A 57,671-nucleotide genomic window follows, 5' to 3' on the forward strand; every position below is an offset into this window, starting at 1 on the left:
TTTGCCGGAGATCCTGATGGAGCTTTTCCGCCCAAGCAAGAAGCAACAGGCACCATCGTCCATCCTTATCCTTATTTAACTATGTGGGGAGATTTTTCTAACCTACGAAGGATAGTTGATACAGGGGGATTAAGTAATTTTAGTGCTCTCAGCACTGCTGATAAAAGTACCGTTTACACTGCCGCTTCTATGTTAGGGATGTTGGCTTATAACTTGGATAATCTGCAAAGTTACGATTACAATGTTCCTGCTAACAAGAATGCATTATTCTCTACTTCAGCTACTAATGATTTAGATGATGCCCTAGCAATTTTAGGTGATGGTAACAACAGCAATGGAGAAGTGAGATATAATGCTGGCACTGGCAGGATAGAAGTCTATGCTAATGGTGGTACTCTAATCTCTACTTTTCCAAGTACCTCGTCACTACAAGAAGCTTATTTATTAGGAGTAAGCAATCTTGCTACAGCGTATAATCCGGTAGGAAATAGACAATTATTGCAATTTTTACAGCTAAAGGAACAGGTAAAACGCGATCGCCAATACGGTTTTGCTACATCACCAACAACTTCCTACACAATACCAACCATAAGCGGCTTTTCAGGTTTATCGTTTCCTACTGGTATCACAAAAAATTCAGGTACAAATCTTAATATCGGCTGTGACTATCGCAATACTACGAGTGGAAATAACTTCTTTGGTTTTGGCGATCCAACCACGCAGACAAGCCTAAATACATTTCTTCGTCTATCAACTGCGATTTGCTATAATACAGTGCCTTTACCTGGTTCTGCTAACGTAACACCAAAGTTTCCAGCCCTATATTATCTGTTCCCAATAGCAGAACACGCTCATGATGGACAGATTTCATCTACAGCAACTACTGCTGGAGCAACTGCTGTTATTCAACCCAGTACTGAGCCTTATATTGCTGACACTTACATATTTGACCGCACTAATAGTAAAGGAGTTAACTGGAACTCTACTAACGACTTTTATAAAGTTGTGGGCGACACAGATAGTAATGGCAGAGAAAATGGAACAGAAAATGGAATTGCCGCGATCGCTCTTCAACCAAAAGCTAGAACTGATTGGAAGCTACCCACAACAACAACAACTAACACGAATATTGACAACAAGATAGTTGATAATGGAACCAACGTTTATGTGTCGTTACTAGATAAAAGTTTTTACAATGGTCGGGAATTAATGGGAGTAAGAACATTAGATCTCGACTTAAACCTGCTCCGCAACAATACTTTGAATGGTGAGAGTTGGATTCCTAACAGTGGTATCGTCTATGCTTTCCGCGAAGATGCGGTGCGAGAAGATGCTATTGCTAGACCTAAAAAGAGTGATAAAACTTGGTCGGACTGCCATACAGAGTCAGAATTAACCGGACAAGCTGACTGTCAAATGAAAACAAGACTTGATAGTCCTCAAGACCCTCCCATTAATGCGACAACTGGCGTAAGTACAAAACCTGTTGACTTTTTTGCCGACCCCTACCGCCGTCCTTTTGGATTTCGCCTTCGCAATGGAAGTGACTTGTCACGCAATGGCACCGAGCGCGGTTTATCCTTTGTTAGCGACAATCCTATTTATATTCAAGGTAATTTTAATCTGCATCAGGATAGCAGCGGCACCCTCCAAGAAGAGTTTACAGAACCTCTCAACGAAGATTGGAATAATTTCTACACCCGTGAAACTCTCAACACTAATTTTGCCAAGTCTACTACAGATCGATGGCGAGCGACAGAAGTAATCGGCGATGCCGTGACCATCTTGTCTAATAACTTCTGCGACGGAACGGTTGAAAGTGGATTTAACGGTAATACTTCTACTAATGCTAGCGGCTACATCTTTGACACCAACCCTAATCCTACTGTTAGTGGTTGTCCCGCAAGCACTGAACAACCTTCTTCTTATCTCAACAGCCCTATGTATCAGCAAAGTAATGCTGTTGGATGGGAGCGGGAAGATGGAAGCACTAATGTCAATTTGCCAATCAAAATAGATCGAAATGGAACAGTTCGCTACTGTAGCTCTACCGCCAATTGCAATAACAGAACATATAGCGATTATACTAACTACCGAACTTTACAAAATGGAAGAGTATTAGGTCGTGGAATTAATGGAACTCGCGTGAATAGCATTATCGTCAGCGGTCAAATTCCTACCAGAACCAATCAGTGGAATGGTGGCATTATTAACTTTCCTCGATTTCTAGAGTATTGGACGAGTAGAAGGTTATTTATTGCGGGGGCTTTTATTCAGCTAAACTACAGCACTTATGCTACGGGTCCTTGGCAACACGAAAATAGCACTTGGGAACCCAGCACGAGTGCTGCTACAAGTGGACCATGGAACTACTATAGTCCACCTATGCGGCGCTGGGGTTATGATGTCGCTCTACAGTACGCTCCTCCAGGACCCGTAGCCCAGCGTTTTATTTCTACTGGTACTCCTCGAAGCGAAGTTTACCAAGAACGACCGGCAGACGACCCCTATATTAAGCAATTGCGCTGTGCCACAGTAACCGTAAGTGGCAATACTCAGAAAGTCGATAAAAACGCGACAGACTGTAGTTAATAATACCAAGTTGCACTCAAAGAGATAACCTAGTGCGAGCGAGACGCTCGCGCAGGCATCTTGCCTGCACTACTAGCAAAATCTTTACACATTTAGAAGATAACTAAAATAGAAGATAACTAAAAACTGAAAATTATAAATCAATCAAGCAAAAACCATAACCTAGTCTTTAATTTCCAATTCCATTCGTCGGAGAAGATTCAGATGGCATTCATGCAATCTCAGAAACTAGAACGCCGCAGTTATAGCCTCTTACCGAAATTAATAAAATCGATCGACGTTAGAGCCTCCGACAAGGGACTAACCATGATGGAAGTCTTAGTAGGAATTTTAGTTTCTAGCATTGTTGTCGGTGTCTTTGCACCTGTCTGGCTAACTATTGCTGCCACCCGCATTCAACATTTTAGAGCCGAACAAGCGATGAATCTGGCTCAGAGCGAGATCGATCGCGCTCAGGTTAATATTATGCGGGGAGTCAAAGCAACGGATACAGATAAAGTACCGCCTCAAGCAACCAGCGTCACTAATCTGTCAGATGTTGGTAGACCAACAGCAACTGTAACAAGTTACTCTGCTTTAACAGCTACAAAGGCTTTAGAAGTAGATGTTAACAATGATGGTAAACCCGACTTTCTCGTCCAGCTTTTTCGAGATGGTGGACAAACTTTTAATAGCGGTGTTTCCCAAGACGAATTCTCCTTATTTAGAATGGGGGTTCGCGTTTATTCCATTGTGGCTAAAGATAATTTAAGTAATCTGGAAACGCAACGCGCTTCTTTAGGTTTTACGCAAGGGCTAAAAGAGCAGGCAACTCACCCTTTAGCCGTTCTTTACGCTGAAATAGTTCGTAGCGACACGAAAAAATCTCTTGACGAATATAAGGAGTATTTAGCTCCTTAAAAGTCTTCACTTTAAATTTGAGAGGACAACATGAGCTTACGCTTTCATAACGCAAGTGTCAATCAATTAGGACGATTGTTCCACAAAAGTAAAACGGCTGGTTTTACTCTAATTGAGCTTTTGATGGTCAGCATCTTGGGCAGCATAGTTGTTTCAGGTCTGCTGTGGGTAATGAACGATATGCTTAGAGAAAACCAGCGCGAACTTGCTCTTAGCTCAACTCAGCAGGATATGAAGAGAGCATTAGCATTTATTGAGGAAGATTTGCGCGAAGCCGTTTATACCTACGATGGCAATGGCTTGAATAGCATACTTTCTTATTTACCTTTTAGCAGTACTTCTACTGACACAATACCCATTATTGCTTTCTGGAAAGTAGAGCCAGTTCCCTATTCTGCAAGTGGAAGTCTTCCAAATTGCAGTACAATCTCTACCTCAAAAAAAAATGAGTGTGAGGCGCTAAAAATAGAACGCCGCGCTTATACACTGGTCATGTATTTGCTATCTACTACGGATTCTAATCCTAAAACGTGGGAGGGCAAGTCTAGGATTCTTCGCTATCAGCTACGCAAGTATGGTGATTTAAGTACCCTGACGCGCAATCCAGGTTATGCTGACCCCAGACTAGATAGTACTTTTACAAGCTGGCCTAGGGATATCGATAATAATAATGCTCAAGCTCCAGGCACAATATCAAGCACTACTATTCCTCTAGTCGATTTCGTCGCCTTACCCACTGACTCTAATATAACTCTCCCTGCTTGCCCTGCTGGCGATAGTCAATATACCTATCAACGCACCCCTACTGATAGTAGTAAATCTAAAAGCTTTTTTGCCTGTGTTGGGACTAATCAAAATGATACCGCTAACCAAGATATCATTCTCTTCTTAACAGGGAATGCTAATGGTAATGCAGGATTAGATAAAGAGGAATTACTCGCTCCTTTAAAAGCTCAAGTCATTAGTCGTGGCGTTATTGAAAAAATCGTAAAAGAATGAAAAAAAATTTATATGTATATCAGTCTAAAGCTGGCTATACACTGATAGAAATCTTAGTTGTTATTATTATCGCTGGTGTTTTAGCTGCGATCGCGGCTCCTAGCTGGGTGGCTTTCATCGAACGTCAGCGTCTTAACGAGGCTAACAATCAAGTTTACCAGGCAATTCGTCAAGCTCAAAGTCAAGCCCAAAAGGAGAAAGAAACTTGGCAAGTAAGCTTGAAAGAGGAAAGTGGAGTTGCTAAGTTAGCAGTTCATTCAGCTAAGGTTACAAGCCCTTCTTGGAAGGAATTTCCTCAATCTATTCGGATCGACACTACTAAAACCAATTTATTAGAAACTTCTACATCAAGTGGTATTTATAGAATTCGATTCAATTATAAGGGTTGTCCCGTTAATGCTACGACAGATACCTGTATCAATACTACTCTGACAGTACCTCAACGAATAACTTTATTGAATCAAAATGGGGGAAATCCAAGACGCTGTATTATTATTTCTACTCAACTAGGAGCAATTAGAAGTAGTCAAGATACAAATTGCAATTAAAGGCAATAAAATATAGTAGTCTAATACTATTGTGCTTTTTTTTGCTAAATTTTAGATGAAAAATTACCAAAAAAGTTATAATTCTATTCAAGGATTCTCTTTACTGGAGATTTTAGTAGTAGTTATTATAGTTGGTATCCTAAGCGCGATCGCGGCTCCTAGTTGGATCGCTTTTTTCAATCGCCAGCAACTCAATGCCTCTAATAATCAAGTCTACCAAGCAATGCGGCAAGCGCAAAGTAAAGCGCAACAAGAGAAAGAAACTTGGCAAGCAAGTTTTCAAGAACAGGGCAGAGTCGTTCGGTGGGCGGTACATAGAGCTAGTCTTCCTACTGCGCAAATTTCTTGGCAGGATTTTTCCAATTCAATTCAGATCGACTCCGAATCTAACTTACCTAGAGCAGGGGGGATATTTCGCATTCGCTTCAATCACAAAGGTTGCCCAGTCTACAATCCGCAAGACACCTGTACTAATACAACCATTCGTACCAAAGGGCGCTTGACTTTATCCCTAAAAAATGGTAGTGGAACAAAACGCTGCGTTATTGTTTCTACCCTTTTAGGCGCATTGCGATCGGCGCAAGAGCAACCTACTCCTGACGATAAGGGTAGATATTGCTATTAATCTGACAGGTTGTCCCAAAAGTAGAGAATGTGCAAGGTACTCTGCCGTGAGACGGTGGAGTCTGAAAAGTACTTCGTCATGTCATGTTGAGCGTAGCGATCGCGAAGCGAAACATATAAATATACTAACTCCAAATAGAGATTCTTCGTTACGTTCTCCTGCACTGGGAATGTCAGGTCAGTCAGCGATTCAAACGCTGCCTCATATTTAAAGTCGTCTAAAGACGACTCGATCGGTATCTGAGTCCATTTCAAGGGACTTGGTATATGAGACGGGGAATAAATTCCCCGGCGGTTGATGCTTGATTTCTCTGTCTCTACTCTTGCCATCACACGATATTTTTCCTATACCCGACAAAATAAGTAGGGTATGTTTGACGGGGATTTTTGACTGTGATACTATCGAGCGAAGTTGACGGATGATAGAGAGACACCGACCATGACCCAGGCAACCCAAACTCAAACCCCATCTACTTTTACTCCCACCTTCACCAAGCTAGTTTCTAAAGAAGGAGGAACCGAATACCCGCTTAAAGCTCTCCATATTTGTGAGGAAACCTTTGCGCCTCTAGAAGTGGCTTACGACTACGACCTCATTCGCCGCCAAGTTAGTCGCGAAAGCATCCAAGCGGGACCAAACTCAATTTGGCGCTATCGGGCATTTCTCCCCGTCGCTACTGAAAATCCTATTGACGTGGGAACTGGGATGACTCCCCTAGTCAAATCTCATCGCTTGGCGCGTCGCCTGGGTTTGAAGAATCTCTACATCAAAAATGATGCCGTCAATATGCCTACCCTCAGCTTCAAGGATAGGGTAGTATCCGTTGCGCTGACTCGCGCCCGCGAACTAGGATTTACAACGGTTTCCTGTGCCAGTACGGGTAACTTAGCTAATTCTACTGCCGCGATCGCAGCTCATGCAGGATTAGATTGCTGCGTTTTCATCCCTGCGGATCTCGAAGCTGGAAAAGTCCTAGGCACTTTAATTTACAATCCTACTGTCATGGCGGTTAAAGGCAATTACGACCAAGTAAACCGCCTGTGTTCGGAAGTGGGTAATACCTATGGATGGGGATTTGTCAACATCAACTTGCGTCCCTACTATTCTGAAGGCTCAAAGACATTAGGATTTGAAGTTGCCGAACAGTTGGGATGGAAACTTCCGGATCATATCGTTGCGCCTCTCGCATCTGGTTCTTTATACACCAAGATTTACAAGGGCTTCCAAGAGTTCGTTAAAGTTGGCTTAGTAGAAGATAAAAACGTTCGCTTTAGCGGCGCACAAGCAGAAGGATGTTCTCCCATCGCGCAAGCTTTCAGGGAAGAAAGAGACTTTGTTACGCCTGTCAAACCCAATACAATTGCCAAGTCTATTGCCATTGGCAACCCGGCTGACGGGATTTATGCACTAGAAATTGCGAGGAAGACAGGTGGTAATATTGAATCGGTTACTGATGCCGAAATTGTCGAAGGAATCAAGTTACTAGCCGAAACCGAAGGAATCTTCACCGAAACCGCAGGCGGTACGACTGTTGCAGTATTAAAGAAATTGGTAGAAGCCGGAAAAATCGACCCCGATGAAACTACAGTAGTTTATATTACGGGTAACGGACTCAAGACTCAGGAAGCCGTGCAGGGTTACATTGGCGAACCTCTAGTCATTGAGCCAAAATTAGATAGTTTCGAGCGTGCTTTAGAACGTTCTCGGACGCTAGAACGCCTTGAATGGCAACAAGTTTTGGTTTAGTTATTGGTTAGTAGTTAGTGGATAGTTTTTCTACTAACTACTAACTATTAACGACTAACTACTCATCTGTGATAACTAATAACTGAATTTATGGCTGTAAAAGTTTTAATTCCTACTCCACTGCAAAAATTCACTAGCGATCGCGCGACAATTGAATGTACCGGAACTACCGTGAGCGAATTAATTGACTCGCTAGAACACAACTGTCCCGGTATCAAAGCTCGTTTGTGCGATGAAGAAGGCAAGCTGCGCCGCTTCTTGAACTTCTACGTCAACAGCGAGGATATTCGCTTTTTAGATGGAGCCGAAACTCCGCTCAAAGATGGAGATGAGGTGAGTATCGTTCCTGCCGTTGCTGGCGGTTAGAGCCAATCAATTACTCTTCGAGCAATTTAAGAAATTTGCGAATTAAACCAATTGTCACCCCAGGTAATTCAAGCTGGGGTGTCAATCCTACTTCATCCAATTCCAGAAAGACCTTAACAGCTTCTGGATTGAGAGCAGCTAGACGCTTTCCGATTTCGGGACCCGTAAACTGAGATTTGCGACCCCAAATTATGGCAGTAGGAGTCTTTAGCTGAGTGATGTATTTTGAGAGATCGAAACACAAATCGCCCCGGACAAAAGAGAGGGCAGCATATTCTGCGTTAGGTTGTTGGGCAGATTTGAGATAAGCCTTGACAATTTCTGGATAAACGCGATCGCGAGCGGCAAATTGGTTATTTTTAAGAAAGTTCTCTATCCCGCCTTCTGTCGCTACACCAGCACTATAGAGGAATTTATCTAGAAAAGGGACTTTGACGATCTGAGCAAAGATACTGCGAGTATAATCTTCTCCGAAGTCGGATAACCCGGCTGGAGTAGTCAGAATCAAGGACTTGAATAAGTCCGGGCGAGCGATCGCGGCGCGAATGGTAAACGCTGCCGTCAGAGATGAGGCTATAACTGGTGTAGGACTATCGCAAGTTTTCTCGATAAACTCGATAATCGTGCGAATATAATCTTCAGGTAGATAATTGCGTTCGGGATGTTCGGAACGACCCCAACCAATTAAATCTGGTGCTAATACGCGATAGTCGCTAGCAAAAGCTGGATAAACTTTTGACCATTCATAGGCAGAAGATCCACCACCGAAGCCATGTAAGAAAATTAGAGTCGGGAGATTTTCGCTGTCAGGTTTATCTTCCTCTCGCCAAGGTGGTTTGGTTGGCGTATAGTACACCATAGTTCCGAGAGAAGTGACGACCGATTGTCTTTCTACGCCAATAGGTTCGAGCATTTTTGATTCCCTAGAGCATACATTTTCAGTCTACCTCTCTGGTTGAGCGAGTCATCTTACATAAGGAATAGCAAAGCAAAATTTTAACTGAGAGCTTGCACTGACTGTTGGGAATCGTGCAAGATCTCAGTTGTAATCTATATGGCTTATAGAAGACAGGCACAGTAATTATCTAATGGGAACTGCCTCCGAACAACCTGAAAATCTATCCCCAACCAAGCGGGCCTTACTAGCACTCAAGCAAATGCAAGCCAAGCTAGAAGCCTTGGAACGCGCTCAAAACGAGCCAATAGCCATTATTGGCATGGGATGCCGATTTCCTGGCGGTGCCGATAACCCGGAGGCTTTCTGGCAACTGTTGCGGGATGGAGTAGATGCCATTACAGAAGTTCCCTCCGATCGATGGAACATTAATACTTACTACGACTCAAACCCAGATACGCCAGGGAAGATCTGTAATCGTTACGGGGGGTTTGTTCCTCACCTACAAGAGTTTGACGCTCAGTTCTTTCGCATGGCGCCGCGAGAAGCCCTTAGTCTCGACCCCCAACAACGCCTGCTTTTGGAAGTAAGCTGGGAAGCCTTAGAAAATGCAGGGCTAGCACCTGACAAGCTCATGGGCAGTCAGACGGGAGTATTCATCGGTATTTGCAGTACCGATTACTGGCATCGCTTGCTCTTAAGAAAACCGACTGAAATCGATGCTTACCTAACAACGGGCAATACTCACAGTATGGCATCAGGTCGCTTGTCTTATATTTTTGGTTTCAACGGACCCAGCCTATCAATAGATACGGCATGTTCTTCATCGCTAGTTGCCGTTCATTTAGCTTGCCAAAGCCTGCGCAACCAAGAATGTAATTTGGCTTTAGCGGGAGGAGTTAACCGAATTCTTGCGCCAGAAGCGAGTATCAATTTTTCAAAAGCGAAAATGCTTTCGAGCGACGGTCGTTGCAAAACCTTTGATGCTTCTGCCGATGGATTTGTTCGTGCGGAAGGGTGCGGGGCGATCGTTCTCAAGCGCCTTAGCGATGCAGTTGCAGCAGGAGATAATATATTCGCACTCATTTGCGGTTCGGCTGTCAATCAAGACGGTCGCACTAGCGGACTGACCGTACCTAATGGACCCTCGCAACAGGCGGCGATCGAGCAGGCATTGAAAAACAGTCGCATCGAACCACACCAGATCGATTATATAGAAACTCATGGCACTGGTACGGCTCTCGGAGATCCCATTGAAATAGGAGCGATAGGCGAAGTATTTGGCAAGGAACGTTCTAGCGATCGACCGCTAATAATCGGTTCGGTAAAAACCAATATCGGTCACCTAGAAGCGGCTGCTGGCATTGCTAGCCTAATTAAAGTGGTTCTTGCGCTTCAAAACGAAGAGATTCCACCCAATTTGCATTTCCAGGTTCCCAATCCCCACATTAATTGGAAGGAACTGCCAATAAAAGTACCGACACAAAGAATTTCTTGGTTGAGAGGAGAAAAACCGCGCTTAGCAGGAGTTAGTTCCTTTGGCTTTAACGGTACTAACGCTCATGTCGTCGTTCGGGAGTCAGGAGTTGTAGGGGCGGGTTTATCTGAAAACTCTAGGAACCTAGCAACCGTTAATCTAAAAAATCCGCCCCTACAGAAGTCGGAAGTCATCGAACGTCCGCTACATTTATTGACTCTCTCGGCCAAAAATGAGAAGGCTTTGAGAGAGTTAGCCCAACGATATGCAATCTTTTTAGAATCTCATCCGTTTTTAGAAATAGGAGATATTTGTTTTACTGCGAATACAGGGCGATCGCATTTTGACTATCGATTGGGCATCATTGCCTCTTCTGTCGCTCAACTGCGGGAGAAGTTAGCTAATTTTACAACCGGGCAAAACGCTGAAGGAATCCTGCAAGGAAGAGTTCCCAATCCCAATCGCCCTAAGATAGCATTTCTGTTTGCACAAGAAGATTCACAATCCTTTACCTTGGGACAAAAACTCTACGAAACCCAACCTACCTTTCGCACTGCTATCGATACATGTGCTGAAATCTTCCCTTCAGAATTCAAAGTCGATCGTTCAAAATTCAGAGCCTTTGCTCTCGAATATGCCCTATGTCAATTGTGGAAATCCTGGGGGATAGAACCCTCTGTTGTTATGGGCTATGGAGTAGGAGAATACGTGGCTGCTTGCGCGGCGGGAGTATTGAGCCTAGAAGACTGCTTGCAATTAATTATTGCCGCTTCTGCGGAGGTAACGGCTGGGGCAGTCCGCTATTGTGAGCCAAAAATTCCAATAATTTCTCCGAAAACCGGAAAAGTTGCCAATGACGCTCTAATATCTCCCGATTATTGGCGCGATCGCGAAAAAACATCGATAAAGTTAACAGAGGGAATCAAAACTTTACACCAGTTAGGTTGTGAGATCTTGATAGAAATTAGTCCCCAGCCTACTTTTCTAAAAACCGAAGCCAGCGGACTCTGGCTGTCTAGTTTGTCACCAGAACGAGAAGACTGGCAACAAATCTTATTGAGTCTGCTCCAGTTATACTTGCGGGGAGCGTCTGTAGATTGGTTGGGTTTTGACCGAGACTATCTGCGTCGCAAGGTAATATTACCTACCTATCCGTTTCAGAGACAACGTTATTGGATAGAAACAACATGATATACAATAGGCGAAATTTAATGTCATCAGGTTTAGCAGTGTTCGTAACTCCTCATTTCCAAAAGCACCGTCGCTCGCTGGCAGGCTCCCTTCCCGCCATCGCTCTCGGTGCAACCCTAGCATTCAGTCCTCTAGTCTTGGCAGGGACGGCTAACAACCCGATCGCGAGCCTTCCAGCCCAAGAACAAGCCGCCCTAGAGTCGGGGGCAGCCGTTCTGACGGGTCGCGAAGGACAATATACTTGTCGAGTGTTAGTCAATGCACCCGTTGCCACGGTTTGGAAGGTGTTAACCGACTACGATAATTTCGAGAACTTTTATCCCAACGTCGTCTCTAGCCAAATTGTAGAAAATAAAGGCAATCGGAAAGTTTTTGAACAGGTTTACGTCATCAAGGCTCTAATTTTTACTAAGGAGGAGCGCGTTCGCATTGCCGCAACAGAAACCTATCCCAAGCAAATTGATTTTAGCCTGGTTCAAGGAGATTTAAACTCTCTTGAAGGCGCTTGGCGAATCGATCCCGTTTCGTCCGATCGAGTTCTGATTACCCATCAAGTCTCCGTCGTCCCGAAAGACAAGGATCGCGCCTTATTTTATGGGATTTACGAAGATACCTTAGAAAACCTCCTTAGATCTGTCAAGCAGCAAGTCGAGCAATATGCTGTTAGATAATCAGGCGCTCTGAAATTCATTGAATTCGTTTTTTGGCGGGCAGGCGTACAACCTGCCCAGATTTTGTCGTCTCTGATTTAATTTCTCCAGAAGGTGGGATGTTCAATTGTCTTCATTGTTGGATATTCTTATGTAAATAAAGATTCATTCTTAACGCTCCTGTAGTTAGGATCGGTTCCTGTAGGAGGACTTAACTATGCGCGTATTCGTACTGTTGTTTAATGCCCGAACTGAAAATGAAGGCATCCACACGATTCAAATAGGCGATCGCAATAAAGTCTTGATGTTTGAGTCAGAAGATGACGCGACTCGCTATGCTCTCCTGCTAGAAGCTCAAGACTTTCCAGCCCCAACCGTAGAAGCGATCGATTCCGAGGAAATCGAGGAATTTTGCCGTAGCGCGGACTATGATTGGGAAATTGTCAAGGATGGCATGCTAGCTATTCCCCCCGACAAAAATGTCGAAAACACAGATTGGAAACCAGACGGGAATTATTCAGAACCGGAGACGGCAACTGAAACGGAAACCGGAACGGAAACCGGAACGGAAACCGACTCAGAAATATCCCCATCTGAGTTAGAGAGTATTCGTCGTCGGCTCGAAGGGCTACTTTAAACAATTCAAAATTCACAATGGAAACTTTGGAAGAAAGAGGTCACCTGCTCACAGAGCAGATTAATCCCAACAGCCGCAATCTAGATGGACTGACATCGCTAGAACTCGTCGATCTTTTCAATCAAGAAGATGCTCAAACCTTAGCGGCAATCGCCAAAGCGCGGATGGAATTGGCAAGGGCGATCGACCTGGCCGCCGAGTCGCTGCGTCGGGGAGGAAGGCTTTTTTATGTCGGTGCGGGAACGAGCGGACGTTTGGGCGTATTAGATGCGGCGGAATGTCCTCCGACTTTCTGTACGCCGCCGGAAATGGTACAGGGAATCATTGCCGGAGGGGCAACCGCCCTAGTTCGCAGCTCGGAAGATTTAGAAGATAGAAAAGAAGATGGAGCGGCTGCGATCGCCGAGCGACGAATCAATGAATTAGATGTCGTAGTCGGCATTACGGCGGGGGGAACTACTCCCTTCGTCCATGGGGCAATCGAAGCCGCCAAGCAACGAGGCGCGACGACCATTGCCATTAGCTGCGTTCCTGCCGAGCAGGTCGCCATTCACGCTGATGTGGACATTCGCTTGCTCACCGGACCGGAGGTTTTAGCAGGATCGACGCGACTAAAAGCCGGGACAGCGACTAAAATGGCATTAAACATCCTCTCCACGGGGGTGATGGTACGCCAGGGAAAAGTCTACGGCAATCGCATGGTCGATGTAGCCGTCACCAATCGCAAACTGCGCGATCGCGCTCTGCGCATCCTACAAGATATCACCCAACTCAGCCGCCAAGAAGCTGATAAACTCCTAGAACGCAGCGGCAAGCGGGTTAAACTCGCCCTGTTAATGCACTGGAGCGGATTGGATGCCGAAGCGGGCGATCGCCTCCTAGAACGACACCAAGGCAATCTTCGCGCTGCTCTCCAAGATCGCACTCAACTGTAACGCTCGGAGCCAAAATGATTAACGCATCAGAAACTACTGCCATTGCCGCTATTGTTCTAGTCGCGCTAGGAATTTTAGCTTGGGGGTACAATCGGGCAAAAGCCTATGGCAAATTGGGGATCTTAGCCTGGTTGCAATCCGTTATTCTCATGGCTCCCTGGTTAATTTTCTTTGGCTTATTCGCGGCGGGAATCTATTTGAATTTGGTGGGCATTCTCTTCCTACTCGTCGCTTCAGTCGTCGTCTATATTTATTTAGGAAATCGCCTCAGAGCAGAAGGACAAGACGCTATTTTACGCGAGAGAGCTGCCCAAAAGCTCAAAGACGAACGAGAGACAAATCTTCCCCCAACTTCCGAAACGGCGCCAAAAACTGGAGAGCAGCCAGAAGCTATCGTTCCAGAGATCTTGCCGATCCCAGAAGACGACCTAAAACTCATCAAAGGGATTTTTGGCATAGATACTTTTTTCGCTACAGAAACGATTTCCTATCAAGAAGGCGCAATTTTTAAAGGAAATCTGCGAGGGGAACCCGAAACCGTACATGCTCGCCTTTCAGAAAAACTTAAAGAAAATTTTGGCGAAAAATATCGGTTGTTTATGGTAGAAGGGACGGAAGGAAAACCCGTTGTTATCGTCCTTCCCAGCACAAACGACCCGCAACCGACAACTCTTGCTCAGAAAAACTTAGCGTTAGTCCTACTTATTGCCACTATCGCCACGAGTTTAGAATCGGCTGGACTTTTGCTAGGGTTTGATTTATTCAGCAATTTAGGTCGTTACCGGGAAGCTATTCCCCTGAGTCTCGGACTTTGGGCAATCCTAGTCGCTCACGAAATCGGTCATCGCATCGCAGCCAAACGATATAATATTCGCCTGAGCGTTCCCTTTTTCCTTCCAACTTGGCAAATTGGTTCCTTCGGGGCAATTACTCGCTTTGAGTCCTTGCTTCCTAACCGAACTGCTTTGTTTGACGTGGCGCTTGCTGGTCCAGCCTTTGGCGGCATCGTCTCTTTAGCGATGCTAGTCGCTGGGTTAATCCTCTCCCGTCCGGGCAGTTTGTTTCAAGTTCCCAGCCAATTTTTCCAAGGCTCGATTTTGGTGGGAAGTCTTGCCAGAGTGGTTTTAGGGGAGCAGTTGCAAAAAGCGATCGTTGACGTTCATCCGCTGACGATACTCGGCTGGTTAGGGCTAGTGATTACCTCCTTAAATTTGCTACCTGCCGGACAATTAGACGGGGGAAGAATCGTTCAAGCCATCTACGGAAGGAAGATAGCCAGACGCACTTCTATTGCTACTTTAGTTCTCTTAGGACTCGTTGCTTTAATTAACCCTGCCAATCCCATTCCTCTGTACTGGGCAGTTTTAATTCTATTTTTACAACGCGATCTAGAACGTCCTAGCCTCAACGAACTAACCGAACCTGACGATACTCGCGCTGCTTGGGGTCTATTAGCACTGTTTTTGATGTTGGCAACCTTGATTCCTCTCAGTCCGGGTTTAGCAGGGCGTTTAGGGATTGGGGGCTAGCAAGCAAGAGAGCAAAGGAGGCAGGAGAAAGGGATACATGCCGCTCCTCATACTCCTTTGTACCAGTCTCGGAATGGCTCAGGTCGGATTTGAACCAACGACCAACGGCTTATGAGTCCGCTGCTCTACCGCTGAGCTACTGAGCCGTATTTTACACTTTATTAATCATACAACAAAAATGCGCGATCGACCCACCCCTCCAACAAAGTCAATCCAATTCGCAATTATCTCAGTCCAACTCCAGAATTTATAATGCGATCGCCGTTTGAACTTGTAAATTAGTCAACCTTTCCACGCGCTTGCTATCTTCGGGATCGAGGCGAATTTTGACTTCTACCACGCGGCGATCGAGGTTTTCTCCAGGTTGGTTGCTAAAAACGTTTTGGCGGCTAACCTGCCAGCCAATTTCCGATACCGTTCCCCGCAATTCGCCTGGAAATGTATTGCTGGTAATGACAGCTTTCTGTCCGAGTCGCACTTTGCCGATATCGGTTTGATAAACTTCTGCTACCACCAGCATTTGGTCGGTTTGAGCGATTTCCACAATTCCAGAATCGCTAATTTTTGCGCCCGGTCGCGCATGAATTTTGAGAATTCTTCCCGCCATCGGCGCGCGAATATAAACTTGATTTAGATTGGTCTGAGTTTGTTTGAGTGCTGCTATGGCGTTATCGACCTCTGCTTGCGCCGATCGCACGTCTACAGAACGAACTTCGGCAATTTGGTCTAAAGTGGCTTTAGCTTGCTTGAGTTGTTGCGATCGCGAGGTCTGAATGCGCCTGAGAGTAGCTCGCGCCTCGTTCAGTTCCTGCCCTCTGGAGGTTTGAATGCGTTTGAGGTTAGCTTGCGCTTCCTTGAGTTGCTGCTGTGCCGTTTGGAAGGCTAAGCGCTTGTTATCGAGTAACGAGGCAGCAGTGGCTCCCTCTTTAAAAAGGGTTTGGTAGCGTTTGTATTCTACTTCGGCATTGGCAAGCTGGACTTTTATCTGCTCGATCGCGGCTTTTTGAGCTTCAATTTCTGTATGTCGTTCGGCTTCGATTCGCGCGATCGTCGCTTTTTGGGCTTCAATTTCCGTGCTTTGTTCGGCTTCTAGACGCGCGATCGCGGCTTGCTGCGCCTGAATTTCCCCAGTTTTCGCCCCTGCTTTGACTTGGGCGAGTTTGGCTTGCGCCATTTTGACCCGCTCTCTAGCTTGCGCGACCTCATCTTGCAAGCGAGCGCGCGAATCGAGTATGGCAATAACTTGTCCCGCTTTAACGCGATCGCCCTCTTTGACGAGTAGTTGGGCAACTCTGTCTCCATCTAGCGCTATGGGTGCGGCGACGGGAACGACTTCTGCTTCCGGTTCCAAGTGTCCTAGTGCAGTTACTTTTTTGAGTTGAGGAACTCGTGCCGACTCAGATGTAGTTTCCTTTGCTGATTGTAAGTGTGAAATGCTATAGAGTGCGATCGCTCCTGTAAAAGCGATTCCCATCGCTACCGAACCAATTATCCAGCGAGTAGACTTTTTCGGCAAACCTTGCAGACTCATGATTTACTTCCTTAACTTATTATTGTTATTGAGATAGGCAGTTAACATCTTCGTCAGGACTTTAGCTTGAGCTGAGTAATCAACGCATCCATAACCATATATCTGCCGCCAGATCAGACCATCTACTAAGCTGAGTAAGAAGGTAATCAATTCGGGATCTTCAATGCCCAAAAGTTTTGACATTGACTTTGCTACTCGCATGCACGATTGTCTGAGTGCATCGCTTAACTCTCGTCCTTGCTGTTGCTGCTGCTTGTAAAAATCTGCAAAGATAAGTGTTTGCTTAAAAAAATAATCCTGATTGCGACTGATGAAGTCAAATGATTTCTCAATTCGTTCCTCCAGAGTTCGAGCATCTTTTAATTCTGCCGTTACCCGCAGGATGTCTCCTTCGACTAATTCTTCAACCAACTGCTCGAACAAAGCCTGTTTGCTAGGAAAGTAGTGATAGAGCGTTCCAGTAGAAACTCCCAGTCCTTCGGCAATCTTGCGCATGGTAATCGTTCCATAGCCTTTTTCGGCAAACAAGTCAAAGCTCTTGGCGAGCAATTCTTTGCGGTATAAGTCATGGTCTACAATTTTGGGCATAGGGGATGTTTTCGGAGGTTTGATGTTGATTTTATTATATCGAACATTTGTTATAAAATCAAGCGAGCAATAAAATAATACGAGCAATTGGAACTCCTAGAATTCACAACGAGGATGAAGAAAGCACAAACAATTTATTTCTCTTGCTACAAGGTCTGAGTAAAAACATACAGAGTTCCTAGCATAATCAAGATAATCAAAAAAACATTAACGAAGAAAAATTTATATAAAGAAGCTATTTGTTTCTCCAACCTACGGGTTAAATGCGAAAGGTTATCGACTTTGATTTGTAAATTTGTATACTGGGCGACAGAAACTCTATTTTCTTGCTCTAAGATTTTTTTAATTTCTTTCTTGATTTTCTCTGGCGTTTGAATTTGCAGTTTAAGCGCTTCTCTCAAGCGATTGTTTTCATTTGAATCCGCCTGTAATCTTGGAATTTTACTAACATATTTTCCGATCAGATCGGGGCCAAGCTGAAAATAACCTTTATAAGCATAGCGAATTGCCATTACTAATTCTCGTGCGGGAGTAGTCTTGAGAAGATATCCTTTTGCTCCCATTTGTAAAGCACAATTTAGATATTGCTCGTCGTCGTAGCTAGTAAGCATTAAAACTTTGCTTGAGAGAAAGCGTTCCGAGATGATCCTAGTAGCTTCCAAGCCATTGATCCCTGGCATCTCAATATCCATTAACACTAGATCTGGGTTGAGTTTTTCTACTTGTGCTACAGCCTCATGACCGTTAGTAGCAAATCCAACTATCTCTAGATCTGGTTCGGTATCTAAATAGCCTTTCAATGCTTGATGGACGGTTTTTTGATCGTCAACTACGAGAATACGAATCATATAACTAATTTAAGCAAAAGCGGTTTAGAAAAACTTTTAAAACCGCCAACAAATAAACATTGGGTTTCAAAAAAATGTATTCAATTATTATCCTATAATTTATCTTTTCAAGCAATCGAAAATTTTATTAAGAATTTTTGCTAGCTTGTTAACTAAAAATAGTTGGAAGAAATAACAAGTAATTAAAAATTTAAACTAGAAAAATAAAAACTCTAAATTAAATTTCCAGTAAGATTTATGATTATGTTAAGCATGCAAATTAGATAAAGAAACAGTCACTCGCCCGACAATCGAACCAAAGGAAGTTTACTCATTTGCAAAGCGTAAAGTCGAGCAAACAGACCTTGATTATCTAGCAGTTGCTGGAGGCTGCCGCTCTCGACAATGCGTCCTGCCTCCAAAACGACGATGCGATCGGCTTTGCGGATAGTGGAGAGGCGATGGGCAACGACAAAGGTGGTACGCCCGCCCATCAGACGTTCTAACGCTTCCTGAATCAAAGATTCTGAGGCAGAATCTAGCGAAGCCGTTGCCTCGTCAAGCAGCAACACGCGAGGATTGCGGATAAGAGCGCGGGCGATCGCGATTCGCTGCCGCTGTCCGCCAGAGAGTCTCACCCCATTTTCCCCAATCGGGGTATTGAGTCCTTGAGGCAGTTCCTCGATAAATTCGAGGGCGTTAGCATCCTCGATCGCTTGCCTCAATTGTGTCTCGCTTGCCCCAGCGGTTCCGTAGAGAATATTTTCCTCAACTGTTCCCTCAAATAAAATTGTCTCCTGAGAGACTACGGAAAGGAAACGCCGATAGGTTCTCAGATCTAAGGTATTGAGATCGCGTCCGTCGAGGAAAATTCGTCCGGCACTCGGACGCAAAAAGCCGATAATTAGATTGAGAAGGGTGGACTTGCCCGCGCCCGAAGCCCCGACGATCGCGATAGTTTCTCCCGGACTGACTGCAAGGGAAAAATCGGCAAGGGCGGGTTTTTCGGCATAGGGATAGGTAAAACCGACCGACTCGAAAGTGAAAGCCCCTCGTACTTCGGTAACGAGAATTTTGCCATGATTGGGTTCTATTTGCGGGCATTCGAGAATTTCTCCAACCGAGCGAATGGCATCGAATCCTCTCCCGATTTGCGGTAGGACGGCAAGAATCTGTAATATCGAAGTCGTCAGCGAGTCAAAATAGCCAGTCAGTAAGACGACGCTACCCGCAGTGACTCCAAATTGACCTTTATAGGCAAGAACAGCTGAGACAATCAGACACAGACAACCGAACAGCCGTAACGTCACCCAGGAGGCTGCACCCGCGATCGCATTAATGCGATCGACGCGCATTGCCGCCTCCTGAAATAAAATAAGCTTGTTGTGAGTGCGATCGATTTCGGTGCTTTCTGCTCCATGAGCGCGAGTTATGGGAATTAGCTTGACCATTTCAACCAGATACGCCGACATGGTTTCATACTGCTGCCGTAACTTCTGATTGCGATCGCTGAGCGGTTTTATCAGTACTCGCATTAAAATGACGGTTAGCGGTACGGTTGCCAGGAAAAACAGTAAGAAACTAGGAACGCGAATGCCTGTTACAATCAGTGCGATGAGAATGGTTAGCAGCGCAGAGGGCAAAAATTCAAATAACTGACTTGTCAGCAGTTGAATCGATTCTACATCCCTGAGAAGTTTGGATTGCATGAGTCCCGTGCTGTTTTGGTAATAAAATTCTAGGGAGAGTTCTTGCAGTCGTTGAATCAGTGCAGCGCGCAGTCTAGACTCCATTCTCCGAGTAGCTAAACTCATAAATCGGACGTACAGATAGTGAGTAGGAATATTCTGTACCACAGAAACCGCAAAGATAGCTCCATTCAACCAGAGTTCCCAGAAAGCATGCTGGCTCGGAGTCGAGATAATATCGATAATATTAGCCAGAATAAGGGGTCTAAGCCATTCAGGGCTGTGCTTGATGACATAAAACATCATTGACAGCCCAATATAGCGGAGGTCTTGGCGATAGAGTAAGAGCAGCGTTCTGAAAGGACGCTTTCCCCGATAGTCTTGAATTATTGAATAAGGTAATACCATTGACGGTGACTAGCGACTGGTAGGAGCAAAGCATGTCGCCCCGTACAGTTACCAGTTTTAGGGGGAGCGAACCTAAATTGTCAATGAAGCAGATTATGGAACTAACCGACCGTCAATTGACAATCTCCGCCCTTATAGGGCGGAGATTCTTCTACGGCAACTAGGATAACATAAATAATAAAGCCGTCTGGAAAGATGGGGCTTGTATCCCATTATTTCTGGTCATTGGTCACTGGTCATTCGATGAAAGGATTTTCGATTTTGGATTGGGGATTAGTTAGTAGATAGTAGTTAGCGGAAAGTGATTGGTCTTGTTTCTTTTCTCCCCATCCCCTAACTCCCCCCACACTCCTCTTTCTTATGGAACTCTACCTCATCCGCCACGGAATTGCTGGCGATCGCGATCCCCTTAAGTATCCTAACGATGAAGAACGACCCCTGACGGATAAAGGTCGTTTAAGGACGCAGCAAGTCGCCCAACGCTTGTATGATATTGGGGTGCGATTCGATTTAATTTTGACCAGTCCGCTAGTGCGGGCGTATCAAACGGCTGAGATTTTGCAAAAAGCGGGTTTATGCGATCGCCTAGAAGAATTTGCTGCCCTAGCTCCCGATGGCGATGTACGGGTTTGGGCAAACTGGTGGTTGGAATCTCGATACAATAAAGGAAATAACTGTCTTGCCCTAGTAGGTCATCAACCGGACTTAGGAAATTGGGCAGAAGTTTTAGTGTGGGGAAGTCCGAAAGAAAAGTTAGTGGTGAAAAAAGCAGGTGTTATCGGCTTGCTCCTGCCCGATGGAGAAAACCCTCTAGGCAACAGCGAATTATTTTTACTAACCTCGCCAAAATGGCTGCTCTAGGCTCTAAATAATGCTCTAGATAATAAACAATCATTAAAGCATTTCGGTAAAACCGAAGACACTAGAGCACCTTGAGGTAAGTTAGCTTCAGGTAGTAGAAACGTCACGATTAGAACCATGACAACAGCTTGCGAATATAAACCGGGCTTGGAAGGAATTCCAGCCGCTCAATCTAGCGTCAGTTATATAGACGGGAAGAAAGGAATTCTCGAATATCGCGGTATTCCAATCGAGGAACTCGCCGTCAAAAGTACTTTTCTCGAAGTAGCCTATCTCTTGATTTGGGGTAAACTACCGACTAAAGAGGAACTCGCCGCGTTTGAAACAGAAATCCGCTACCATCGACGCATCAAGTATCGCATTCGCGACATGATGAAATGCTTCCCAGAAACGGGACACCCGATGGACGCGCTGCAAACCTCGGCGGCAGCGCTAGGGCTATTTTACTCCCGTCGAGCCTTAGACGATCAAGCTTATATCCGAGCAGCAGTCGTGCGCCTGCTGGCTAAAATTCCAACCATGGTGGCAGCGTTTCATATGATGCGCAGGGGGAATGACCCCGTTCAACCCAACGACGATCTGGACTATTCTGCTAACTTTTTATACATGCTCACCGAGCGGATTCCCGATCCTCAAGAAGCCGAGATTTTCGACCGTTGTCTAATCCTTCACGCCGAGCATACCATGAATGCTTCTACCTTCTCGGCAAGGGTGACGGCTTCGACTTTAACCGACCCCTATGCAGTGATTGCTTCTGCTGTGGGAACGCTAGCTGGACCGTTGCATGGGGGAGCCAATGAAGAAGTTCTCGAAATGCTTGAAGAAATTGGCTCGGTAGATAATGTCCACCCTTATGTAGAAAAGTGCCTAAAGCAAAATCCCAAACATAAATTTATGGGTTTTGGACATCGCGTTTGGAAAGTTAAAGATCCCCGCGCAATTATGTTGCAAAATTGGGCAGAAGAGCTTTTTGAAAAGAAGGGTCGCGACGAGTATTACGACGTTGCTGTCAAATTAGAAAAGGTTCTTGTAGAAGAGAAAGGGTTTGGAGAACGGGGAATTTATCCCAATGTAGATTACTACTCCGGTTTGGTTTATCGCAAGTTGGGAATTCCTAACGACCTGTTTACGCCAATCTTTGGTATCTCGCGAGTTGCTGGTTGGCTAGCCCATTGGAAAGAGCAACTGGAAGTTAACCGTATCTACCGTCCTACGCAGATTTATACTGGCGATCACGCTCTATCTTATATTCCTATGGAAGAGCGCGTTGTTTCTCTACAACGAAATGGCAAGAATTGAAATCCATAACTGAAGTTGACATAGGTTGAGTTTAGGCTGGGGCGATCGCTCTCGATTGTGAGGTGCGATCGCTTTAATTTTGTCGCTTTATGACATAAAACGTATTCATAACGACTACATTTATGAACTAGAATAGACGCAAGACTTTTAGTTATAAGGGTTGGAGAAAATAATGGCTCAGCTCAAACAGCGACGTTCTGAAAACGTCGATGGCAACTTTTATGTCGATTCCACCTGCATCGACTGCGATACTTGTCGCTGGATGGCACCAGAAATATTTAATCGTTCGGGAGAACAGTCAGCTGTCTATCATCAACCCGCCAACGAAATAGAACGATTGCGTGCCATGCAAGCGCTGTTGTCCTGTCCGACAGCTTCTATTGGCACGGTAGAAAAACCCAAAGATATCAAAGCTGCTCAGCGAAGCATTCCCATTCTTATCGAAGAGAATGTTTATCACTGCGGCTATCATTCTGAGGATTCCTACGGTGCGGCTAGTTACTTAATTCAGCGTTCGGATGGCAATATTTTGGTCGATTCGCCTCGCTATGCGCCTTCCTTGGTTAAACGATTAGAGGAGATGGGAGGAGTGCGCTACATGTATCTAACCCATCGAGATGACGTAGCCAATCATCGAAAATTTAGAGAGCATTTTAACTGCGATCGCATTCTCCATGTAGATGACATTACATCGAGTGCCGCAGATGTAGAAATTCAGCTGACGGGAACCGAACCAATAGAATTTGCTCCAGACGTATTAATTATTCCCGTTCCCGGACATTCCAAAGGTCATACGGTTCTACTCTATCGTCACAAATTTTTGTTTACTGGCGATCATCTTGCCTGGTCTTCCTATTTGAACCATCTCTATGCGTTTCGTCGCTATTGCTGGTACTCTTGGTCGGAACAGGTCAAGTCCATGCATGAGTTAGCCAACTACACTTTTGAGTGGGTTTTACCTGGTCACGGTCGCCGCTATCATGCCGATACCGAAACGATGCGCCAGCAAATGCAGCAGTGTCTTGCTTGGATGGAAGCAGTTAACTAAAATCGATTCGATAACGCTGCTCGATCCAGATTTGCTCGGATGCTACAACAATCGTAAATTAGGGAAATGACATTTTAGGCGTAGCGATTAATTTCTTCTTGCAACCAGGGATCGACAGGTTGTCCGTCTTTGCGGCGCAGTTCGATTTCAACCATCGTCCTCATATTCACTCCTGGTGGCGCGGGTTGCGGATGGAAAATAATGTCATAGGCGTTGGGATCTTGATTGCGTTCTTTGAGCCAATCGCGGACTTTAATCGTACAGAAAAACGATTGTCCCTGCTCAAACATGCGACCGATTTGCATTCGCAGGCTGTAAGGATTGATGCGAGCCATACTTTTACTTGGTGATGGGTTGTAGATCTATGCTAGCTCTACTCGCTCCTCATCTCGATCGTTGAAATTGAGACAGCAACTAAGATATATTCATTCCAAGTGGCTGTCACCCAAGTATCAGTTGGTAGTTGGCTCATCAATTTCCTCACGCTTATAGGTTTTTGAGGGTTGCTTCTAGTTTTTTAGTGCGATCGCTTTTTCAATCAAAGGCTTAATGCATTTGTGGCTCCATTAACTTAGTATTTAAGAAACGATCGCTCTCCCTGCACAGTCGATAACACGATACAGTAAGCTTGTTTTTTAAACCCGATGCTCGATGTAGCGATTTGTCCGCTTTAGTAACATGATCCAGCTCAGTTACGCTTTTACCTTGTTTTTGAGCCTATTCTTAGAAGCGTTTCCCTTCCTATTGTTGGGAATTTTTGTGTCCAGTTGGTTGCTAGTATTTGCTGACGAGCATCGATTAGCTACTAAGTTTCCTCGTCGTCCTATTTTAGGCGCGATCGTCGGTAGTTGGTTAGGATTGATAGTCCCTGTAGGTCAGTACGGCAATATCCCCGTAACGCGACGGTTGCTGTTGCAGGGAATTCCTAAATCGGTAGCGATGAGTTTTCTGGTTGCCGCACCTACAATTAATCCAATCGTTCTCTGGATTACTTGGAAAGCCTTTCCCGAACAACTGGGAATAATTTTCTTTCGGGTTTTGTTTGCCTGGATTATGGCAGTCGTTATTGCCTGTATCTTTAGTACCTATAACGACAAGCTTCCTTCTGATGGAGAAGCAAACGGGATCGAAAGTCGCTTTCCCTTGCTACGATCGGGTACTTTCTTGGCATTGCCCGTACCAAGCCAGCCTTTACAGGAACTAGAAAATTTAGATGAGGGCGATCGCGCAGCGACAATAACTAAAAAATCTCGAAAATTAGCTGCCAATCTTTTTGTAGAAAATGCCGTACGAGAATTACTAGAGTTGGGCGGTTTTCTGGTTTTAGGCTGTGCGATTGCCTCGATTTGTCAAGTTTTTTTTCCTCAAGAGGCGCTTCTGAATTGGGCAAAAACTCCTGCTACACAAATTTTGGTCATGCTGCTGCTTGGAACCGTCCTTTCAGTTGGTTCGACAGCCGATGTATTCTTTATTAGCTTTTTAAATGCTACTTTTTTAAGAGGAGCGCTGCTGGCATTTTTGCTATTTAGTTCGATTATCGATCTTAAAGCAATTCCTTTGATGCTATCAACATTTCGAGCTAAATTTGTGCTTTATTTACTAATTTTGGCAGGTCTATTGACCTTTCTATTAACTGTATTTCTCGATTTTTACTTTGGCTAGGTCGATCGCTCCAGCCACGATCGCAGGAATAATTATCTATTCTTGATTATTTTGCGATCCCCATAATGTAAACTTTAGTTGCAATCTCTAGAAGCGACAAGAATGGAATGCTAAATTAAGAATTGAAGCTAAACAAGCTTTCCTGGCAGATAAACTTGCAAGGTTCGATAGTTCAATTAATAGGAGAAAAACCTGTTTAAGTTCGCATCTGTCTCGTTAATCGACAATAGCAGCAATCAACTTAAGCACTCGTATTTCCTCAGCTGAAAAAAAGGGAGTAAAGTATCTGAAATTAAATTTCAGTGCAACTCCAGGGATGATTGAGATAAGAGAGGAAAAAGAGCTGGGAGCTTATGCTTGGTTGCTGTTATTGTTATTTAAAAAGACTGACAGCGCTCGGTTATTGGATGAAAAGATTGGTCATTTGTCCTTTGTCATTGGTCATTGGGGATTAATCGTAGGGATGTTTTTTTTGCAGTAAGTGTGGGTTAATCTCTAGCGTTTTTAGATAAACCCGCCCGTACAGGGGTTAGTCGTTAATTGTCCCCTTGTCTCGGAGTCTCCCTACTCCCCACACCTCCCACACTCCCCACACTCCCAACTCCCCATCTCCCTTGCTCCCCTCAACCTAAGTTAAAAGTTAATAATTACAAAAATTAACAGAAAGCCGAAAATCCCGCCGAGCGACTTTAAGATAGCGTATAATTCGTTACCTGTTTTAACCGAAAAACCAATATATTGTTAAACTTGGTAAAGAATATGAAAAGTAAGTGATCTGTAACAATCATGGGTCGTGTCGGGGTTTTACTACTAAATCTAGGTGGTCCGGAGCAGTTAGAAGACGTTCGTCCTTTTCTATTTAACTTGTTTGCCGATCCGGAAATTATTCGCCTTCCTTTTCCTTGGCTGCAAAAGCCGCTCGCTTGGTTGATTTCAACCTTAAGATTCCAAAAATCGCAAGAAAACTACATGCAAATCGGCGGAGGTTCCCCGTTGCGCCGAATTACAGAAGCTCAAGCGCAGGCGCTAGAAGAACGGCTAGCGGAAATCGGTCAGGAGGCAAGGGTTTATATAGGGATGCGCTATTGGCATCCTTTCACGGAGGAAGCGATCGCAGCTATCAAACGCGATCGCATCAAGCGGCTAGTCATACTCCCTCTCTATCCTCAATTTTCTATCAGCACCAGCGGCTCTAGTTTCCGAGTCCTCGAAGAGATATGGAAAAAAGACCCTGCCCTCAGACAGATTGATTATACGATCGTTCCTTGCTGGTACGACAGTCCCGGATACATCAAGGCAATGGTCGATCTCATCGTCCAAGAACTAGAAAAATTTTCCGACCCCGATCGCGTTCATATTTTCTTTAGCGCCCACGGCGTTCCACAAAGTTACGTTGACGAAGCAGGCGATCCCTACCAACAGGAGATCGAGGAATGTACGCGCTTGATAATGAAAACCCTCAACCGTCCCAACGACTATACGCTAGCTTATCAAAGTCGGGTAGGTCCGGTAGAATGGCTCAAGCCTTACACCGAAGATGCTCTAAAAGAATTAGGGGAGAAGGGAATCGAAGATTTATTAGTTACTCCCATTAGTTTCGTGTCCGAACACATCGAGACCTTACAGGAAATCGATATCGAGTATCGAGAAGTGGCAGAAGAAGCAGGAATTAAAAACTTCCAGCGAGTTCCTGCCCTTAACACCCATCCAGTTTTCATTGATGCTTTGGCTGAGTTGACGGTTGAGTCGCTAAAAAAAGCACCTCGTACCTTTGCTGAAGTGCCCCGCCCGAAGAAGAATATGAAGATGTATCCCCAGGAAAGATGGGAATGGGGAATGACAACCGCCGCCGAAGTTTGGAACGGTCGCTTAGCCATGCTTGGCTTTATTGCCTTGATTATTGAATTAATCAGCGGTCGCGGTCCGCTACATTTTGTTGGATTGTTATAGGTTTCGAGATTTCTCAAAACCTATTATCTGCTTCCCGATTCTAAAGCCAATCAGAAGCGCGATTTGCCTGAAGATCTAGGGGAATGAGGACGACGAGCGCGAGTTCTTCCCTCTCTTTCTCTTTTGAGAGAGCCATTATTGTCCCGACCTTCCCGTCGCTTTGGCTTCTCGCTTTGACTTTCGTAAATATCTAAATAAAGGGATTGACCTGCTGCTGCCGCCGCCGTTTCTAGAACCGTGCGAATAGCTTGTAGGTTGCGCCCACCACGACCGAAAACTCGCCCTTTGTCCGTTCCCTCAAAAGCTAATCGAACCCAAACTCGTGTGTTTTGGTTAGATTGCTCGCAGTCGATACTGAGTAACTCTGGTGACTCCAAAAACGGACTGACGAGAAACTTTACCAACCCACAATAGTCTGGAATAGGAGTTTGAGTATCTTTAGACAAGTTTGTTGCCTTAAGCATTGACTTGTTCAAAAACTTTGGCTTTTGTTAGGATGTTGCGTACTGTCTCTGTTGTTTGAGCACCTTCTTTGAGTCGCTTGACAATCGCGGGAACGTTCAGCCGGGTTTCATCGGTTCTCGGATTGTAAAATCCCAGTTCTTCGAGGGGACGACCTTGTCGGCGACTGGTGCTTTGTGTGGCTACGATTCTGTAGCTAACTTCTCTTTTCTTTCCGTATCGCTTTAAGCGCAATTTGATCATAATTAACCCTAAAAATACTCCTTTCCGATTGTAAGGGATTACTAGTTGGATTGGGGAGCTTTATAGATCTTAGAGAAAGTCATGTTGAGTTTTTGGCTCCCGTAGCTTGGCTCCCATCTGACTAGGTTCAGATTTGACTTTAGCAAGAAGCACACAGGAAGAACTCCATTTCTTTTTTGTCTTCGATCGCTTTGAGTGCCAATGCGATCGCGTCATGAATATTATCTGATTCAGCGTTACCTAGATCTTCGACTACTTTAAGAATGCCATCGATTTGTGCTTGGAGCTTTTGTTCTTCTTCTTTCTCCTTCGCTTGTAGCTCTTGAATTTGTTTTTGGATTCTGTTAATCGCCGAGCGTTTGGGAATGATAATTCCGTGAATCAAGCCTTCGATGGCAGCAGTAATGGTCTCATTAATTTCTGTCTGTTGGTCGGGCAATAGCGCAATAACTTCCGACATAGCATTCCGAACGGCTTTCAGAATGACTTTAGGGTCTTCTGTGGCTTGAGATGCAATTTTAGCTTCCGCAGCTAAAACTTTGGTTTCGATAATCTCTCTAATTTTATCTATCTCTAAAGCTTGTTGTCGTTTGGGAGCGCGACTGGGTGCTTTGGTGATGCTTGTTCTTTGGTTAGACATTATTTTTCTCCGATCGCATAATTAATTTCTGTTCTCTTCCTTAAAACTAAGAAAAAACATCAGGAAATGTTAAAGGTCTTGAGAAAATTTATATTTTGTAGCGCAGGCATCGAGAATTTCTAAATCCTCTGTCGATCTCCGTGCCGATTTACAGGCGCCAATCTCCAAAATCTCTGCAACATACCCATTACGGGCACGACACTGCCATGCCCTATTGACAGGTTGTCCCAAAAGTATAAAATTTCATGTTGAGCGTAGCGATCGCGAAGCGAAATATCTTCTACCGATTCGCAATTCGCAATTATCAGCTCGCAATTGGGAAATAGAGATGGATTCTAGCTAGAAATTTAATGTTTTTATCTTTTAATGGCGAATTGCGAATTATCAATTAGTCAGCTGCTCTGGGTGTAAGGCTTTTTCCTCGAGCATCTGTAGCGTTCTTGTTTAGAGATGGTCTTATAGCACTTTTCAGTTAGATGAGAGACAAAATTAGTCGATTGGGGGAAAGGGAAAAAGATATTTCGCTTCAAACAGCCGCAAGAATTTCTTCATCGACTGAGAAATCAATTTCTGCTTGATGACGACCGGAAGCAAGATAATCGTTTTGGAAAGAATCTTTTAATCCGGATAAGAGATCGTATTCTGGTTTCCAATCGAGATGTTCTATTGCTTTATGGACATCGGCAAAGAAATGCTGCACTCGAATGGGAAATGCTTTGCGCTTGCCAAAGTCGAACTTTTTGGGGTCGTAATGTACTAATTTCAGGTCGTCGGGAGATTTTCCGGCTGCTGCGGCACAGGTGCGGGCTAAGCCCTCAAAAGTGACGTAGCGATCGCCGGAAATATTATAGATCTCTCCAATTGCTCGTTCGTTACCCAAAACGGCTGCCATAGCGCTAGCGAGATCTTTGACGTGACCGAATTGAGTGATGTGCAAGCCATTGCCGGGAATGGGAATAGGGCGATCGCGCACGATGCGATCGAAAAACCAAGCTTCTAGGTCGTTATAATTCTGGGGACCATAAATGTAGGTCGGGCGAATGGAAGTCCAAGGCAAGCCGGCTTGTGCTAGGTAACTCTCTGTTTGAAATTTACCTTGGTGACGGCTTTTTGGATCGACGGGATCGCCTTCGAGGTGAGGCATTTGGTCGGATTTGAGATAAACGCCTGCCGAACTGACGTAGACAAAGTGTTTAATTTTATCTTTAAAGATTTCTGCCAAGGGCTGAGTGTCGCTCAGTTCCCGACCATTATTATCGAAAATAGCATCAAAGGACTCTGAGGCAAGTTTTTCTTTTAATTGGGCGACATCGGTGCGATCGCCTTGAATTTGCTTTACTCCTGCAACGGGTGCGGGATTATTGCCCCGGTTGAACAGAACGACTTCGTGACCTCGTTCTACCAAAATTTTTGTTAAATAAACCCCGATAAAACGGGTTCCTCCCATAATTAAAATTCGCATTTTTATCGATCCCTCGATCTGCTTGTTTCCTTTCCAGAATAGGATATAAAGGCTGAGCTTTGTCATCGGATCTCGATCTTCGATCGATCCCATTTAGATGACTTTACATATAAGGTAGCGATTTGAATCGCTGCCTTGCTAGAGATGGTACAGACTGCACTAAGCTGAGGTTGTAAGGATCTTGGCTCAGGGTTTTGATGTAAGAGGCTTGTAAATAGGAACGGTATTGTTCATCGCGATCGAGATAGACTTTGAAAAATGATAGCGCGAGGATGTTTTGATAATCGCGAGCGATCGCTGCTGCCTCCTGTTTAGAAATTTCTTGGTTTGTCAGTCCTTGCATGAGAGGCAAAAGCACCCAGGCGTGGGGCAATCCCGTCGAGACGGAGAGATATTTATCGGCAGCAACTAACTCATCAAAAGCGGGCATCTGTTCCGATACTAGGGGAGTGATGATATCTTCGGCTGCCGCTTGCCACATGACAGGAGTGGTAACGCGACTCATTCCTGCTTGTCCGAAGAGACTTTTACTAAAAGGCACGAAGAGATAGATGGCTTTAATTCGGCTATCTTGTAAGTTGAGAGGTTGTTTTGGGATCTCTAGGGCGCGACATTGATAATACAGGGAGATATTGAGCAAGCGAGTTTGAGAATGGCAGTCTCTTTCTAGTTGCTCAAAATCTAGTTCGGCACCTGCTAACGATAGGGCAGTGGCACCGCCAAAGGAATAACCAAATAGGCCAACTTGTTGCAGGTTTAGTCGATCTTGATATTCAGATTGGTTGCGCTTTTCTAGTTCGTTGAGTAAAAAAGTTACATCCAGAGGGCGATCGCGAAATTCCATCGCATCGAAGTTATCTTTGTATAACCCTTTATAAAATTCTCGCTGCCTCTGACTGCTGCTGCCGGGATGGTCGGGAATGGCAACTGCAAAACCATAAGAGGCTAGATGATAAGCTAGGTCATCAAAGCGATCGCGTTTTGCACCGATGCCATTTGAGACAACGATAATGGGAAATTGTTTTTGCTGTGATGTTTCTGGCAAGTAGAGATCGACAATTAACTTGCGTCCGCGTTGGGAGTCGTATAATTCGATGGTTTGCCTGGAAGTGCTAAACTGACCTAGTGTTTTAATATCTCGAAGTTGCTTGAGATCGATAGACGATTCAGTTTTTGCTTGTTCTGAAGTCATGCGATCGAGTTCTGCAACGAGTGTCTGAGTTTTGTCTACCATGGTAGACATTTCTCGAACGAATTCCATAATGTTCTCAGTATTGAGCTCGATATCAGTAGGAAACTTGCGCATCAGCTCGATCGCATTAATACTCTTAGATTTAAGAACTGCTTGAATTAACGATCCTCGCAGTCCATAAAAACCATTTTGATTTTTGGGAATATTTATTAACTCGCCCACATCTTTTAGCAACCGTTCTCCTACAGCGCTGTGAGAGAGGCGATAGATTACCATAGGATTGACTTGGTAGCGCGATCGCAAAAAGTTTCGCACCCGCTCTTGTTGTTGCGGACTCAAACGGTTGAGGAAAAAGGCTAATTCTTTCTCGATTCTGCCCTCTTGAGCAAAGGTTGCTAAAGCCTCAACCGAAATGGAGAAACCTAAAGGACCATAATTAAAAAGAATGCGATCGGCAGCGCTGACAGGTAAAACGATTAAGAAAGTCGTAAAAATCGCCAGTAACAGAAACCATGATCTACGCATTCAGAATATTTAGTTATTTCCAAAAATTTCAAATAGTCATTTAATTTTAGTTTTTTTCCCATTCACCCACAAATATAAAAATCGTCTCAATCGTCCCCCAAACAACAGCGAATAGCGCCTCAAGTGAGTCATAGGATTCAAATATCTCTCGATCGACGAATTTATATCGCTTTGCTCTTCTAAGCGCCATTCTCCTACGACATCCAAACTTCCTTCGAGAAACTTAGCCTGACAAGCCTTTCGTTGCACCTTACCGCTAGAAGTTTTGGGAAGGCTACCCGTCTTCAACACAACGATCGCATAAACATCGATCAAATGTTCCTGAAAGATTGCCCAACGAATCGCTTCTACTACCTCATCAATAACTAACCCTTGTCGATAACTGCGTTCTATCTCGTGAGCAATAACGAGTCTATTTTCCCCGGCGACTTCGACTGCAAAGGCAGCACCGCAACCTGGTCGCAAGGCGGGATGACATTTTTCTACAGTCTCTTCGATCTGTTGGGGATAGTGATTAAACCCCCAAAAGACCATCAAATCGTTCAGACGACCCGTAACGAACAGTTCGCCATCCTGCATAAATCCCAAGTCTCCCGTTCTCAGGAACGGACCTTCTCCCGTATCTTTGAGATAAGCACAGAAGGTGCGTTCCGTCTGTTCGGGTAAATTCCAGTATCCTTTACCTACCCCCATTCCAGATACCCAAATTTCCCCGACGCGGTCGCTCGGACATTGGGTTAACGATTCGGGATCGACGATGATAATTTTGCTATCTAACCAGGCACGACCGCAACCGAGAATTTCTCTAACACCCTGTTTCTCTCTATTGGTAATAACGACGCGATTCTTTTCTAGAGGGGCTTTTTCGACATACTTAACCACTGGCGGTTCTGTGTGTATTCCCCCAGTGACGAATAAAGTGGCTTCAGCCATGCCATAGCAGGGATAAAATGCTTCGCGGCGGAAACCGCAAGGCGCAAATTTTTCTGCAAACCGATCTAGGGTTTCGACTCTAATAGGTTCGGCACCGCAGAAAGCAACCGTCCAACGGCTCAAATCGAGATTCGCTACCTGTGCGGGAGTTGCCCGACGCGATAGGAGATCGTAGGCAAAATTGGGGGCGCCGCTTGTAGTCGCCTTGTAGCGTGAAATTGCCTCAAGCCAGCGAATCGGCTTTTGGATAAAGGCAATAGGCGACATGAAAATGCAAGGACTTCCCAAATATACCGCTTGGATGACCGTGCCAATCAATCCCATGTCGTGGAATAAAGGCAACCAGCCAACACCGCTTGCTTCTTCCGTATGACCGAATGCCATCTGCAACATTTTTTGATTGTGCAGGATGCATGCGTGAGTGACCATTACTCCTTTGGGAATTCCGGTAGAACCGGAGGTATATTGTAGAAAGGCTAAGGTATCGCGATCGCAGTTGGGTTTTACCCAATCGAGTAAAGATGTTTCATGCAACTTTTCTACATCATCTGTGGCTAGCCAGTGTAGTTTGTTGAAAATAGAATCCGCTCCTGGCGTAATGAGTTGGTTTTTGAGCTTTGCTAAGAGGGATTTACTCGTTAGAATAATCTGGGCTTGACAGGAGAAAAGACGAGATTGAAGATCGCGGAGCGCTAGGCTATTTTGCGGCGGATAGCAAGGAACGGCAACGACTCCTGCATATAAACAGCCAAAGAAAGCTGCGATAAATTCTAATGCTCCATCGTAAGGATAAACTAATACTGCGCGATCGCCTTGCTTAATTTTGAGAACTTTGAGTTGGAGGGCGATCGCTTTTGCTTGTTGCTCCAATTCTTGATAGGTTAAATTAATTGCCTGCGTTTCTCCATCTTTGAGAAAGGTAAAAGCCGTTTTGTTGGGTTGAGATTGCGCTCTGTCGTACAAAAGTTCCACTAAAGTCGCATAGTTGGCTGTTTGAATTTGCATTAGTTAGGCAGTAATCTGACTCTATTTTCGTTTTTAATAATTGTGTGATGAAATTGTACGCTGCGATCGCGCAGAAAAAACTCGAAATAATAATCTAAATTCTCAATTGTTAGTCTAATCGCCATTTAATCATCATCTTTTAACAATAAAAATTGCTAATCGGCTAAGCCTTCCTTTATGTTATTAGGATGGTTTGATAAAAACTTGAGGAACGCACTATGAAGATTAGCGCTCGCAATACGCTCAAAGGGACTGTGAAAGCAGTCGTACCTGGCGCGGTGAATGCCGAAGTTGTCATCGAAGTGGCTCCGGGCATTACAATTACTTCGATTATTACCAAAGCTTCGGCTGATAGTCTGGGACTTTCAGAGGGAAAGGAAGTATACGCTGTTATTAAGTCATCTGACGTGATGGTAGCAATGGATTAAAGAGAGCGATCGCACTTCATCAGCGATCGACTGGCTTCAATTCCGGTTGTAAATATTCCACAAGGATTTACTGAATCAATACTAGAAGCGATCGACCAGAAAAAAACTCCTCGCTGTCTTTTCGATAAAGCGAGGAGAATCTGGGAGTTATGAGGCTACGAATGTGGTACTACTTAAGCACTGACCGAACCTAGAGGAACTGCCTCAGTTTCCTCAATTAGTTGGGCATACAAAGTGCCAAGTTGGGAGGCTACACCCTTCCAACTAAACTTTTTCTCAACGCGCTTTCTGGCATTTCTACCAAGGAAATTGCGCCATTCGAGATTTGAGAGGATGCGATCGATCGCCACGGCAAAAGACTCAAAATCCTTCGGCGGCGCAAGTAAACCCGTCTCTTCAGAAACAACTGTAAATTGCAATCCGCCCACATCGCTAGCAATAACAGGCGTACCGCTTGCCATCGCTTCGATGGCGACTAAACCAAAAGGTTCGTAATGACTGGGGACGACGCAGACGTCAGCTGCTGCGTAATAAATCGGCAACTCGCGATCGCCAATCCGTCCGGGAAAGAGGGTCTTTTCTGCCAATCCCAGTTCGTTAACGATCCCTTCTATCCTCTCCCGTTCGATGCCGTCACTTTGACCCGGACGAGAACCGCCACCAATCACTAGCTTTAGCCGAGGATCGTCGCGCCACTCAGATGCGTTGACGGCGCGAACCAGCGTTTCAATTCCCTTGCGCTTATCAAAACGCCCGACATAGAGAACGACCTTTGCATCTGACTCAAAACCAAGAAGAACTCTCGCTTCTTCTCGATCGATCCCACCAAAATGTTCGATATCGGTTCCGCAGGGAATAATCTTAATTTTGCCCTTAGCAGACACCAGCGATCGCATATGTTCCTGTTCCTGAGGACTGGTGGCTACAATGCAATCGTCTGTTTCTAAACAATCTTTTTCTACCTTCAAGCGGGTGCTGGCAATCATGGGAATAGTAGAGACTGATTTGTACTTGACCGCACCCAAAGAATGATAGGTATGAACCACAGGTAGGGATAATCTTCGCTTCAACTCCAGTCCTACCCACCCAGAAATCCAGTAATTTGTGTGTATTAAAGAGTAATCGAGTCCTTCTTTTTCTTTAAACTTCAGCAGTTCTTCTACAAATTGATGGCGATAGCCAAAAATTTCATCGCGCGGTACAAATTCTTCCGGTCCGGCTACTAAACGAATCGTACGACAATTGGGAGCATGTTCTACAATTCTCGGTTGATGAGCGCCACTTGCACGAGTAAACATATCTACTTTCCACCCCTGTCGTGCTAATTCCTCACCCACGTGGCGCACATAAACATTCTGTCCACCCGCTTCTTCTTTACCGATCTCCACAGCAGGGTCGCCGTGAACCGAGATAAGTGCTATGGACTTTGTTGGTTTGTTATTCATTCCTACAATTAAAACCTCAAATGGAACCCAGGTTGGGGTAAGTTCGCGGCAGTTATTTGCCTTGACTTCGATTCCCATCCCTTTCACTGGCACTTCTATAAAATCGAGAAGCCCAGAATGCGCCTCAGCGGCTTCCTCCTTCTTAAATTCAAAACAAGAGTCGCTTTAAAAATCCTTGAGATTTTTTTATCTTTACCTCCTTGACAGATCCGCATTTATAACCCCTAGTTTGCTTATATTATACACGGCAGTATGTAAAAAAGTGTATCGCTTTGTTACTAAATTCTGCTACAAATAAAGTTAGGTCAAGATTGCCATTACTTTATTAAAAATCTGCTACACTAGAACTTTGTCACCGAGGAGAGGTGGCTGAGTGGTCGAAAGCGGCAGATTGCTAATCTGTTGATGGACTCGTAAGACCCATCCGAGGGTTCGAATCCCTCCCTCTCCGTTAACTCTCTCCTACCCACGCCACTTGACAAGGGGAAGGCAGAAAGAATAGACAAATTGAAGCCAGTAAACTCATCGGACGATCGCTTGGGCTTTTCTAAAATTTAGTAAAAGCTATCGATTTTTAATGATAGATAAAAATTTTTTTTACTCCTTAAAGCAACTTATTAGTCAACTTTAGTGATAAAATTGCCACCTATAGCTAGGGGTGTCTGATTTCTGATGCGATCGGGCTGAGAAAGTCCCTTAGAACCTGAGACTGGGTAATACCAGCGTAGGGAAGCTGTTTATTGAGGAAAAAAAATATGAGAGCAGAATGGGTAGCCAAGCGACGCGGACAGAGCAATGTATCGCAGATGCACTATGCTCGTCAAGGAATCGTGACTGAAGAAATGCACTACGTCGCCAAGCGAGAAAACTTGCCCGTAGAATTAATTCGCGACGAAGTAGCGCGGGGACGCATGATTATTCCCGCCAATATCAATCACGTTAACTTAGAACCGATGTGTATTGGCATTGCCTCTAAATGTAAGGTCAATGCCAACATTGGTGCCTCTCCCAACTCTTCTGATATCGATCGAGAAATAGAAAAACTCAATCTAGCAGTCAAATATGGCGCCGATACCGTCATGGATCTATCCACCGGGGGCGGGGATTTAGATTCCATTCGCACGGCAATTATCAATGCCTCTCCAGTTCCCATTGGCACGGTACCCATTTACCAAGCATTAGAAAGCGTCCACGGCAGGATTGAAAATCTAACCCCCGATGACTTCCTCCATATCATCGAAAAACACGCCCAACAAGGGGTCGATTACATGACTATCCATGCCGGGATTCTCATCGAATATCTGCCACTGGTAAGAAATCGCATTACGGGTATCGTCTCTCGCGGCGGCGGCATCATAGCCAAGTGGATGCTCCACCATCACAAGCAAAATCCCCTCTACACCCACTTCAACGATATCATCGAAATCTTTAAGAAATACGATGTATCTTTCAGTTTAGGGGATTCACTGCGTCCCGGTTGCATCCATGATGCTTCCGATGAAGCGCAATTGTCAGAACTAAAAACTCTCGGACAACTCACCCGCCGCGCCTGGGAACACGACGTACAGGTGATGGTAGAAGGTCCCGGTCACGTACCGATGGATCAAATTGAATTTAATGTCAAAAAGCAAATGGAAGAGTGCAGCGAAGCGCCTTTCTACGTGCTAGGTCCCTTGGTGACGGATATTGCCCCAGGATACGACCATATTACCTCTGCCATTGGCGCTGCCTTGGCAGGTTGGTACGGTACGGCGATGCTGTGCTACGTAACTCCCAAAGAACACCTGGGACTTCCCAATGCAGAAGACGTTCGTAATGGCTTAATTGCCTACAAGATTGCGGCGCATGCGGCAGATATCGCCCGCCATCGTCCGGGCGCACGCGATCGCGATGACGAGTTGTCTGCGGCTCGCTACAATTTCGATTGGAATCGTCAGTTTGAATTATCTCTCGATCCCGATCGCGCCAGGGAATATCACGACGAAACCCTGCCAGCAGATATTTATAAGACGGCAGAATTTTGCTCGATGTGCGGTCCTAAGTTCTGTCCAATGCAGACGAAGGTCGATGCCGATGCGTTGAGTGAATTAGAAAAATTCTTGGCAAAAGAGCAGCAAACCCAGACAGTTTAAAAAGAGCCAGAACTGAGATAGAAGTAGTGGCGGGTATATTGCCCGCCCTATTATTTTTATGATGGCTGCGTCAAAAGGATGGAACGAGGAAGGTTGCTTGCGCGACTCAGTTGTTACATTTAGTTGCGCTTATCTCCCTGGGAAGAACAACTCATTCGATCGCAGACGATAATGAAAATGTCAACCTCAAAAATAAAGGAGTAGGGCAATGAACACCTTGGAGTTTTTAGCCCAACTTAATACCGCCACCAAAGAATGGGGATTATGGGTTAATCGAGAAAATCCCAACGAGCATCATGAAGGACATTACTCTTTTGAGAGCGATCGCATGCCAAGAAGTTTCGTCCATGTTGGAACCTTAGAAGAGTTAGCCCACCAGCGTCAAAAATATATTTTGAACAATGCCTCCTCCGACAAAAGTGAGGAGGTTTTAGGTAAAGAATGGGCAGAAAGTTTTCTGGCTCAATGTCAAGCCCAGTGGTTTGCCAAAATTTGAGCCGAGATAGCCAAAAAATCCTACAATTAAGTCTTTAGATCGAAAAACAGGGCAAAAACGTCCCTTCCCCCACACTCCTAGATGAAACTCCTCAGCCCGATCTCTCTCCGTTTATATAGTCACTACAAGCCGTTTATATAGTCACTACAAGGAGAGGCGGGCTTTTTTTCGCCTATATTTTGAATGGCGAACGGGAGCAAATTGGGATAAAGTCTCGACCAATTTTGCTCGAAATGTTTAATATGAAGAAAACATAGGAAACACGGAAACGTCGGTTCAGTATCTAATCTACCTCATGAGAAAAAGAGCATTTTGGGCAACTCTGTTATTTAGCTTTTCTCTCTTTCTTTTTTCAATTGGTTGGACGCAAAGCGCAGCGGCTTTTACAGAAGAACAGAAGTTAGTGCTACAGTCGTGGCGGCTGGTTAACCAGGCGTATATAGATGAGACGTTTAACCATCAAAATTGGTGGTTGGTTCGGCAACAGTATTTAAAAAAGCCACTTTCCGATCGCAAGGAAACCTACACGGCAATCGAGCAAATGTTGGCGACGCTAGACGAACCATTTACTCGCTTACTCAGACCAGAACAATATCACAACCTGCAAGTCAGTACGGCAGGAGAATTATCTGGCATCGGGTTGCAAATTAATATCAACTCCGAAACGGGACACTTAGAAGTAGTAGCTCCCCTAGCAGGATCTCCCGCTGAAGCGGCAGGAATTGCCCCGCGCGATCGCATTCTCAAAATCGATGGGGTAGATACCTCAACCCTCACGCTCGATGAAGCAGCCGCCAGAATGCGAGGTCCTAGCGGCACCAAGGTTTCTCTGACCATTCAACCCAGCGACGAAAGCAACGGCAAGATTCGACAACTAGACATCATTCGCGATCGCATTTCTCTGAGTCCAGTCTTTGCCACCCTCGACGATCGCATTCCCAATTATCCCATCGGTTATATTCGTCTGACACAATTTAGCGCCAATGCCGCTCAAGAAGTCGCTCATTCGGTCAAAAATTTAGAAAAGCAAGGCGTTCAAGCTTATATTCTCGATTTGCGCAATAATCCTGGCGGATTACTGCAAGCAGGAATTGAGATCGCCCGTTTGTGGATAGATGAAGGCGCGATCGTCTACACGGTCAACCGACAAGGAATGTTAGACAGTTTTACGGCATCTGGTGCAGCGCTCACTAACGCTCCTCTAGCCGTTTTAGTCAATCAGGGAACTGCCAGCGCTAGCGAAATTTTAGCAGGAGCTTTGCAAGATAATGGCAGGGCAACGCTAGTAGGAGAAAAAACCTTTGGGAAGGGATTGATTCAATCGTTGTTTGAGTTGCCCGATGGTGCTGGACTGGCAATTACGGTTGCCAAATACGAAACTCCCACTCACAAAGACATCCACAAACAAGGAATTGTTCCCGATCGCGTCGTTTCTCAAGATCCGATAACCTATCAACAAATAGGCACGGAAGCCGACAAACAGTATCAAGCAGCAGTAGAGGTATTGACCAATAAAACTGTCTTGGCAAAAGCTAATTAGTGCGTGGAGAGGTGAAAATCGTGTTTAATTTTTCTGGGAAAAGACCGACCAATCTAGGCGTAAAAGACGGAAAACTCGCTCCTTGTCCCGGTTCTCCCAATTGCGTCAACAGTCAGAGTCAAGATCCCAAATCCAAAATCGATCCTCTGCCACCAGTTGCGATCGCCGATCTCAGAAAAGTCATTGAAAGTATGGAGAGAACTACAATTATCGAACAAACCGATAATTATCTCTATGCCGAATTTAAAAGCAAGCTCATGGGTTTTGTCGATGATGTAGAATTTTATCTCGATTCGAATGAAAATGTCATTCACGTGCGATCGGCTTCCCGTCTGGGACAGTCCGATCTAGGAGTCAATCGCAAGCGAGTCGAGGAGATTAGAGCGAAATTACAAGCCAAGTGATTCCAATTCGCTAGAGTTCGCAATTCGCAATTAAAAATGCTAACAGGTTGTCCCAAAAGTATAATAATGTCATGTTGAGCGTAGCGATCGCGAAGCGAAACATCTTATAGCAATTCGCAATTGGCAATTATCAATTCGCAATTGGGAAATAGAGATGGGATTCTAGCTAGAAATTCAATGTTTTTATCTTTTAATGGCGAATTGCGAATTATCAATTGCGAATTAGCAATTAGTCAGCAGCTCTGTGTGGCGAGTTTTTGACAGTAACCGTTTGACAGTAACTGTAGGGAAGTAAGGGCGCGTTTTTAGATAAACTCGCCCTTACTTCTCAATCCAAAATCCAAAACCGCTGCGCAGAACTTTGTTCGAGCAGCGCAAAATCCAAAGTGGTATTAGCATACCAACTCCAAACCTAGATTCTTCGTTACGTTCTCCTGCATTGAGCATGACAAAATGGACTTTTGGGATATCCTCTAAGAATGCCTGGACTCGATCCCCCCTAAAGATGCTCGCTCCAACGCCTTAAGCTTCTCCCACCAACGATTGAGAGGATAATAGAGAACTGGTGCCCAGAGACTGCTGAGAATAGCTGAAGAAAGTGAAATGCGCTGATAATCTAACCAAACTTCTTCTGGGGCGCGAATGTGATGGAGAATATGCTGAACTGCGATCGCCGCCTCAGCAACAATCGACATCGCAAAAACAATGAGCGCGACCGAAATAAAATCTTCTTTAAGATATCGCTGCTTTTGCAGTTTTGCTGTCAAAAACCCTACTAAAACGAGAGACAAAACATGAGAAGGACCGGAGGCAGGAGCAGAGGTCATGCCATCTTGAATCATGCCCAAAGCAAGTCCTGCTAATATGCCCTGAAAAACAGATCGTTTGAGACTCCAACTCACCGTCCAGATTAATAGCCAACTAGGGGCAATTCCCAATAACTCCATCCCAGGCAGACGAACGAAAGTCAAACACGCACAAAGAAGCACCGAAGCACAAATTATAAACCCATTGAGAATTTGGCGCTGCTCGGAAGACCATTTTGATTTTGATAGCTTCATCACTTTGGTTCCAAATCGCTTTTGAAGGGATGGACGAGCGCCCATTCCAAACTATCGATTGGGGCTGTTATGATTATCGTAGCTTCGGGAGCAGGTCCTTTTTGCAAATTGACCGATTGGACGCGACCGATTGGCAAACCTGCGGGAAATAATTGGCTGACAGCGGAGGTACTCACCGTGTCGCCGGGGCGAATATTGGGGACTTTTTCAAAAAACTCCATAACAGCAATTTGAGAGCCGCGTCCTTTGATTAAACCCATCGAACGACTGCGAGTGACAATCGCGCCAACGCGACTGTTGGGATCGCTAATCAAGAGAACTCGACTGCTATGAGGTGTCACCTCGATGACTCGACCGACTAATCCCCCAATTCCGGTGACTGCAAAACCCTTTTCAATGCCATCTCGACTGCCTCGACCTAAAATCGCTTGCTGCCACCAGTCGTCTGCGCTGCGTCCGATAATAGGCGCTGCGATCGCGGATCGTTTATATTTTTCAAAATCGCCTAAAAGTTTTTTTAATTGCTGATTTTGCTTTTCTAATTCGCTAATTCTCTGTTCTAGTTCTAGAATACGAGCATTCGTAAGTTTTTTTTCTACCAAGGAAGCTGGTTCGGATCGAAACGGACGAACGAGCCAGGAATAGATTTCTTGGATAGCCTTTCCTTGAGTTTGGCGCAGCAACCAAGCAACGCCAATGACCGAGAGAATTAAAAGTATTTGTACTCCGAGTCGAGTCCACTTTACTCGCCGCACCGCAAACATAACGATAATTTTTGCCTTTCTCCTGTTGCCTTACTTATGCCATCCGAGCGCTTTCGTTGAGGATTCGCTCCAAAATTTTAGGATTCTTGAGTACTTCACCCGTGCCTTTAACCACACATCTGAGCGGATCTTCAGCTACGTGAGTAACGATGCCCGTTTCGTGACTGATGAGCGTATCGAGTCCCTTCATCAAAGCGCCTCCTCCAGCTAGCATAATTCCGCGATCGATAATATCTGCTGCCAGTTCGGGAGGCGTCCGCTCTAGCGTGCGCTTGACGGCATCGACAATCGTTGACAGAGGCTCTGCCATGCTTTCTCGAACCTCTCCTCCTTTAATAGTAATGGTTCGGGGTAATCCAGACATAAGATGTAAGCCTCGAACTTCTTGAACTGGTTCTTCATTATGAATGGGGTAAGCAGAACCCAGTTTGATTTTAATGTCTTCTGCTGTCCGTTCGCCAATAATCAAGTTGTGGACTTTTCTCATGTACTGCACGATTGCCTCGGTTAGCTCGTCGCCTGCAACCCGAACTGATTCGCTCAGCACTCTTCCCTGTAAGCTTAATACAGCGACCTCAGTCGTTCCGCCGCCGATGTCAATAATCATGTTACCCGTTGCCTCTGTCACGGGAAGTCCCGCTCCTAGAGCAGCTGCTACTGGTTCGTCAATCAAGCCAACTTCTTTGGCTCCCGCACGAGTCGCCGCTTCTATAACGGCTCGGCGTTCAACTCCAGTGATTCCGCTAGGAATTCCTATCACCATGCGAGGATTGCCGAGAGGATTTCCTTCATGGGCGCGACGGATAAATTCCGATAGCATAATTTCAGCGCTGTAGAAGTCAGCGATAACTCCATCGCGCAAGGGACGCAGCGCGATAATATTACCCGGAGTTCGCCCTAGCATTTTCCTAGCTTCTTCGCCGACAGCTAGGGGGGTTTTATCTCGATCGATCGCAACGACAGATGGTTCTTCTAAAACGATGCCTTTACCAGATATATAAATTAGGGTATTGGCAGTCCCCAAATCTATGCCCATGTCTCGCGACAGGGAAAAACGTTTAAAAAAATTCACAGAACTTTCTCCCCCCACTACGATTTAGGATTTACGATGCTGCTTTACGATCGCCCAATAGAATTGATGTGGATTGGATCTTATTACTTTTTTCCTTCTAAGTCTAGCGAAGTTAACGAATTCGATCGGGAATTTTACAGTTCCTCGTTAGGACGGGGATTCAAGTCATGCAGGAAATCTTCCGCACTGTTACGAGATATTATTTTTCCAGTTAGTTTCGATTGGTGCGCTTACGAGCTACAATAGTGAGAGTATATTTGTACTAAAATAACGGAAAATGAGAGGAATTGACGAATGAGTCTGAATGTCGTACATTTGGTAGGTCGCGCCGGCAGAGATCCGGAAGTTAAATGTTTTGAATCGGGAAGCGTCTTGTGTACGTTAACTTTAGCGGTAAATCGCCCTACCAGTAAAAATGACGAACCCGATTGGTTTAATCTGAAAATTTGGGGCAAAACGGCAGAAGTTGCTGCTAACTACGTTCGGAAGGGAAGTTTGATCGGCATTCAGGGGACGTTGACAATCGAAACTTGGACGGATGACAAGACAGGAACTGAGCGTTCGACTCCCGTTATTAGAGTGGATAGACTCGATTTGTTAGGCTCGAAGCGGGACGCCGACTCCAGCGCAGTCGGCGGCTACGGTAGCGGCAACAGCGAGTTTTAAGATCGATTCGCGATTTCTGTAGGGTAGGGGACAGACGCTAAAGGTTTGCCCGACGCGCGTCTTCCCCTACTTCAATAACTAATCTGTAGGGTGACGGAGGCACTAACTGTTTGCTCGCCGCCAATAACAGGGGTAGTAGCAGAATCGGTTCTAGCTGCCTCGCGAGCCATTAGCGGCTGTGGTGGCGGGGTACTTGCTCCATTGACTTGAATGTTAACGATCTCTTGGCGAGTGAGATTGAGGGCACTCAAGACCGTATCCGCTTGTTGCTGGGCATCCTCGGTGGCTAGCCGAAGCGCTTGCTTTTGCGCTGCTGCGATCGCGTTGTCGCTGGCAGTAAAATCAACGCTGTCAATTCGAGTAGCTCCAGCTTTGACAGCTTCGTCGAGTAAATTCCCTACTCGATCGTTAGAGATACGAAAACTAATGGTATTGACTCCAACGTAACCGACGAGGCGTTGTTGGTTACTGCTGTAATCGTAGTAGGCGGGCTGTAATTGGATCCCAGTGGTTTGTAATTTTTCTACGCCGCGCGATCGCAGCAACTCTACCACTGCCGACGACCGTCTGGCGATCTCTTGCTGTACCTCTTGTGCCGTTTGTCCTTTGACCTCCACGCCTAGCTGTACTTGAGCCAAGCTGGTAGGAATCGTTTCCTGTCCCTGTCCGGTGACGGTTAGGATGCGCAGGATTTTTTCTTGGGCGATCGCGGGAGCGCTTGACGCTATACTAAGAATAACGAGTAAGATTGCCATTACCTGTGCTTGCTTGTCTAAAAGCCACTTAAAAGATGATTTTTGACTAGATAAAAGCTCTTTGTTCACTTTTGTTGCTCCTCATACCAATACCATTGACTAAGCTTTCAGCCAACTGCGAATTGGCGATCGCCTCTACTTCTACTGTGCCACCGAAAAACTGAAAAAGTTTATCTTGTTGCCATTTTGGAAACCAATGCTCGCTGTCTGCTCGGCCTATGAAATACGCTCTGGTTCACGAGTGGCTAACTCCTAAAGCCACGGGTGGTTCGGAGTTAGTCGTGCGCGAAATCTTGCGCCATATCGATGCCGATCTTTATGCCTTAATTGACTTTGAATCAGTCAATCCCCAGAGTTATCTCTATGGACGAAAGATTGGAACGACGTTTCTGCAACATTTACCTTTGGCTCGCAACGGCATTCAGAAATATTTGCCTCTGCTGCCCCTAGCGATCGAACAGCTAGATTTACGGCAGTATGACGTGATTCTCTCCTCATCCCACGCGGTCGCCAAGGGAGTACTCGTCAGTCCCGATCAGCTACACATCTGCTATTGCCATACGCCCATGCGCTATGCTTGGGACTTGACATTTGACTATCTTAATGCCAATAGCTTAGGACGCGGTTTGCTCGGTATTTTGACTCGCTATATCCTGCATCGAATGCGGCAGTGGGATGTAATTGCAGCCAATCGAGTTGACTACTTCATTGCCAACTCCTATCATACTGCTAAGCGCATCTGGCGTTGCTATCGCCGTCAAGCAAAAGTAATTTACCCGCCAGTAAATTGCGATCGCTTCTCTTTTCAAGCGCAAAAAGAAGACTTTTATCTGACCGTGTCTCGCTTGGTCAGTTATAAAAAAGTTTCTCTAATTGTCGAAGCATTTAATCAGTTGGGCTATCCTTTGGTCATTATCGGCGACGGACCCGAACTCAAGCGAATTCATCAAATTGCCAAACCCAATATTCAAATTTTAGGGGCGCAGCCCGATGAAGTCGTCGAGCGATATATGGCTAACGCTAAAGCTTTTGTCTATGCAGCTTGCGAAGACTTCGGGATTGCCCCAGTAGAAGCCCAAGCCTGTGGAACGCCTGTCATTGCCTACGGAGAGGGCGGCGCGTTAGAAACCGTGCTAGATATTCGCCAATTTCCGGAAACGGGAACGGGACTGTTGTTTTCTCCTCAAATCCCAGAAGCTCTAGTCAAAGCCGTTGAAACTTTTTGCCAATTTCAAGGTCAAATCAATCCAGAAAGTTGTCGGACTAGGGCGGCTAATTTTAGTCCCAAAATCTTTGAAACCTCTTATTTAGCCTTTATCGAAGACTGTTGTCAGAACTTTCCCTCAAAAGATTCTGACAAAAATTGCGACTTTTTTAGATAGATTCGCCATAATAATGGTCTTCTGGCTTTATGATCGGGACAGTGTGGTGTGATGTGATGTGAAGGAGTAAGATGACTGCTAATAGCCAATTTATACGCATCAAAGCCTTGCGAGTTTTGATGCAACGCGGTTCCCTATCCTCGGTTTCCTCGAAAAAATTTTATAAATCGTTGACTCAAACTTTTGATGGGGATTTTACCAAGCGAACGTTCGATGTAGTCTTTTCTCTGTTAGTTCTGATTTTCTTGTCGCCGCTTTATTTGATCTTGGCGCTGTTAATCGCCATTAGTTCGCCCGGTCCGATTTTCTACGTCCAGCAACGAGTTGGCAAAAACTATAAGCGCTTCGGCTGTATCAAATTCAGAACTATGGTTCGCGATGCAGACGAAATTCTAGAGGCGATCGTAGCAAATTCACCTCAGATGCGCGAAGAGTTTGAAAACAACTTTAAACTGCGCGACGATCCCCGAATTACCTGGATTGGCAAGTTTTTGCGCTTGACCAGCCTTGACGAATTTCCTCAGTTTTGGAACGTGCTGATGGGAGATATGAGTGTAGTCGGTCCTCGCCCCCTAGTTCCGGAAGAGTTGTGTAAATACGGAAATCGCATCGAAAAAGTTCTAACCATCCGACCGGGAATTACGGGATTGTGGCAAGTCTCTGGACGCAATGACATCCCCTATCCCCAACGAGTCCAAATAGATGTCTACTATGTCAATTGCCGCAACTGGTTAATGGATCTGTGGATAATTGTCAAAACAATTGGTGTAATTATCTTTCCCCATAGCAATGGAGCTTATTAAACTCCATTCATTAGTCATTGAGTTATGAGTCGTTAGTTTCCAGGCAATTCTCCTAGAACTAACGACTTCAAACTTTACAAAAACTTTGAAAAATTGTTAATTTTTTTTTGACCACCAGGCAAGCTTTTAGGTTAATTTAGGAAAGATATTTACATTGTTCGTTGAAATTTAGTTTTGGCGACAGCTAGGTCAAGCTGTGCCATCTGTATCTAATGTTTCTATCAATACCTACCAAGGACAGGATAATTAGAAATGACCCAATCCAAACGAGCGCTGATTACCGGTATTACTGGTCAAGATGGTTCTTATTTGAGCGAATTATTGCTAGAAAAAGGATATGAAGTTCATGGCATTATTCGCCGAACCTCCACGTTTAATACCGATCGCATCGATCATATCTACGTCGATTCGCACAACCCAGATGCGCGGTTGTTTTTACACTACGGAGACTTAACGGATGGAACCACTCTACGCCGCATTCTGGAGCAAGTTCAACCCATAGAAATTTATAATCTAGGCGCTCAATCTCACGTTCGCGTCAGCTTCGATTCTCCAGAATACACGGTAGATTCGGTAGGAATGGGAACGCTGCGGTTGCTAGAAGCAATTCGCGATTACCAACAACGCACGGGAATTGAAGTCCGATTCTATCAAGCGGGTTCGTCCGAGATGTTTGGCAAGGTGCAGGAAATCCCCCAAAAGGAAACAACCCCCTTCTATCCTCGCAGTCCCTATGCCTGCGCTAAAGTCTACGCTCATTGGCAAACGGTAAACTATCGAGAGTCCTACGGATTGTTTGCTTGTAACGGAATTTTGTTTAATCACGAATCTCCCCGCCGCGGCGAAACGTTTGTCACTCGCAAGATTACTAGGGCACTCGCTCGAATCGTAGCCGGCACCCAGAAAAAGATGTATCTCGGCAATTTGGATGCTAAGCGGGACTGGGGCTATGCTAAAGATTATGTTAAAGCGATGTGGCTAATGTTACAGCAAAGCGAACCAGGTGATTATGTCGTTGCTACGGGAGAAACTCACGAGGTTAGAGAATTTTTAGAGATCGCTTTTGGTTACGTCAATCTTAACTGGGAAGACTACGTTGCCTTTGACGAGCGTTATCTGCGTCCTGCGGAAGTAGATTTACTCATAGGCGATCCTGCCAAAGCCAAACGAAAACTTGGCTGGCAGCCATCTGTTACCTTTGAAGAGTTAGTCCGTTTAATGGTAGATGCCGATCTTGCTGCTTTAGGAATTCCCTCTCCCAATGGCTCTCACAACGGGCAACTCTTGCTAGATAATGCTTATATTCGTCAGAATGTAGGCGTTATGGTGGACTAAATCAGTTATTAGTTAGTCAGTTATCAGTTATCAGTTAGAAGGTTTTTAATCGCTGATAACTGATAGCCGAGCGCCGAGCGCTGACTAGGGACTAAGGATAAAAAACTATGCTAGATTTAAGCAACAAACGTATTCTGGTTACGGGTGGCGCTGGGTTTCTTGGTCGTCAGGTAGTCGAGCAGTTGTGCCGGGCAGGAGCCAACCTAGATAAAATTACAACTCCCCGTTCCCGCGATTGCGATCTGCGCGTTCTCGAAAATTGCCAAAGAGCGGTCGAGCAGCAGGATATTGTCGTTCACTTAGCCGCTCATGTCGGCGGCATCGGGTTAAACCGAGAAAAACCAGCAGAACTTTTTTACGACAACTTGATGATGGGCGCTCAGTTAATTCATGCCGCCTATCAAGCGGGAGTTGAAAAGTTTGTCTGCGTCGGTACCATTTGTGCCTATCCCAAGTTTACCCCCGTACCGTTTAAAGAAGACGATCTTTGGAATGGCTATCCAGAAGAAACGAACGCGCCATACGGCATTGCCAAAAAAGCGCTTTTAGTTCAGCTTCAGTCTTACAGGCAGCAATATGGGTTTAATGGAATTTATCTTCTGCCCGTCAATTTGTACGGACCCGAAGACAATTTCGATCCCCGTAGTTCTCACGTCATCCCAGCCTTGATTCGCAAGGTATACGAAGCCCAGCAAAGGGGAGACAAACAGCTTCCCGTTTGGGGCGATGGGAGTCCTACCCGCGAGTTTCTTTATTCTACCGATGCGGCGCGGGGAATTGTCATGGCAACTCAGAAGTATGACGGCGACCAACCCGTCAATCTGGGAACGAATTACGAAATTTCTATTCGTAATTTGGTGGAATTAATTTGCGAACTGATGGAATTCGATGGCGAAATTGTTTGGGAGACCGACAAACCCAACGGTCAACCCCGTCGCTGTCTAGATACTACTAGAGCGAGAGAGACTTTTGGCTTTACAGCTCAGATGGACTTTAAACAAGGCTTGAAAAATACGATTGATTGGTATCGCCAACACGCGGCTTAATACTTGGTTGGTAGTGGCGGCGGCTAAAGTGCCACTACCAGCTTTTTTTCTCGTTAAGAATTTTGGCAATTTGCATGGCGATATCTCCTGGAGTTCGGGAAATGTCGATCGCGATGGCATTTTCGGGTTTGTCTAACGACTCGAACTGAGAGCGCAACAGTTCGGCTTTCATAAAATGCTGCTGTCGCTGCTGCATTCGCTGCCAAATCTGCTCGTAGCTTCCTTTGAAATAAACCCAGAGAAGATCTTGTTGGTCCCCCTGTAGCAGCTCTCGATAACCTTGCTTGAGAGCAGAGCAAGCAATAATTGCATGGCTTTTATTGCGTCGCACCTCATCGATTAAATCCCGCAACGCTAACAGCCAAGGCTGACGATCGCGATCGCTAAGCGGGATTCCGCGACTCATCTTAGCAAGATTTTCTGGTGGATGAAAATCGTCTCCGTCGTAAAATTGCCAGCCCACAATTTGAGCGAGCAATCTACCGACAGTAGATTTTCCCGAACCGGACACGCCCATGAGAATACAGATTCTTGGCTCGATCCCGTTTGCACTTCCCAAGTTTGTTACCAAGATGTTTATCCACTTCTAAGTTTAATTGTTTTGCGATCGCGCGCTCCTCAAGATTAATCCCCTCTCGCCAGTAGAGGGAATTAGATCGAAGTTTGGCATAGTGCCTAGCAGACTTATTATCGATAATTCTGACTTTGAATCTCTCTTAGGCGGGATTCGGGACGGATGAATCGATCGAGTTGTGCTTCAAAAAATTTCCGATTTGCCATTAAATGCTTCGGATTGGGGTCGTCTAAAGGATATAAAAGCGCAGTACGCAATGCTTGAATGACTGCCGAAGTCACATTGTACATCGATCGCTGGAAACTAATACCCAATTGAATGAGAATATCGTCTTCTCCTCGGCAATGCTTATGATAGTAATCTTTCAGATAACCAGGAAGGAAATGATACATATCATCCATCAACAATGTCGGCGGAATGCCAGCCGTTCCCACGGGGAAAACATCGGCATATAAAATGCCGTAATGGAAATCTTTTTGATCGTCGGGAACTTCTTTTGCCTGCGCGTTATAAGATTTCGTTCCTCGGAAGGGGGAAGTCCGATAAAATACAGCTTCTACGTAAGGTAATGCTGCTTCATAGAGCCACATAAATCCCTTTGATTTGGGGATAATTTCGTAGCATTCGCCCCGAATATAGACGTGATGGTAAATCGGACGACCGGCAATAGCAAAAATCCCGTTAACTAAGAAATTCATCGCATCGGGAACGCCTTTAAATCCGCCTTCGTCATAGATATCCGACATCTCAAAGAAAACGGGTGCCATAACTTCCCAGAACAAGCCCAAATTGGAATAATAAGACATCATTCTGACTTGTTCTAAGAACATATCTGGAAAGAGTTTATAAAGCGCCAGCATTGGGGGATTGTATTTGAAATAAGCTTTGATGGCGCGATCGGCATTAGCCTTATATTCGTCACTATCTAAATAGGCGTCAAACAATCCCCAGCCCATATCTCGACCGTGCCAGAACATAGCACGCATGCATTCTTCGGCAAACTCCATGTTAATGCGATCGTGCCAGAGATGGTGGAATAGTTTGGGCATTTTGAAGGTTTTCCCCTTCTCCATAAATTCGAGAAGTTCGGGATGGGCAGTTGCTTGTCCGCGCCAAATTCTTAAATCTGCATCGTCTCCAGCATAGTGATTGTGAAGGTCTAAATATTCTTGAGGTAAGAAGTATTTAAAGAAGGGAAGCGGATCGAGAAAAACCCGTTCGGCAATATAGAGAAGATCGCGCCAGTAAAAGTCCATCGGTACGGCATAGGCTTTATAAATACCGATGATTTGCATTAGATTTTCTGGCGTATCGGGTAGCATCGAACCGCCGGCTTCCAAGCGATGAACTATCTCAGCAAATTCATGGGTTGAAGGAGGTAATTTAGTTTTGGGTTTCTCAGCAGTTTCTACCATAGTTCAATAGTTCAATTCGTTTTTGAATTTGTAAATTGTAGTGCGGGCATCTTGCCCGCCAGCAGCATCTCGCTTACGCAAGGGGAATAGATTTCACCTCAATTGAGAACTCAACTACTTATCGAGTGATGGTTGATAGTCTATAGCGACTTGCTGACCGATCGCGGGAAGATTGGCTACCATTGAACTCGTAGTTGGTTCGATCCAGCGCACCAACCAAGTGGGTTGAATGCCTAAAAATAAAATGACGGCAGTAAGGACGATCGCGGGAATGCTTTCGCTTCGCAATACTTTTGGATAATACGCCGTGTAATTATCCAGCTTGCCAAAGCAAGTACGGTTGAGCAGAATAACGAAGTAAACGGCAGTTAAACCAGATGCAATAATGCACAGAAGGGTAGGAATCGGGAAAGCCGAGAAACTGCCTTGAAAAACGATAAATTCAGCTACAAAACCTACTAAACCGGGAATTCCCGCACTAGCCATTCCTCCTAGGATGAGAAGGGCGCTGATGGTGGGCAATCCTCGAATGGGATTCATTAAACCGTTGAGGACATTAATGTCGCGGGTGCCAACTTTGCGTTCGATGATGCCCACTAAATAGAAGAGTAGGGCTAAAATCAAACCGTGGCTGATCATTTGCGAGACTGAACCTAAAACGCTTAACGCCGTTCCCGCCGCTGCCGCTACCAGCATATAGCCCATGTGACCGATAGAACTATAGGCAACCATGCGCTTGATATCTTTTTGCGCGATCGCGCTTAATGCCCCATAGACAACGCTAACCGTACCGATAATGGCGAGTCCGGGGGCTACCAGCGACCAAGTTTCGGGAAATAGCTGCAAACCAAACCGAATTAAGCCATAGGTTCCCAGTTTTGCTAGGATCCCTCCTAATAGAATTGCTACGGCTGGTGAGGCTTCGGTGTAGGCATCTGGCAACCAAGTGTGTAAAGGAACCAAGGGGATTTTGATGCCAAAACCAACCAGGAGTAAAGTCAGTAAAATTAATTGCGTCTTGACAGATAATTCTGTCGTCGTTAGCGATTGGTAATCGAAATTTGGAGATCCGCTTAAGAAACCAATGCCAAGGAAGGCTGCCAAAACCAATAAGCCAGATACAGCTGTATAGAGAAGGAATTTAATCGAAGCATAACCTCGTTTTTCTCCTCCCCAAATCGCGATCGCGAGATAAAACGGAATTAACTCTAATTCGTAGAAGAGGACAAACAAGAGTAAATTCTGTGCCATTAATGCCCCAGCAATTCCCGCATTGATCAGAAGAAATAGGGAATATTTTAGGCAAGGTCGTTCGGCGTTTTCTGCCGTAGCATAGATGGCAATTATGGTTAAAAAACTACTTAAAACTAATAGGGGCATTGATAGCCCATCGACTGCCAAACTATAACTCAAGCCAATTGGCTCCGCCCAGGAAAAATATTCTTTAAACTGCAATCCGGGATTGTTGATATCGAACTGAGTTAGCAGCATAAGCGACCAAGCAAAAGACGCGATCGCAAATGCTATCGTTATCTGGCGCAATCTTTTCGTTTCCTTGGGGTTTGGAAAAATTCCAATGATTGCTGCCCCTAAAATAGGTAACCAAAGTAAAGTACTTAGCATAAAGGTTTTATGAGTAGTTATTGGTCGATCGTTTGTTATTTAAATTTTGACTTTTGAGTTTTTTAGTTAGTAGTCATCAGCTCTCAGTTTCGATTGAATAGTGATAACTGATATTTCCCTCTATTAAGACTTGCAGCACTTCATCGGGAGTCATGTTTTTGACAGGACTATTTTGAGCGGGAGCCACATCTTTTGTTTGAGCGAGACTGGCTTCTGGTTTAGATAAATTAGATCCCAGAATAGTTGCTGCAAATCCCATTCCGAGAAAACCGCCTCCATACTTAATTAAATTGCGACGCGATACGTTAAAAAATTGATTATTTTTGCTCATTTATTCATAGCCAGTCGTTTTTTCTAATGGTTGGGCAATTGTTACAAAAACTGACGAATCATTGACTAATTAGCCCCAAATACTAGGGAAACTTGAGAGAGTATAGGCCAACCGATCGCAATGACTAGAAAGACAACTCCTAGAAAAATTGACAGGAAATAAAATTGAGTCTGACCTGAGACGTTGTATTTTAAGCTTTGTCCGCCAAAGATGGTTGCTATGCCGACTAAATTGACGATGCCATCGACAATAAAACGGTCGAACCAAGAGACAATTTGGGAAATCAAGCCAACGAAAAAGACAATCGTTAGCCTATAGAGTTTGGCAGTATAAAGGTCGTAGGCAAAAAAATCTTGTACGGCTTTGGGTTTAAATTGTACGGGTTTGGCAATGCGATCGCCGAGATAAATATAAGCTGCCGCAGCGCCGCCAACGACTGTTGAGATAACTAAGAAACTAGCAACGGTCAAATTTAGGTCTTCCCAGGCAGGGAGCAGGTTCCATTGCTTGAGGAGTAAAGGTACGTGGAGGGCAAATCCCATTACGATGGTCATCGGCAGGGTAAGAGGCCAGAAAGCTTCAAAAGAACGAACGGTCATCTGCTTGGGTTTGCCGCCAAAAATCGCGCAAAACTCGCGGGTAACGCCAAAGGCAGTTAATCCATTAACCAGTAACAAAACGCCAATTAACCAGGGATAGTTCTGGGATAGGTTATCCGCCATCTCGGTTAGTACCCAGAAACAGCCCATGGGAGGGAAAGCAACTAAAGAAGCTGCCCCTACAAGAAAGCAAATGCCAGTGATGGGACGGCGCGACCAAAGCCCACCATATTGAGTGATATCTTGGGTAATATTGTTCCAAATGATATTGCCCACACTCATCACTAGCAGAGACATGGCGATCGCATAGGTAAATAGCAGCGTCAATGCGGTTTGGGTTTGTCCCGTTCCTACGGCAATGAATACCAAACCCATATAAGCGCTGACGACGTAGGATAGACAACGCTTGAGATCGATTTGCGCGATCGCAATCGCGGCAGCACCTACCGCCGTTACCGCACCGATCCAAATCATGACATTGGTAGCGACGGGAGACAGCGCAAACACTGGCTGCAACTTAATTAATACCCATGCCCCAGTAGAAACGACCACGGCGTTCCGTAAAATCGTAGCGGGTATAGGACCTTCCATCGCCTCATCCAACCACAAATGCAAGGGAAATTGCGCGCATTTACCCAGAGGACCTGCAATTAGTGCCAAACAGAGGAGAGTTGCGGTAGTAGGGTTAAGCGTTGCAGTTCTTGCCCACTCTGCCAACTCGGTATAGTTCCAAGTTCCAGCGATGGGTAACAAGGCAACCACACCCATTAGCAGAATTAAATCGCCTATCCGTTTGGTTAAAAAGGCATCCCTTGCCCCTGTCACCACCAAAGACTGGTTGAACCACAAACCAATTAACAAGTAAGTTCCCAGAGTCAGGATTTCCAGAATGACATAGCTGAAAAACAGAGAATTGCAAAGTGCCAGGGCACACATTCCTCCTTCAAACAGAGCGAGTAAGGAGTAAAAACGCGCCCATCCCCAATCCATCTCCATATAGCCAATAGCGAAAATTTGGGCGGCAAGATTCAACCCGGTAATTAACAGCAAAGCCCCAATATTGACCGAAGAAATTTCAATATCAAAGGAAATATTTAAATCGACGACATGAAGCCAGTTAAAAGAGATATATTGGGGAGGATGGTTCCAAGTTGCCCCAAGGGCAAGCAAGCTATGAAGAAACGCCATCAAGGTCATAATGGCGTTAATATATCCAGAAGGTCTCGGTCCCGTTTGACGGATAATACCAGGAGACCAAGGTAAAGCAAGTACCGCTCCCGTCAAGGCGTACAAGGGTACCAACCAGATACTCTGGCTGAACGTCTCAAACATAGAGTTACCTCAAAATTAGTGAACGGATCTTGGCGATCGCTAATTGCTAATAATTAATCGCTTTATCAAACTGTGGCAAGCAGATTGAGAGAGGGAACCCGTATCTTTTGACTTTCTTGCACGAGATAGTCTAAGAAAGTCTGAGAGATAACAGATAGTTGTTTTCCCGTTAGATAAGCTGCATACCAGCGACATTTAATCGGAAAATGTTGTACGTCTAAGATCGCTAGTTCGCTATTAGACCCCTCACCAAGTAGGGTGTGTTGGGAAAGGACAGAAATGCCTAAACCTCCAGCGATCGCCTGTTTGATTGCCTCATTGCTTCCCAGTTCTAACCTGACCTTCACAATGACTTTGTGCCTTGCAAACAGTTGCTGGACGGCATGTCGCGTCCCCGAACCCGCTTCCCGCATGATGAAAGGTTCGTCGTTAAGGCGTTGGATGGGAATGTTCCTCTCCATTGCCAAAGGATGATTTCGCGGTGCCACCACCACTAATGGATTATCCAGAAAAGACTGGGTGGACAGATCCATATCTTCTGGAGGATGGCTGAGGATATAGAGGTCATCCTCATTTTCCATCATGCGCTTTTGAATAAGCTGATGGTTGGTTACTTTGAGTGAAATATCAATCCCAGGATATTGCTGACAGAAAGATCCTAAAATACGAGGGATGAAGTATTTCGCAGTTGTAATTACGGCAAGCCGCAACTTTCCCTGCTTAGTTCCCTTTAAGTCAGCAACCTTCATCTCGAAGTTATCTAGCCTTTCAAAGATTTCCTGACAGGTCGCCAGTAATTCTTTTCCGGCTTCGGTTAGATAAAGGCGTTTGCCAATTTGCTCGAACAATGGTAGACCAACAGCTTTAGTCAATTGTTTGATTTGGCTAGACACCGTCGGTTGGGTGATAAACAATTCTTCGGCTGCGCGGGTGAAACTACCGTGGCGAGCAGTGGTTTCAAAAACGACTAGCTGATGTAGGGTTGCTTGAATCAATTTAACGTCCCCCGTGAGTGAAGTTTGGCTTCATCAGCAACTATCTCTAGGTCAACGTTTCGATCTCATATAGGATCTTTCTCATATAGGATCTTAACGTTGCTTTTATCATAGATTTAAATCAATCATTTTACAAGTATCATTTGATTATTTCTATGATAAATTTGGCAAATATCAGCCATATAGAGATTATGTGGCAGGAGATTCGAGCGCTCGCCAAGGTTAAGCTTATGAAATGCGATCGCTTCAACCAACTATCGATCGTAAGGTTCGTCTAAATCAATAACAGGTCCTTTGGGGACAAGACCGCTGGGATTAATATGAGGATAGCTCATATAATAATGCCGCTTAATATGGTCTAAATTGCAGGTTTCTTTGATGCCAGGATATTGATACAGTTCTTTGAGATAATTCCATAAATTTGGATAATCCCAAATGTGACGAATATTGCACTTAAAATGTACGTAATAAACCTGATCGAAACGCAGCAGGGTAGTAAACATGCAAAAGTCTGCTTCTGTCAGCACGTTGCCCGTTGCCGCATAAATATCTCTGTTTTTCTAAGACTTTTTCCCAGTAATCTAAAGCCTCAAAAAGTTCTGTTACAGCCTCTTCATAGGCTTCTTGAGAGGGAGCGAATCCAGCTCGATAAACCCCATTGTTAATGGGTTGGTAAATGGCATCAATTGTTCGAGCGATTTTTTCCTTCAAGTCTTCTGGACAAAAGTTCACTTTCTGGCGAGCAAACGCTTCAAATTCCCAGTCGAACATTCGTATAATTTCGCGGGATTTATTATTCACAATCGTATTTTTCTGCTTGTCCCACAAGACAGGAACGGTGACTCTTCCCGTATATTTTGAATCGGCTTTAGCATAGATTTCCCGCAAATAATTCGCTCCATTAACTGTATCGGGAATAGAACCTGGATACTCAGAAAATTCCCATCCTTCATCTGCCATCAACGGGTCAACAACCGACAAACTAATAACCTCTTCTAGTCCCTTTAATTGCCGCATAATTAAAATCCGATGCGCCCAAGGACAAGCATAGGAAACATAGAGGTGATAGTGGTTGGCTTCTGCTTTGAAATCGCTCGAACCATCAGCCGTAATTTGATTGCGAAACATTGTGGGGTTGCGTTGGAAGCATCCTTTCGTATCCATTCGATACGCTTCCTTTTTCCATTCCCCTTCTATCATCATTCCGATAGCCATAGCAATTTTTAGAGCAGAGCATTAAAGACAGATTATAGCGAAGCTCTATAAGTTTAGTTCATATTTTCATCGTTAATAGAATCTTCATCATCCTCCACTGAGATATCGCCTCCAAAGCGGCGTTGCGGGGGAATCGCTGCGATTATCGCATCGATCACCTTGGCTACGGGGATAATTTCTAAGCCCAAATCGTCTGGAAACGCTTGTCCTCTGGGCACGATCGCGCGTTTAAACCCCAGTTTGGCCGCTTCTTTGAGCCGCAATTCCATTTGCGAGACTAAGCGCACCTGTCCGCCTAACCCGACTTCTCCTATTAATACGGTACGCGGATCGACGACGCGATCGCGAAAACTGGCAACCACAGCAATCGCAACTCCTAAATCCGCCGCAGGTTCTTCCACGCCCAACCCGCCAGCAGAAGCCACATAAGCATCCAATTTCGATAGGGGAATGCCGACTCGCTTTTCTAGGACTGCCAGAATTTGTTGTAGGCGGTTGTAATCTACCCCCGTCGTCGAACGTCGCGGCGAAGCATAGCTAGTCGGACTGACCAACGCTTGCAACTCTACGACAATCGGACGAGTTCCTTCGCAGGCAACCACCGTCGCCGTACCGGGAGCGAGTTCGTCGCGGTTGCCCAGAAATAACTCAGAGGGATTGGCGACTTCATCTAAGCCATGCTCTACCATTTCAAAGATCCCGATTTCGTGGGTGGCTCCGAAGCGGTTTTTCACCGAGCGCAACAGACGATGAGAGGCATAGCGATCGCCCTCAAAATATAGCACCGTATCGACTAAATGTTCCAATACCCTTGGACCCGCGATCGCTCCTTCTTTAGTCACAT

Annotated in this window: 52 protein-coding genes, 2 tRNA genes, 1 pseudogene and 1 riboswitch (2 of these 56 running past the window's edge); of the genes and pseudogenes, 28 read left to right on the forward strand and 27 right to left on the reverse strand. The window is 45.1% G+C overall.

From position 1 onward, the window contains the following. The 5 genes from hpsA to PLE7327_RS15750 form a co-directional block, all read left to right on the forward strand. A protein-coding gene (hpsA, locus tag PLE7327_RS15730) for a hormogonium polysaccharide biosynthesis protein HpsA (RefSeq protein ID WP_254658185.1) crosses the window boundary here: on the forward strand, nucleotides 1-2,592 show its 3' portion. It extends 2,088 nt beyond the left edge of the window; only the last 2,592 of its 4,680 coding nucleotides appear in the window; its start codon lies off the left edge, out of view; the stop codon is at nucleotides 2,590-2,592. A gap of 204 nt (nucleotides 2,593-2,796) precedes the next feature. Next, nucleotides 2,797-3,492 (forward strand): hypothetical protein, encoded by a 696-nt coding sequence (locus tag PLE7327_RS15735; RefSeq protein ID WP_015144792.1) that lies wholly within the window; start codon nucleotides 2,797-2,799, stop codon nucleotides 3,490-3,492. A 30-nt stretch (nucleotides 3,493-3,522) separates the two neighbouring features. Next, a complete protein-coding gene (locus PLE7327_RS15740) occupies nucleotides 3,523-4,491 on the forward strand; it encodes a type II secretion system protein J (protein ID WP_015144793.1) in 969 nt (322 codons plus the stop codon). Continuing rightward, entirely contained in the window at nucleotides 4,488-5,039 is a 552-nt protein-coding gene (locus PLE7327_RS15745) for a Tfp pilus assembly protein FimT/FimU (protein ID WP_015144794.1), read from the forward strand. The genes PLE7327_RS15740 and PLE7327_RS15745 overlap by 4 nt, the downstream gene beginning before the upstream one ends. Before the next feature lie 55 nt (nucleotides 5,040-5,094). Further along, nucleotides 5,095-5,664, forward strand: a complete 570-nt coding sequence (locus PLE7327_RS15750; protein ID WP_015144795.1) for a GspH/FimT family pseudopilin — start codon at nucleotides 5,095-5,097, stop codon at nucleotides 5,662-5,664. On the opposite strand, the gene PLE7327_RS15755 is transcribed toward PLE7327_RS15750, so the two are convergent. Beyond that, complete coding sequence (locus tag PLE7327_RS15755; protein WP_015144796.1) at nucleotides 5,661-5,993, reverse strand: hypothetical protein; 333 nt, start codon at nucleotides 5,991-5,993, stop codon at nucleotides 5,661-5,663. The genes PLE7327_RS15750 and PLE7327_RS15755 overlap by 4 nt on opposite strands. A gap of 109 nt (nucleotides 5,994-6,102) precedes the next feature. On the opposite strand from PLE7327_RS15755, the gene thrC reads away from it, so the two are divergent. Together thrC and PLE7327_RS15765 are read left to right on the forward strand one after the other, a co-directional pair. After that, entirely contained in the window at nucleotides 6,103-7,410 is a 1,308-nt protein-coding gene (gene thrC / locus PLE7327_RS15760; RefSeq protein WP_015144797.1) for a threonine synthase, read from the forward strand. 90 nt (nucleotides 7,411-7,500) lie between these two features. Further along, complete coding sequence (locus PLE7327_RS15765; protein WP_015144798.1) at nucleotides 7,501-7,776, forward strand: MoaD/ThiS family protein; 276 nt, start codon at nucleotides 7,501-7,503, stop codon at nucleotides 7,774-7,776. 10 nt (nucleotides 7,777-7,786) lie between these two features. On the opposite strand, the gene PLE7327_RS15770 is transcribed toward PLE7327_RS15765, so the two are convergent. Beyond that, the gene (locus PLE7327_RS15770; protein WP_015144799.1) at nucleotides 7,787-8,689 is read right to left on the reverse strand and encodes an alpha/beta fold hydrolase; all 903 of its coding nucleotides are present in this window, start codon (nucleotides 8,687-8,689) and stop codon (nucleotides 7,787-7,789) included. A 175-nt stretch (nucleotides 8,690-8,864) separates the two neighbouring features. Between PLE7327_RS15770 and PLE7327_RS15775 the strand changes: the two genes are divergently transcribed. The 5 genes from PLE7327_RS15775 to PLE7327_RS15795 all read left to right on the forward strand — a co-directional run bounded on the left by PLE7327_RS15775 (nucleotide 8,865) and on the right by PLE7327_RS15795 (nucleotide 15,090). Continuing rightward, nucleotides 8,865-11,339, forward strand: coding sequence for a type I polyketide synthase (locus PLE7327_RS15775; protein WP_015144800.1), 2,475 nt, complete (start codon nucleotides 8,865-8,867; stop codon nucleotides 11,337-11,339). A 20-nt stretch (nucleotides 11,340-11,359) separates the two neighbouring features. Beyond that, a complete protein-coding gene (locus PLE7327_RS15780) occupies nucleotides 11,360-12,010 on the forward strand; it encodes an SRPBCC family protein (RefSeq protein ID WP_015144801.1) in 651 nt (216 codons plus the stop codon). Between the two features lie 196 nt (nucleotides 12,011-12,206). After that, nucleotides 12,207-12,626: a DUF3110 domain-containing protein gene (locus PLE7327_RS15785; protein ID WP_015144802.1), complete on the forward strand. Its 420-nt coding sequence runs from the start codon at nucleotides 12,207-12,209 to the stop codon at nucleotides 12,624-12,626. 17 nt (nucleotides 12,627-12,643) lie between these two features. Beyond that, nucleotides 12,644-13,561, forward strand: coding sequence for an N-acetylmuramic acid 6-phosphate etherase (gene murQ / locus PLE7327_RS15790; RefSeq protein ID WP_015144803.1), 918 nt, complete (start codon nucleotides 12,644-12,646; stop codon nucleotides 13,559-13,561). A gap of 14 nt (nucleotides 13,562-13,575) precedes the next feature. Continuing rightward, nucleotides 13,576-15,090 carry a site-2 protease family protein gene (locus PLE7327_RS15795; RefSeq protein ID WP_015144804.1) on the forward strand — a complete coding sequence of 505 codons (1,515 nt, stop codon included), beginning with the start codon at nucleotides 13,576-13,578 and terminating at the stop codon, nucleotides 15,088-15,090. A gap of 74 nt (nucleotides 15,091-15,164) precedes the next feature. Here the strand turns inward: PLE7327_RS15795 and PLE7327_RS15800 are convergent. The 5 genes from PLE7327_RS15800 to PLE7327_RS15820 all read right to left on the reverse strand — a co-directional run bounded on the left by PLE7327_RS15800 (nucleotide 15,165) and on the right by PLE7327_RS15820 (nucleotide 20,132). Further along, a tRNA-Met gene (locus tag PLE7327_RS15800) sits at nucleotides 15,165-15,236 on the reverse strand. 101 nt (nucleotides 15,237-15,337) lie between these two features. Then, on the reverse strand, nucleotides 15,338-16,621 hold the full coding sequence (locus PLE7327_RS15805) for an ABC exporter membrane fusion protein (protein ID WP_015144805.1): 1,284 nt from the start codon (nucleotides 16,619-16,621) through the stop codon (nucleotides 15,338-15,340). Between the two features lie 3 nt (nucleotides 16,622-16,624). Beyond that, entirely contained in the window at nucleotides 16,625-17,209 is a 585-nt protein-coding gene (locus tag PLE7327_RS15810) for a TetR/AcrR family transcriptional regulator (protein ID WP_015144806.1), read from the reverse strand. Nucleotides 17,210-17,355: 146 nt separating this feature from the next. Then, nucleotides 17,356-18,057, reverse strand: a complete 702-nt coding sequence (locus PLE7327_RS15815; protein ID WP_015144807.1) for a response regulator transcription factor — start codon at nucleotides 18,055-18,057, stop codon at nucleotides 17,356-17,358. Nucleotides 18,058-18,332: 275 nt separating this feature from the next. After that, on the reverse strand, nucleotides 18,333-20,132 hold the full coding sequence (locus tag PLE7327_RS15820) for an ABC transporter ATP-binding protein (RefSeq protein WP_015144808.1): 1,800 nt from the start codon (nucleotides 20,130-20,132) through the stop codon (nucleotides 18,333-18,335). A 360-nt stretch (nucleotides 20,133-20,492) separates the two neighbouring features. Between PLE7327_RS15820 and sixA the strand changes: the two genes are divergently transcribed. The 3 genes from sixA to PLE7327_RS15835 all read left to right on the forward strand — a co-directional run bounded on the left by sixA (nucleotide 20,493) and on the right by PLE7327_RS15835 (nucleotide 23,340). Beyond that, nucleotides 20,493-20,993: a phosphohistidine phosphatase SixA gene (sixA, locus tag PLE7327_RS15825; RefSeq protein WP_015144809.1), complete on the forward strand. Its 501-nt coding sequence runs from the start codon at nucleotides 20,493-20,495 to the stop codon at nucleotides 20,991-20,993. A 117-nt stretch (nucleotides 20,994-21,110) separates the two neighbouring features. Further along, on the forward strand, nucleotides 21,111-22,292 hold the full coding sequence (locus tag PLE7327_RS15830) for a citrate synthase (RefSeq protein ID WP_015144810.1): 1,182 nt from the start codon (nucleotides 21,111-21,113) through the stop codon (nucleotides 22,290-22,292). A 172-nt stretch (nucleotides 22,293-22,464) separates the two neighbouring features. Then, nucleotides 22,465-23,340, forward strand: a complete 876-nt coding sequence (locus tag PLE7327_RS15835; RefSeq protein ID WP_015144811.1) for an MBL fold metallo-hydrolase — start codon at nucleotides 22,465-22,467, stop codon at nucleotides 23,338-23,340. 74 nt (nucleotides 23,341-23,414) lie between these two features. On the opposite strand, the gene PLE7327_RS15840 is transcribed toward PLE7327_RS15835, so the two are convergent. Further along, on the reverse strand, nucleotides 23,415-23,675 hold the full coding sequence (locus tag PLE7327_RS15840; protein ID WP_015144812.1) for a hypothetical protein: 261 nt from the start codon (nucleotides 23,673-23,675) through the stop codon (nucleotides 23,415-23,417). A gap of 343 nt (nucleotides 23,676-24,018) precedes the next feature. On the opposite strand from PLE7327_RS15840, the gene PLE7327_RS15845 reads away from it, so the two are divergent. Together PLE7327_RS15845 and hemH are read left to right on the forward strand one after the other, a co-directional pair. Next, entirely contained in the window at nucleotides 24,019-25,002 is a 984-nt protein-coding gene (locus PLE7327_RS15845) for a permease (protein WP_015144814.1), read from the forward strand. 786 nt (nucleotides 25,003-25,788) lie between these two features. Continuing rightward, entirely contained in the window at nucleotides 25,789-26,952 is a 1,164-nt protein-coding gene (gene hemH / locus PLE7327_RS15850; protein ID WP_015144816.1) for a ferrochelatase, read from the forward strand. Nucleotides 26,953-27,002: 50 nt separating this feature from the next. Here the strand turns inward: hemH and PLE7327_RS15855 are convergent, their stop codons facing one another. The 6 genes from PLE7327_RS15855 to PLE7327_RS15880 form a co-directional block, all read right to left on the reverse strand. Continuing rightward, complete coding sequence (locus tag PLE7327_RS15855) at nucleotides 27,003-27,416, reverse strand: KH domain-containing protein (protein WP_015144817.1); 414 nt, start codon at nucleotides 27,414-27,416, stop codon at nucleotides 27,003-27,005. After that, complete coding sequence (gene rpsP, locus PLE7327_RS15860; RefSeq protein WP_015144818.1) at nucleotides 27,409-27,657, reverse strand: 30S ribosomal protein S16; 249 nt, start codon at nucleotides 27,655-27,657, stop codon at nucleotides 27,409-27,411. The genes PLE7327_RS15855 and rpsP overlap by 8 nt, the downstream gene beginning before the upstream one ends. Nucleotides 27,658-27,796: 139 nt before the next feature. Then, nucleotides 27,797-28,297: a hypothetical protein gene (locus PLE7327_RS15865; protein ID WP_015144819.1), complete on the reverse strand. Its 501-nt coding sequence runs from the start codon at nucleotides 28,295-28,297 to the stop codon at nucleotides 27,797-27,799. Between the two features lie 526 nt (nucleotides 28,298-28,823). Further along, the gene (locus PLE7327_RS15870; RefSeq protein ID WP_041393425.1) at nucleotides 28,824-29,759 is read right to left on the reverse strand and encodes an NAD-dependent epimerase/dehydratase family protein; all 936 of its coding nucleotides are present in this window, start codon (nucleotides 29,757-29,759) and stop codon (nucleotides 28,824-28,826) included. Between the two features lie 103 nt (nucleotides 29,760-29,862). Next, nucleotides 29,863-31,476 (reverse strand): alpha/beta hydrolase, encoded by a 1,614-nt coding sequence (locus PLE7327_RS15875; RefSeq protein ID WP_015144821.1) that lies wholly within the window; start codon nucleotides 31,474-31,476, stop codon nucleotides 29,863-29,865. Between the two features lie 36 nt (nucleotides 31,477-31,512). Next, entirely contained in the window at nucleotides 31,513-33,414 is a 1,902-nt protein-coding gene (locus tag PLE7327_RS15880; protein WP_015144822.1) for a fatty acyl-AMP ligase, read from the reverse strand. Between the two features lie 218 nt (nucleotides 33,415-33,632). On the opposite strand from PLE7327_RS15880, the gene PLE7327_RS15885 reads away from it, so the two are divergent. Beyond that, a complete protein-coding gene (locus tag PLE7327_RS15885) occupies nucleotides 33,633-33,842 on the forward strand; it encodes a molybdopterin-binding protein (protein ID WP_015144823.1) in 210 nt (69 codons plus the stop codon). A 173-nt stretch (nucleotides 33,843-34,015) separates the two neighbouring features. Here the strand turns inward: PLE7327_RS15885 and PLE7327_RS15890 are convergent, their stop codons facing one another. Beyond that, on the reverse strand, nucleotides 34,016-35,287 hold the full coding sequence (locus PLE7327_RS15890; protein WP_041393429.1) for a glycosyltransferase family 1 protein: 1,272 nt from the start codon (nucleotides 35,285-35,287) through the stop codon (nucleotides 34,016-34,018). Nucleotides 35,288-35,646: 359 nt separating this feature from the next. Here PLE7327_RS15890 and PLE7327_RS15895 point away from each other — a divergent pair. The 5 genes from PLE7327_RS15895 (at nucleotide 35,647) to PLE7327_RS15915 (ending at nucleotide 39,859) form a co-directional block, all read left to right on the forward strand. Continuing rightward, nucleotides 35,647-35,738 (forward strand) — tRNA-Ser (locus PLE7327_RS15895). Nucleotides 35,739-35,931: 193 nt separating this feature from the next. Further along, nucleotides 35,932-36,035, forward strand: a riboswitch (TPP riboswitch). Nucleotides 36,036-36,042: 7 nt separating this feature from the next. After that, nucleotides 36,043-37,419 carry a phosphomethylpyrimidine synthase gene (thiC, locus tag PLE7327_RS15900; RefSeq protein ID WP_015144825.1) on the forward strand — a complete coding sequence of 459 codons (1,377 nt, stop codon included), beginning with the start codon at nucleotides 36,043-36,045 and terminating at the stop codon, nucleotides 37,417-37,419. 208 nt (nucleotides 37,420-37,627) lie between these two features. Further along, nucleotides 37,628-37,915: a hypothetical protein gene (locus tag PLE7327_RS15905; RefSeq protein ID WP_015144826.1), complete on the forward strand. Its 288-nt coding sequence runs from the start codon at nucleotides 37,628-37,630 to the stop codon at nucleotides 37,913-37,915. Nucleotides 37,916-38,210: 295 nt separating this feature from the next. Then, on the forward strand, nucleotides 38,211-39,455 hold the full coding sequence (gene ctpA, locus PLE7327_RS15910; protein WP_015144827.1) for a carboxyl-terminal processing protease CtpA: 1,245 nt from the start codon (nucleotides 38,211-38,213) through the stop codon (nucleotides 39,453-39,455). Nucleotides 39,456-39,475: 20 nt separating this feature from the next. Next, complete coding sequence (locus PLE7327_RS15915; RefSeq protein WP_041393431.1) at nucleotides 39,476-39,859, forward strand: DUF1499 domain-containing protein; 384 nt, start codon at nucleotides 39,476-39,478, stop codon at nucleotides 39,857-39,859. Between the two features lie 473 nt (nucleotides 39,860-40,332). Here the strand turns inward: PLE7327_RS15915 and mreD are convergent, their stop codons facing one another. The 3 genes from mreD to PLE7327_RS15930 are packed head-to-tail and all read right to left on the reverse strand — an operon-like array spanning nucleotide 40,333 to nucleotide 42,720. Beyond that, complete coding sequence (gene mreD, locus PLE7327_RS15920; protein ID WP_015144829.1) at nucleotides 40,333-40,920, reverse strand: rod shape-determining protein MreD; 588 nt, start codon at nucleotides 40,918-40,920, stop codon at nucleotides 40,333-40,335. Further along, on the reverse strand, nucleotides 40,920-41,684 hold the full coding sequence (gene mreC, locus PLE7327_RS15925; protein WP_015144830.1) for a rod shape-determining protein MreC: 765 nt from the start codon (nucleotides 41,682-41,684) through the stop codon (nucleotides 40,920-40,922). The genes mreD and mreC overlap by 1 nt, the downstream gene beginning before the upstream one ends. Nucleotides 41,685-41,718: 34 nt before the next feature. Then, nucleotides 41,719-42,720: a rod shape-determining protein gene (locus tag PLE7327_RS15930; RefSeq protein ID WP_186005398.1), complete on the reverse strand. Its 1,002-nt coding sequence runs from the start codon at nucleotides 42,718-42,720 to the stop codon at nucleotides 41,719-41,721. A gap of 330 nt (nucleotides 42,721-43,050) precedes the next feature. Between PLE7327_RS15930 and PLE7327_RS15940 the strand changes: the two genes are divergently transcribed. Beyond that, a complete protein-coding gene (locus PLE7327_RS15940; RefSeq protein WP_015144833.1) occupies nucleotides 43,051-43,422 on the forward strand; it encodes a single-stranded DNA-binding protein in 372 nt (123 codons plus the stop codon). Between the two features lie 71 nt (nucleotides 43,423-43,493). On the opposite strand, the gene PLE7327_RS15945 is transcribed toward PLE7327_RS15940, so the two are convergent. Beyond that, on the reverse strand, nucleotides 43,494-44,246 hold the full coding sequence (locus PLE7327_RS15945) for an SIMPL domain-containing protein (RefSeq protein WP_015144834.1): 753 nt from the start codon (nucleotides 44,244-44,246) through the stop codon (nucleotides 43,494-43,496). Nucleotides 44,247-44,395: 149 nt separating this feature from the next. Between PLE7327_RS15945 and PLE7327_RS15950 the strand changes: the two genes are divergently transcribed. From PLE7327_RS15950 to PLE7327_RS15965, 4 genes are all read left to right on the forward strand, one after another. Then, nucleotides 44,396-45,559 carry a glycosyltransferase gene (locus PLE7327_RS15950; protein ID WP_015144835.1) on the forward strand — a complete coding sequence of 388 codons (1,164 nt, stop codon included), beginning with the start codon at nucleotides 44,396-44,398 and terminating at the stop codon, nucleotides 45,557-45,559. 71 nt (nucleotides 45,560-45,630) lie between these two features. Continuing rightward, nucleotides 45,631-46,362 carry a sugar transferase gene (locus PLE7327_RS15955; RefSeq protein ID WP_015144836.1) on the forward strand — a complete coding sequence of 244 codons (732 nt, stop codon included), beginning with the start codon at nucleotides 45,631-45,633 and terminating at the stop codon, nucleotides 46,360-46,362. Nucleotides 46,363-46,614: 252 nt separating this feature from the next. Continuing rightward, nucleotides 46,615-47,697, forward strand: a complete 1,083-nt coding sequence (gmd, locus tag PLE7327_RS15960) for a GDP-mannose 4,6-dehydratase (RefSeq protein ID WP_015144837.1) — start codon at nucleotides 46,615-46,617, stop codon at nucleotides 47,695-47,697. A 107-nt stretch (nucleotides 47,698-47,804) separates the two neighbouring features. Continuing rightward, nucleotides 47,805-48,743 carry a GDP-L-fucose synthase gene (locus PLE7327_RS15965; protein ID WP_015144838.1) on the forward strand — a complete coding sequence of 313 codons (939 nt, stop codon included), beginning with the start codon at nucleotides 47,805-47,807 and terminating at the stop codon, nucleotides 48,741-48,743. A gap of 34 nt (nucleotides 48,744-48,777) precedes the next feature. Here PLE7327_RS15965 and PLE7327_RS15970 read toward each other — a convergent pair whose 3' ends face one another. From PLE7327_RS15970 to radA, 8 genes and pseudogenes are all read right to left on the reverse strand, one after another. Next, entirely contained in the window at nucleotides 48,778-49,314 is a 537-nt protein-coding gene (locus PLE7327_RS15970) for a gluconokinase (protein ID WP_015144839.1), read from the reverse strand. A 116-nt stretch (nucleotides 49,315-49,430) separates the two neighbouring features. Next, entirely contained in the window at nucleotides 49,431-50,732 is a 1,302-nt protein-coding gene (locus tag PLE7327_RS15975) for a CO2 hydration protein (RefSeq protein ID WP_015144840.1), read from the reverse strand. 114 nt (nucleotides 50,733-50,846) lie between these two features. After that, nucleotides 50,847-52,355, reverse strand: coding sequence for an NADH-quinone oxidoreductase subunit M (locus PLE7327_RS15980; RefSeq protein WP_015144841.1), 1,509 nt, complete (start codon nucleotides 52,353-52,355; stop codon nucleotides 50,847-50,849). Between the two features lie 76 nt (nucleotides 52,356-52,431). Beyond that, the gene (locus tag PLE7327_RS15985; RefSeq protein ID WP_015144842.1) at nucleotides 52,432-52,686 is read right to left on the reverse strand and encodes a hypothetical protein; all 255 of its coding nucleotides are present in this window, start codon (nucleotides 52,684-52,686) and stop codon (nucleotides 52,432-52,434) included. 65 nt (nucleotides 52,687-52,751) lie between these two features. Then, complete coding sequence (locus PLE7327_RS15990; RefSeq protein WP_015144843.1) at nucleotides 52,752-54,617, reverse strand: NAD(P)H-quinone oxidoreductase subunit F; 1,866 nt, start codon at nucleotides 54,615-54,617, stop codon at nucleotides 52,752-52,754. Between the two features lie 65 nt (nucleotides 54,618-54,682). Next, nucleotides 54,683-55,612, reverse strand: coding sequence for a LysR family transcriptional regulator (locus PLE7327_RS15995; RefSeq protein WP_015144844.1), 930 nt, complete (start codon nucleotides 55,610-55,612; stop codon nucleotides 54,683-54,685). Nucleotides 55,613-55,866: 254 nt separating this feature from the next. Then, nucleotides 55,867-56,827 (reverse strand): annotated as a pseudogene (locus PLE7327_RS16000) (glutathione S-transferase family protein). Nucleotides 56,828-56,880: 53 nt separating this feature from the next. Further along, nucleotides 56,881-57,671, reverse strand: the 3' portion of a protein-coding gene (gene radA, locus PLE7327_RS16005) for a DNA repair protein RadA (protein ID WP_015144845.1). The gene runs 766 nt beyond the window's last position; the window shows 791 of its 1,557 coding nt (coding positions 767-1,557); its start codon lies beyond the right edge, outside the window — the gene reads right to left on this strand; the stop codon is at nucleotides 56,881-56,883.

Source organism: Pleurocapsa sp. PCC 7327, assembly GCF_000317025.1.
Taxonomy (GTDB): Bacteria; Cyanobacteriota; Cyanobacteriia; order Cyanobacteriales; family Microcystaceae; genus Hydrococcus.

Bases quoted from the DNA above. Each gene is read 5' to 3' on its own strand.
- PLE7327_RS15735 (WP_015144792.1), top strand. From the start codon at position 2,797: ATGGCATTCATGCAATCTCAGAAACTAGAACGCCGCAGTTATAGCCTC.
- PLE7327_RS15740 (WP_015144793.1), top strand. From the start codon at position 3,523: ATGAGCTTACGCTTTCATAACGCAAGTGTCAATCAATTAGGACGATTG.
- PLE7327_RS15745 (WP_015144794.1), top strand. From the start codon at position 4,488: ATGAAAAAAAATTTATATGTATATCAGTCTAAAGCTGGCTATACACTG.
- PLE7327_RS15750 (WP_015144795.1), top strand. From the start codon at position 5,095: ATGAAAAATTACCAAAAAAGTTATAATTCTATTCAAGGATTCTCTTTA.
- PLE7327_RS15755 (WP_015144796.1), bottom strand. From the start codon at position 5,993: ATGGCAAGAGTAGAGACAGAGAAATCAAGCATCAACCGCCGGGGAATT.
- thrC (WP_015144797.1), top strand. From the start codon at position 6,103: ATGACCCAGGCAACCCAAACTCAAACCCCATCTACTTTTACTCCCACC.
- PLE7327_RS15765 (WP_015144798.1), top strand. From the start codon at position 7,501: ATGGCTGTAAAAGTTTTAATTCCTACTCCACTGCAAAAATTCACTAGC.
- PLE7327_RS15770 (WP_015144799.1), bottom strand. From the start codon at position 8,689: ATGCTCGAACCTATTGGCGTAGAAAGACAATCGGTCGTCACTTCTCTC.
- PLE7327_RS15775 (WP_015144800.1), top strand. From the start codon at position 8,865: ATGGGAACTGCCTCCGAACAACCTGAAAATCTATCCCCAACCAAGCGG.
- PLE7327_RS15780 (WP_015144801.1), top strand. From the start codon at position 11,360: ATGTCATCAGGTTTAGCAGTGTTCGTAACTCCTCATTTCCAAAAGCAC.
- PLE7327_RS15785 (WP_015144802.1), top strand. From the start codon at position 12,207: ATGCGCGTATTCGTACTGTTGTTTAATGCCCGAACTGAAAATGAAGGC.
- murQ (WP_015144803.1), top strand. From the start codon at position 12,644: ATGGAAACTTTGGAAGAAAGAGGTCACCTGCTCACAGAGCAGATTAAT.
- PLE7327_RS15795 (WP_015144804.1), top strand. From the start codon at position 13,576: ATGATTAACGCATCAGAAACTACTGCCATTGCCGCTATTGTTCTAGTC.
- PLE7327_RS15805 (WP_015144805.1), bottom strand. From the start codon at position 16,621: ATGAGTCTGCAAGGTTTGCCGAAAAAGTCTACTCGCTGGATAATTGGT.
- PLE7327_RS15810 (WP_015144806.1), bottom strand. From the start codon at position 17,209: ATGCCCAAAATTGTAGACCATGACTTATACCGCAAAGAATTGCTCGCC.
- PLE7327_RS15815 (WP_015144807.1), bottom strand. From the start codon at position 18,057: ATGATTCGTATTCTCGTAGTTGACGATCAAAAAACCGTCCATCAAGCA.
- PLE7327_RS15820 (WP_015144808.1), bottom strand. From the start codon at position 20,132: ATGGTATTACCTTATTCAATAATTCAAGACTATCGGGGAAAGCGTCCT.
- sixA (WP_015144809.1), top strand. From the start codon at position 20,493: ATGGAACTCTACCTCATCCGCCACGGAATTGCTGGCGATCGCGATCCC.
- PLE7327_RS15830 (WP_015144810.1), top strand. From the start codon at position 21,111: ATGACAACAGCTTGCGAATATAAACCGGGCTTGGAAGGAATTCCAGCC.
- PLE7327_RS15835 (WP_015144811.1), top strand. From the start codon at position 22,465: ATGGCTCAGCTCAAACAGCGACGTTCTGAAAACGTCGATGGCAACTTT.
- PLE7327_RS15840 (WP_015144812.1), bottom strand. From the start codon at position 23,675: ATGGCTCGCATCAATCCTTACAGCCTGCGAATGCAAATCGGTCGCATG.
- PLE7327_RS15845 (WP_015144814.1), top strand. From the start codon at position 24,019: ATGATCCAGCTCAGTTACGCTTTTACCTTGTTTTTGAGCCTATTCTTA.
- hemH (WP_015144816.1), top strand. From the start codon at position 25,789: ATGGGTCGTGTCGGGGTTTTACTACTAAATCTAGGTGGTCCGGAGCAG.
- PLE7327_RS15855 (WP_015144817.1), bottom strand. From the start codon at position 27,416: ATGCTTAAGGCAACAAACTTGTCTAAAGATACTCAAACTCCTATTCCA.
- rpsP (WP_015144818.1), bottom strand. From the start codon at position 27,657: ATGATCAAATTGCGCTTAAAGCGATACGGAAAGAAAAGAGAAGTTAGC.
- PLE7327_RS15865 (WP_015144819.1), bottom strand. From the start codon at position 28,297: ATGTCTAACCAAAGAACAAGCATCACCAAAGCACCCAGTCGCGCTCCC.
- PLE7327_RS15870 (WP_041393425.1), bottom strand. From the start codon at position 29,759: ATGCGAATTTTAATTATGGGAGGAACCCGTTTTATCGGGGTTTATTTA.
- PLE7327_RS15875 (WP_015144821.1), bottom strand. From the start codon at position 31,476: ATGCGTAGATCATGGTTTCTGTTACTGGCGATTTTTACGACTTTCTTA.
- PLE7327_RS15880 (WP_015144822.1), bottom strand. From the start codon at position 33,414: ATGCAAATTCAAACAGCCAACTATGCGACTTTAGTGGAACTTTTGTAC.
- PLE7327_RS15885 (WP_015144823.1), top strand. From the start codon at position 33,633: ATGAAGATTAGCGCTCGCAATACGCTCAAAGGGACTGTGAAAGCAGTC.
- PLE7327_RS15890 (WP_041393429.1), bottom strand. From the start codon at position 35,287: ATGAATAACAAACCAACAAAGTCCATAGCACTTATCTCGGTTCACGGC.
- thiC (WP_015144825.1), top strand. From the start codon at position 36,043: ATGAGAGCAGAATGGGTAGCCAAGCGACGCGGACAGAGCAATGTATCG.
- PLE7327_RS15905 (WP_015144826.1), top strand. From the start codon at position 37,628: ATGAACACCTTGGAGTTTTTAGCCCAACTTAATACCGCCACCAAAGAA.
- ctpA (WP_015144827.1), top strand. From the start codon at position 38,211: ATGAGAAAAAGAGCATTTTGGGCAACTCTGTTATTTAGCTTTTCTCTC.
- mreD (WP_015144829.1), bottom strand. From the start codon at position 40,920: ATGAAGCTATCAAAATCAAAATGGTCTTCCGAGCAGCGCCAAATTCTC.
- mreC (WP_015144830.1), bottom strand. From the start codon at position 41,684: ATGTTTGCGGTGCGGCGAGTAAAGTGGACTCGACTCGGAGTACAAATA.
- PLE7327_RS15930 (WP_186005398.1), bottom strand. From the start codon at position 42,720: ATGGGCATAGATTTGGGGACTGCCAATACCCTAATTTATATATCTGGT.
- PLE7327_RS15940 (WP_015144833.1), top strand. From the start codon at position 43,051: ATGAGTCTGAATGTCGTACATTTGGTAGGTCGCGCCGGCAGAGATCCG.
- PLE7327_RS15950 (WP_015144835.1), top strand. From the start codon at position 44,396: ATGAAATACGCTCTGGTTCACGAGTGGCTAACTCCTAAAGCCACGGGT.
- PLE7327_RS15955 (WP_015144836.1), top strand. From the start codon at position 45,631: ATGACTGCTAATAGCCAATTTATACGCATCAAAGCCTTGCGAGTTTTG.
- gmd (WP_015144837.1), top strand. From the start codon at position 46,615: ATGACCCAATCCAAACGAGCGCTGATTACCGGTATTACTGGTCAAGAT.
- PLE7327_RS15965 (WP_015144838.1), top strand. From the start codon at position 47,805: ATGCTAGATTTAAGCAACAAACGTATTCTGGTTACGGGTGGCGCTGGG.
- PLE7327_RS15975 (WP_015144840.1), bottom strand. From the start codon at position 50,732: ATGGTAGAAACTGCTGAGAAACCCAAAACTAAATTACCTCCTTCAACC.
- PLE7327_RS15980 (WP_015144841.1), bottom strand. From the start codon at position 52,355: ATGCTAAGTACTTTACTTTGGTTACCTATTTTAGGGGCAGCAATCATT.
- PLE7327_RS15985 (WP_015144842.1), bottom strand. From the start codon at position 52,686: ATGAGCAAAAATAATCAATTTTTTAACGTATCGCGTCGCAATTTAATT.
- PLE7327_RS15990 (WP_015144843.1), bottom strand. From the start codon at position 54,617: ATGTTTGAGACGTTCAGCCAGAGTATCTGGTTGGTACCCTTGTACGCC.